Source organism: Pseudoalteromonas sp. SG43-7 (genome assembly GCF_014164295.1).
Taxonomy (GTDB): Bacteria; Pseudomonadota; Gammaproteobacteria; order Enterobacterales; family Alteromonadaceae; genus Pseudoalteromonas; species Pseudoalteromonas rhizosphaerae.
In genome coordinates this window covers 1-57671 of sequence record NZ_JACJEY010000021.1, presented here as the reverse complement: position 1 = coordinate 57671, position 57671 = coordinate 1, and the positions used below count along the sequence as shown (strand labels likewise).

The 57671-nt window shown below is 40.2% G+C and carries 56 protein-coding genes and 1 riboswitch (1 of these 57 running past the window's edge); of the genes, 18 read left to right on the top strand and 38 right to left on the bottom strand.

Annotated features, from left to right (window positions below; all coding sequences use genetic code 11):
- A protein-coding gene (locus H5200_RS11505) for an efflux RND transporter permease subunit (protein ID WP_182739883.1) crosses the window boundary here: on the top strand, nt 1–2231 show its 3' portion. Its footprint begins 868 nt before the window's first position; only the last 2231 of its 3099 coding nucleotides appear in the window; its start codon lies off the left edge, out of view; the stop codon is at nt 2229–2231.
- Nucleotides 2232–2380: 149 nt separating this feature from the next.
- The gene (msrA, locus tag H5200_RS11500; protein ID WP_182761524.1) at nt 2381–2917 is read left to right on the top strand and encodes a peptide-methionine (S)-S-oxide reductase MsrA; all 537 of its coding nucleotides are present in this window, start codon (nt 2381–2383) and stop codon (nt 2915–2917) included.
- An 88-nt stretch (nt 2918–3005) separates the two neighbouring features.
- Here msrA and H5200_RS11495 read toward each other — a convergent pair whose 3' ends face one another.
- Nucleotides 3006–4850 (bottom strand): TonB-dependent receptor domain-containing protein, encoded by a 1845-nt coding sequence (locus H5200_RS11495; protein ID WP_182761523.1) that lies wholly within the window; start codon nt 4848–4850, stop codon nt 3006–3008.
- A 33-nt stretch (nt 4851–4883) separates the two neighbouring features.
- A riboswitch (cobalamin riboswitch) is annotated at nt 4884–5062 on the bottom strand.
- A gap of 173 nt (nt 5063–5235) precedes the next feature.
- The gene (locus H5200_RS11490) at nt 5236–5718 is read right to left on the bottom strand and encodes a YajQ family cyclic di-GMP-binding protein (protein ID WP_145235145.1); all 483 of its coding nucleotides are present in this window, start codon (nt 5716–5718) and stop codon (nt 5236–5238) included.
- Between the two features lie 161 nt (nt 5719–5879).
- On the opposite strand from H5200_RS11490, the gene H5200_RS11485 reads away from it, so the two are divergent.
- Both H5200_RS11485 and H5200_RS11480 read left to right on the top strand, forming a co-directional pair.
- Complete coding sequence (locus tag H5200_RS11485; RefSeq protein WP_149981373.1) at nt 5880–6233, top strand: VanZ family protein; 354 nt, start codon at nt 5880–5882, stop codon at nt 6231–6233.
- Nucleotides 6226–7128, top strand: a complete 903-nt coding sequence (locus H5200_RS11480) for a ketopantoate reductase family protein (RefSeq protein ID WP_182761522.1) — start codon at nt 6226–6228, stop codon at nt 7126–7128. Before H5200_RS11485 ends, H5200_RS11480 begins: the two co-directional genes overlap by 8 nt.
- A gap of 29 nt (nt 7129–7157) precedes the next feature.
- Here H5200_RS11480 and thiI read toward each other — a convergent pair whose 3' ends face one another.
- The gene (gene thiI, locus H5200_RS11475) at nt 7158–8615 is read right to left on the bottom strand and encodes a tRNA uracil 4-sulfurtransferase ThiI (RefSeq protein ID WP_182718375.1); all 1458 of its coding nucleotides are present in this window, start codon (nt 8613–8615) and stop codon (nt 7158–7160) included.
- A 104-nt stretch (nt 8616–8719) separates the two neighbouring features.
- Nucleotides 8720–9370: a TetR/AcrR family transcriptional regulator gene (locus H5200_RS11470; protein WP_149981376.1), complete on the bottom strand. Its 651-nt coding sequence runs from the start codon at nt 9368–9370 to the stop codon at nt 8720–8722.
- A gap of 250 nt (nt 9371–9620) precedes the next feature.
- Between H5200_RS11470 and coaD the strand changes: the two genes are divergently transcribed.
- Together coaD and H5200_RS11460 are read left to right on the top strand one after the other, a co-directional pair.
- Nucleotides 9621–10103, top strand: coding sequence for a pantetheine-phosphate adenylyltransferase (coaD, locus tag H5200_RS11465; protein WP_145235133.1), 483 nt, complete (start codon nt 9621–9623; stop codon nt 10101–10103).
- On the top strand, nt 10100–11494 hold the full coding sequence (locus tag H5200_RS11460) for a capsule assembly Wzi family protein (protein WP_182761521.1): 1395 nt from the start codon (nt 10100–10102) through the stop codon (nt 11492–11494). Before coaD ends, H5200_RS11460 begins: the two co-directional genes overlap by 4 nt.
- On the opposite strand, the gene H5200_RS11455 is transcribed toward H5200_RS11460, so the two are convergent.
- The 8 genes from H5200_RS11455 to argC all read right to left on the bottom strand — a co-directional run bounded on the left by H5200_RS11455 (nt 11491) and on the right by argC (nt 19420).
- Entirely contained in the window at nt 11491–12039 is a 549-nt protein-coding gene (locus tag H5200_RS11455; protein ID WP_182761520.1) for a hypothetical protein, read from the bottom strand. The two genes, H5200_RS11460 and H5200_RS11455, sit on opposite strands and share 4 nt — an antisense overlap.
- Before the next feature lie 521 nt (nt 12040–12560).
- Nucleotides 12561–13094 (bottom strand): hypothetical protein, encoded by a 534-nt coding sequence (locus H5200_RS11450; RefSeq protein ID WP_182761519.1) that lies wholly within the window; start codon nt 13092–13094, stop codon nt 12561–12563.
- A gap of 7 nt (nt 13095–13101) precedes the next feature.
- On the bottom strand, nt 13102–13311 hold the full coding sequence (locus tag H5200_RS11445; protein WP_182761518.1) for a hypothetical protein: 210 nt from the start codon (nt 13309–13311) through the stop codon (nt 13102–13104).
- Nucleotides 13312–13583: 272 nt separating this feature from the next.
- Entirely contained in the window at nt 13584–15449 is a 1866-nt protein-coding gene (gene argH, locus H5200_RS11440; protein WP_182761517.1) for an argininosuccinate lyase, read from the bottom strand.
- A 57-nt stretch (nt 15450–15506) separates the two neighbouring features.
- Nucleotides 15507–16709: an argininosuccinate synthase gene (locus H5200_RS11435; protein ID WP_145235122.1), complete on the bottom strand. Its 1203-nt coding sequence runs from the start codon at nt 16707–16709 to the stop codon at nt 15507–15509.
- Nucleotides 16710–16719: 10 nt separating this feature from the next.
- A complete protein-coding gene (locus H5200_RS11430) occupies nt 16720–17640 on the bottom strand; it encodes an ornithine carbamoyltransferase (RefSeq protein ID WP_145235120.1) in 921 nt (306 codons plus the stop codon).
- A 7-nt stretch (nt 17641–17647) separates the two neighbouring features.
- Nucleotides 17648–18409: an acetylglutamate kinase gene (gene argB, locus H5200_RS11425; protein WP_182739879.1), complete on the bottom strand. Its 762-nt coding sequence runs from the start codon at nt 18407–18409 to the stop codon at nt 17648–17650.
- Nucleotides 18410–18415: 6 nt separating this feature from the next.
- Nucleotides 18416–19420: an N-acetyl-gamma-glutamyl-phosphate reductase gene (argC, locus tag H5200_RS11420; protein WP_145235116.1), complete on the bottom strand. Its 1005-nt coding sequence runs from the start codon at nt 19418–19420 to the stop codon at nt 18416–18418.
- 214 nt (nt 19421–19634) lie between these two features.
- Here argC and argE point away from each other — a divergent pair, with 214 nt between their 5' ends.
- A complete protein-coding gene (gene argE, locus H5200_RS11415; protein ID WP_182718378.1) occupies nt 19635–20783 on the top strand; it encodes an acetylornithine deacetylase in 1149 nt (382 codons plus the stop codon).
- A gap of 60 nt (nt 20784–20843) precedes the next feature.
- On the opposite strand, the gene panP is transcribed toward argE, so the two are convergent.
- Entirely contained in the window at nt 20844–22472 is a 1629-nt protein-coding gene (gene panP / locus H5200_RS11410) for a pyridoxal-dependent aspartate 1-decarboxylase PanP (RefSeq protein WP_149981384.1), read from the bottom strand.
- A gap of 273 nt (nt 22473–22745) precedes the next feature.
- Between panP and H5200_RS11405 the strand changes: the two genes are divergently transcribed.
- Nucleotides 22746–24662: an EAL domain-containing protein gene (locus H5200_RS11405; RefSeq protein WP_182761516.1), complete on the top strand. Its 1917-nt coding sequence runs from the start codon at nt 22746–22748 to the stop codon at nt 24660–24662.
- A 55-nt stretch (nt 24663–24717) separates the two neighbouring features.
- Here the strand turns inward: H5200_RS11405 and H5200_RS11400 are convergent, their stop codons facing one another.
- From H5200_RS11400 to mpl, 5 genes are read right to left on the bottom strand one after another with little or no spacing between them, the layout of a single operon-like run.
- A complete protein-coding gene (locus H5200_RS11400) occupies nt 24718–25398 on the bottom strand; it encodes a tRNA (guanosine(46)-N(7))-methyltransferase TrmB (RefSeq protein ID WP_182718380.1) in 681 nt (226 codons plus the stop codon).
- Nucleotides 25398–26165: an ABC transporter permease gene (locus H5200_RS11395; RefSeq protein ID WP_145235106.1), complete on the bottom strand. Its 768-nt coding sequence runs from the start codon at nt 26163–26165 to the stop codon at nt 25398–25400. The genes H5200_RS11400 and H5200_RS11395 overlap by 1 nt, the downstream gene beginning before the upstream one ends.
- Complete coding sequence (locus tag H5200_RS11390; protein WP_145235104.1) at nt 26166–27098, bottom strand: ABC transporter ATP-binding protein; 933 nt, start codon at nt 27096–27098, stop codon at nt 26166–26168.
- The gene (locus H5200_RS11385; protein ID WP_182718381.1) at nt 27095–27718 is read right to left on the bottom strand and encodes a flavin prenyltransferase UbiX; all 624 of its coding nucleotides are present in this window, start codon (nt 27716–27718) and stop codon (nt 27095–27097) included. Before H5200_RS11385 ends, H5200_RS11390 begins: the two co-directional genes overlap by 4 nt.
- Nucleotides 27719–27730: 12 nt before the next feature.
- Nucleotides 27731–29086 (bottom strand): UDP-N-acetylmuramate:L-alanyl-gamma-D-glutamyl-meso-diaminopimelate ligase, encoded by a 1356-nt coding sequence (gene mpl / locus H5200_RS11380; protein ID WP_182761515.1) that lies wholly within the window; start codon nt 29084–29086, stop codon nt 27731–27733.
- A gap of 590 nt (nt 29087–29676) precedes the next feature.
- Here mpl and H5200_RS11375 point away from each other — a divergent pair.
- Nucleotides 29677–32589 carry a TonB-dependent receptor domain-containing protein gene (locus H5200_RS11375; RefSeq protein ID WP_182761514.1) on the top strand — a complete coding sequence of 971 codons (2913 nt, stop codon included), beginning with the start codon at nt 29677–29679 and terminating at the stop codon, nt 32587–32589.
- A gap of 81 nt (nt 32590–32670) precedes the next feature.
- Here the strand turns inward: H5200_RS11375 and H5200_RS11370 are convergent, their stop codons facing one another.
- The 3 genes from H5200_RS11370 to folB are packed head-to-tail and all read right to left on the bottom strand — an operon-like array spanning nt 32671 to nt 34314.
- Nucleotides 32671–33471 carry an undecaprenyl-diphosphate phosphatase gene (locus H5200_RS11370; protein WP_182718383.1) on the bottom strand — a complete coding sequence of 267 codons (801 nt, stop codon included), beginning with the start codon at nt 33469–33471 and terminating at the stop codon, nt 32671–32673.
- Complete coding sequence (folK, locus tag H5200_RS11365) at nt 33468–33956, bottom strand: 2-amino-4-hydroxy-6-hydroxymethyldihydropteridine diphosphokinase (protein ID WP_182761513.1); 489 nt, start codon at nt 33954–33956, stop codon at nt 33468–33470. Before folK ends, H5200_RS11370 begins: the two co-directional genes overlap by 4 nt.
- A 1-nt stretch (nt 33957) precedes the next feature.
- A complete protein-coding gene (gene folB / locus H5200_RS11360; protein WP_145235093.1) occupies nt 33958–34314 on the bottom strand; it encodes a dihydroneopterin aldolase in 357 nt (118 codons plus the stop codon).
- Between the two features lie 269 nt (nt 34315–34583).
- Between folB and plsY the strand changes: the two genes are divergently transcribed.
- Nucleotides 34584–35198: a glycerol-3-phosphate 1-O-acyltransferase PlsY gene (plsY, locus tag H5200_RS11355; protein WP_182761512.1), complete on the top strand. Its 615-nt coding sequence runs from the start codon at nt 34584–34586 to the stop codon at nt 35196–35198.
- 2 nt (nt 35199–35200) lie between these two features.
- Here the strand turns inward: plsY and tsaD are convergent, their stop codons facing one another.
- The 3 genes from tsaD to H5200_RS11340 form a co-directional block, all read right to left on the bottom strand.
- Nucleotides 35201–36214, bottom strand: coding sequence for a tRNA (adenosine(37)-N6)-threonylcarbamoyltransferase complex transferase subunit TsaD (gene tsaD, locus H5200_RS11350; protein WP_149981391.1), 1014 nt, complete (start codon nt 36212–36214; stop codon nt 35201–35203).
- Nucleotides 36215–36286: 72 nt separating this feature from the next.
- Nucleotides 36287–36877, bottom strand: a complete 591-nt coding sequence (locus H5200_RS11345; protein ID WP_145235087.1) for a YjaG family protein — start codon at nt 36875–36877, stop codon at nt 36287–36289.
- A complete protein-coding gene (locus H5200_RS11340) occupies nt 36870–37226 on the bottom strand; it encodes a DUF2007 domain-containing protein (RefSeq protein WP_145235085.1) in 357 nt (118 codons plus the stop codon). Before H5200_RS11340 ends, H5200_RS11345 begins: the two co-directional genes overlap by 8 nt.
- 76 nt (nt 37227–37302) lie before the next feature.
- Between H5200_RS11340 and H5200_RS11335 the strand changes: the two genes are divergently transcribed.
- The 4 genes from H5200_RS11335 (at nt 37303) to H5200_RS11320 (ending at nt 41031) form a co-directional block, all read left to right on the top strand.
- Entirely contained in the window at nt 37303–37710 is a 408-nt protein-coding gene (locus H5200_RS11335) for a DUF2721 domain-containing protein (RefSeq protein WP_182761511.1), read from the top strand.
- Between the two features lie 50 nt (nt 37711–37760).
- The gene (locus H5200_RS11330; RefSeq protein ID WP_182761510.1) at nt 37761–39284 is read left to right on the top strand and encodes a DUF3369 domain-containing protein; all 1524 of its coding nucleotides are present in this window, start codon (nt 37761–37763) and stop codon (nt 39282–39284) included.
- Nucleotides 39285–39404: 120 nt separating this feature from the next.
- Nucleotides 39405–40292, top strand: a complete 888-nt coding sequence (locus H5200_RS11325; protein ID WP_149981396.1) for a LysR family transcriptional regulator — start codon at nt 39405–39407, stop codon at nt 40290–40292.
- 118 nt (nt 40293–40410) lie between these two features.
- Nucleotides 40411–41031, top strand: coding sequence for a 2OG-Fe(II) oxygenase (locus H5200_RS11320; RefSeq protein WP_149981397.1), 621 nt, complete (start codon nt 40411–40413; stop codon nt 41029–41031).
- Between the two features lie 2 nt (nt 41032–41033).
- Here the strand turns inward: H5200_RS11320 and ubiA are convergent, their stop codons facing one another.
- The gene (gene ubiA / locus H5200_RS11315; protein WP_182761509.1) at nt 41034–41912 is read right to left on the bottom strand and encodes a 4-hydroxybenzoate octaprenyltransferase; all 879 of its coding nucleotides are present in this window, start codon (nt 41910–41912) and stop codon (nt 41034–41036) included.
- On the bottom strand, nt 41909–42454 hold the full coding sequence (locus tag H5200_RS11310) for a chorismate lyase (RefSeq protein ID WP_182761508.1): 546 nt from the start codon (nt 42452–42454) through the stop codon (nt 41909–41911). Before H5200_RS11310 ends, ubiA begins: the two co-directional genes overlap by 4 nt.
- Nucleotides 42455–42608: 154 nt before the next feature.
- Between H5200_RS11310 and H5200_RS11305 the strand changes: the two genes are divergently transcribed.
- Entirely contained in the window at nt 42609–43016 is a 408-nt protein-coding gene (locus H5200_RS11305) for a flagellar basal body-associated protein FliL (RefSeq protein WP_145235070.1), read from the top strand.
- 21 nt (nt 43017–43037) lie between these two features.
- On the opposite strand, the gene glpG is transcribed toward H5200_RS11305, so the two are convergent.
- The 6 genes from glpG to H5200_RS11275 all read right to left on the bottom strand — a co-directional run bounded on the left by glpG (nt 43038) and on the right by H5200_RS11275 (nt 48280).
- Nucleotides 43038–43859: a rhomboid family intramembrane serine protease GlpG gene (glpG, locus tag H5200_RS11300; RefSeq protein ID WP_182718400.1), complete on the bottom strand. Its 822-nt coding sequence runs from the start codon at nt 43857–43859 to the stop codon at nt 43038–43040.
- Nucleotides 43856–44173, bottom strand: a complete 318-nt coding sequence (glpE, locus tag H5200_RS11295; RefSeq protein WP_182761507.1) for a thiosulfate sulfurtransferase GlpE — start codon at nt 44171–44173, stop codon at nt 43856–43858. The genes glpG and glpE overlap by 4 nt, the downstream gene beginning before the upstream one ends.
- Before the next feature lie 66 nt (nt 44174–44239).
- Nucleotides 44240–45265, bottom strand: a complete 1026-nt coding sequence (tdh, locus tag H5200_RS11290) for an L-threonine 3-dehydrogenase (protein ID WP_182761506.1) — start codon at nt 45263–45265, stop codon at nt 44240–44242.
- Between the two features lie 54 nt (nt 45266–45319).
- Entirely contained in the window at nt 45320–46516 is a 1197-nt protein-coding gene (locus H5200_RS11285; RefSeq protein ID WP_145235063.1) for a glycine C-acetyltransferase, read from the bottom strand.
- A gap of 154 nt (nt 46517–46670) precedes the next feature.
- Entirely contained in the window at nt 46671–47225 is a 555-nt protein-coding gene (gene gmhB, locus H5200_RS11280; protein ID WP_182718391.1) for a D-glycero-beta-D-manno-heptose 1,7-bisphosphate 7-phosphatase, read from the bottom strand.
- Nucleotides 47222–48280, bottom strand: a complete 1059-nt coding sequence (locus H5200_RS11275; protein WP_182761505.1) for a glycosyltransferase family 9 protein — start codon at nt 48278–48280, stop codon at nt 47222–47224. Before H5200_RS11275 ends, gmhB begins: the two co-directional genes overlap by 4 nt.
- A gap of 128 nt (nt 48281–48408) precedes the next feature.
- On the opposite strand from H5200_RS11275, the gene H5200_RS11270 reads away from it, so the two are divergent.
- Nucleotides 48409–49131: a 3-deoxy-D-manno-octulosonic acid kinase gene (locus H5200_RS11270; protein WP_182761504.1), complete on the top strand. Its 723-nt coding sequence runs from the start codon at nt 48409–48411 to the stop codon at nt 49129–49131.
- 3 nt (nt 49132–49134) lie between these two features.
- Here the strand turns inward: H5200_RS11270 and hldE are convergent, their stop codons facing one another.
- Genes hldE through H5200_RS11255 form a run of 3 tightly spaced genes read right to left on the bottom strand, consistent with a single transcriptional unit; the run spans nt 49135 to nt 52652 of the window.
- Nucleotides 49135–50574: a bifunctional D-glycero-beta-D-manno-heptose-7-phosphate kinase/D-glycero-beta-D-manno-heptose 1-phosphate adenylyltransferase HldE gene (gene hldE / locus H5200_RS11265; protein WP_182761503.1), complete on the bottom strand. Its 1440-nt coding sequence runs from the start codon at nt 50572–50574 to the stop codon at nt 49135–49137.
- On the bottom strand, nt 50574–51164 hold the full coding sequence (locus tag H5200_RS11260; protein ID WP_182718393.1) for an SIS domain-containing protein: 591 nt from the start codon (nt 51162–51164) through the stop codon (nt 50574–50576). The genes hldE and H5200_RS11260 overlap by 1 nt, the downstream gene beginning before the upstream one ends.
- Nucleotides 51165–51197: 33 nt before the next feature.
- Complete coding sequence (locus tag H5200_RS11255) at nt 51198–52652, bottom strand: capsule assembly Wzi family protein (protein ID WP_182739868.1); 1455 nt, start codon at nt 52650–52652, stop codon at nt 51198–51200.
- A 153-nt stretch (nt 52653–52805) separates the two neighbouring features.
- Here H5200_RS11255 and waaA point away from each other — a divergent pair, with 153 nt between their 5' ends.
- Complete coding sequence (gene waaA / locus H5200_RS11250) at nt 52806–54104, top strand: lipid IV(A) 3-deoxy-D-manno-octulosonic acid transferase (protein ID WP_182761502.1); 1299 nt, start codon at nt 52806–52808, stop codon at nt 54102–54104.
- Nucleotides 54097–54660 (top strand): DUF1415 domain-containing protein, encoded by a 564-nt coding sequence (locus H5200_RS11245; RefSeq protein WP_182718396.1) that lies wholly within the window; start codon nt 54097–54099, stop codon nt 54658–54660. Before waaA ends, H5200_RS11245 begins: the two co-directional genes overlap by 8 nt.
- Before the next feature lie 27 nt (nt 54661–54687).
- Here H5200_RS11245 and H5200_RS11240 read toward each other — a convergent pair whose 3' ends face one another.
- From H5200_RS11240 to H5200_RS11230, 3 genes are all read right to left on the bottom strand, one after another.
- Nucleotides 54688–55023, bottom strand: coding sequence for a YdbL family protein (locus H5200_RS11240; RefSeq protein ID WP_149981407.1), 336 nt, complete (start codon nt 55021–55023; stop codon nt 54688–54690).
- A gap of 9 nt (nt 55024–55032) precedes the next feature.
- Nucleotides 55033–55215 (bottom strand): YnbE family lipoprotein, encoded by a 183-nt coding sequence (locus tag H5200_RS11235; protein WP_149981408.1) that lies wholly within the window; start codon nt 55213–55215, stop codon nt 55033–55035.
- Nucleotides 55208–57671 (bottom strand): YdbH domain-containing protein (locus H5200_RS11230; protein WP_182761501.1); only part of this gene is annotated, 2464 nt, incomplete at its 5' end. The genes H5200_RS11230 and H5200_RS11235, both read right to left, overlap by 8 nt.

The following is a 57671-nucleotide window of genomic DNA, read 5'->3' as shown; positions in this document are numbered from 1 at the left end:
AGGCCAATACACTTACCGTGGTCGATAATGCTCGTGCTGAACTTGAAAAAATCAAACGTAATCTGCCAGAAGGCACAACTATTCAAGACAGCTATGACTCGTCAATATTTATTAAAGAATCGATTAACGAGGTTTACAGTACCTTGGCTATTTCAATGGCTTTGGTGGTATTAATTATCTTCTTATTTTTAGGGAACATTCGCGCTACCTTGATCCCAGCGGTAACAGTCCCTGTTGCGTTGGTTGGTAGCTTTATGTTCTTACTGGCGATGGGTTATTCAATTAACTTATTGACACTACTGGCGCTGGTGCTAGCAATTGGCTTGGTTGTTGATGACGCGATTGTAATGCTAGAAAACATTCACCGGCGTATCGAACTGGGCGAACCGGCTCTACTAGCTGCCTATCGTGGCGCCCGTGAGGTTGGTTTTGCAATTATAGCCACCACCTTAGTGCTGATCTCGGTGTTTGTGCCTTTGGTATTTATGGATGGCCGTATCGGCGCATTATTTACCGAGTTTGCGATGGCCGTCAGCGCTGCGGTATTCTTCTCAAGCATTACCGCATTAACACTCTCGCCAGCGTTGTGTTCATTAGTACTCAAACCATCCTCAAAAGAGAGTAAATTCAGCCAATGGATGGACCGTATCTTTAGTAAGATTGAGCAAAGTTATAAAAACTCTTTACGCTCAAATATGACGCGTTCAGGTGGTTTAACAATCACCCTACTGCTGGCTGGTTTTGTTAGTTATTTACTGTTCCAACAAATTCCTTCAGAACTTACGCCAAAAGAAGACCGTGGTACTTTCTTTATCATGATGAGTGGCCCTGAAGGGGCAAGTTATGAAAATAACGCCGCCAACATGGCAAAAATTGAAGAACGTTTAATGCCTTATTCCGAAGCGGGCGAACTAAGCCGAGTGCTGGTGCGCGTACCTGGCTGGGGTGGCAGCGGTGGTGTAGCAATTGTTGGTATGGCTGACTGGGATGAACGTAAACGTTCAACTTGGGAAGTAATGGATGAGATCAGTGCAAAAATGACTGAAGTCACCGATGTGCGCGCTTTTGCTATTATGCGCCGTGGTATTGGTGGCGGTGGCTCATCACGGCCCATTGAGTTTGTCCTGCAAGGTAATGATTATGCACAATTAGCTGATTGGCGAGACCGGATCATTGAACGTGCAGAGAAAAACCCAGGACTGGTGCGTATTGACCATGACTACAAAGAAACCTTCCCGCAGTTTTTGATCAGTATCGATAAAAACAAAGCGGCGGATTTAGGGATTTCAGTTTCGGATGTTGGCCGCACCCTTGAAACCATGTTAGGGCAACGCCGTGTTACCACCTTTATTGACCGTGGTGAAGAATACGATGTGATCTTAAAAGGCACCAAAGCTGACTTTGCTGATCCTACTGATATATCAAATATTTACTTAAAATCACGCAGTGGTGAACTGGTTCCTCTAGATAGCTTAATTAGCTTGAAAGAAGAAGCCACTGCATCAAGGCTAAATCGTTACAACCGAATGCGTGCTATTACTTTGAGCGCTAACCTCGCCGATGGTTACACCCTTGAAGAAGCGCTTAACTTTTTAAATAAAGTGGCAATGGAAGAAAACGAAATTGATGGCGCCATTGATTATAAAGGTGAATCGCAATTATATTATGAAGGTGCCTCAGCGATGACGTATGTTTTCATTCTAGCGCTTACTGTTACCTTCTTAGTTTTAGCCGCTCAGTTTGAAAGCTTTATGCACCCCTTTGTGATCATGCTCACTGTGCCACTGGGTTTGATGGGCGCAATGTTTGGTTTATGGGTTGCAGGACTAACCATAAACATTTACAGCCAAATAGGCATTGTAATGCTGATTGGTCTTAGTGCTAAGAACGGTATATTGATTGTCGAATTTACCAATCAATTGCGCGATAAAGGCGTAGAGTTTAGTGAAGCTATTTTACAAGCAGCAACCCAAAGATTGCGACCAATTATTATGACCTCTTTGACTACGGTAATGAGTGCGGTGCCACTAGTGCTAGCCTCAGGCCCTGGTGCAGAGAGCCGTATGGTAATTGGTGTAGTGGTGTTTACTGGCGTTATTGTAGCAACCATACTTACGCTATTTGTTGTTCCTGCGGCGTACTATGCGCTGGCTCGCAATACTCAGTCTCCTGAGTTTTTACAACAAAAGCTCAACCAACAAGAAGCTGAAAGGCCGCTAAAAGAGCTTTAATCTCATCGTAGCGTTGCAAACCCATAGCAACGCTACTTTTCACTTCCACACACTTCCCTACTGTAATTAAATGAAATAATAAACCACCTTGCTCGTTCTTCTGATACGCTAGATCATCCGTGTAATTTAACAGCTTTAAGGAACAACTAATGAGTATAACAAATGAAACAGCAACATTTGGTGGTGGCTGCTTTTGGTGTATTGATGCCGCGTTTAGGCGCGTGAAAGGCGTTTTACAAGTAAGCTCTGGCTATACTGGCGGCAAAACAACTAAGCCTACGTATAAACAAATTTGCACTGGCCTCACCGGCCACGCAGAGGTTGTACAGATTAAGTTTGACAGTAGCCTGATAAGCTACGAAACCTTACTGGCGATGTTTTTTACCCTGCATGATGCCACTCAGCTAAACCGCCAAGGTAATGATATAGGTACCCAATATCGAAGTGTGATTTATTATCATGATAGCGAGCAGCAAGCGCAAACTAATCAATATATTGCAAAATTACAAAGCCAAATACGCGAAGATATCGTCACTGAAGTTAGCCCTGCAACCACTTACTACCCTGCAGAGCAGTATCACCAAGACTACTACAACGAAAACCCTGAGCAACGCTATTGCAGTTTATTGATAGCACCAAAGCTGAAAAAGTTTGAAAAAGACTATAAACAGTTTTTAGTAAACTAAGCAAAGTGCTAAATAAGCATTTTCATCTAAATATAAAAAAGCCCGACAAACAAAGGTGTCGGGCTTTTTTATTTAAGCTAGAACGAGATCAGAACTGGTAGCTTGCGCCAACAAAGAAGCGACGGTCAACTGTATTGTAGTAAAACACTTCGCCAGTTGCATAATCCATACTTGAGTCAACCGCGTTGTATTGCTTATCAAATAAGTTTTCAACACGAGCAGAAAATGAAAGCGCACTGTTAAATTGATAATTTGCAGTTAAGTTCCATAACGTATAAGAACTAAGCTCTGTTACTTTACCTTGACGATCACTACGGTACTGCATATCAAAACCGGCATCAAAATCGCCCCACTGCTTCGCAACAGACCAGTTCACAGTACGTGGTGAAACATAAGTTTGTGCTACACCCGTTTCAGTATTTTCAGCATTTAAATAAGTAAAATTAAACTGATTATCAAAACCAAGTACTGTATTGGCAAAGCTAAACTCAACACCCTCATGGCGTGCTTCATTTATATTTTCTGGCTGCCATTTACCTGCTGCATTAGGTGCCCATGCAATTAGGTTTTCAATATTATTTCTGAATATTGATATATCAAGCTTTGCCTGAGAAAAGTCTAAACTCAAACCTAACTCTTGGTTAGTTGATGTCTCTGGTGCTAAATTTGGATTACCTGGAGATAAAGGGTCAGGAAAATAAAGATCATTAAATGTTGGCGCTTTAAAGCCCGTGCTTTGGCTCAATCTAAGTGTTGCACGCTTATTTAAGTGATAACCAACAGCTGCGGCGTAAGTTGTTTCATTACCAAACTGCTCATCATCATCTAAACGCAATGCTAAATTTGCAATGACTTTATTGTCATCAAAATAGCCCCCAAGAAATGCAGCTTTAGCTACTTTGCTATCCGCTAGATAAGCCTTACCATTGGTATATATTTCATCTTTATACCAATTAAGCCCGCCATTAACGGTTAAAACTTGGCTTGCATTATAACTGCCGTGGTAATCAAATTGTTTACGTTTTGTTTTATAACTATTAGTAACAATCGCACCAGTGTAATCATAGCCTTTGTTGTCAGAATCATCGGTTGCAATAGCAACATTAATTGAGTGCTTATGATCGGTAAAGGATTTATCCCAACCCAGCCCTAGCTGATAATTTTCAAATTCATTATTTTCTACGATACTATCAATAGGCGAGAAAGCATTGTCGTATTGTGCATTACCTTCACTGTATTGACCCAGCGCTTTAAGCTCACCTAACAGCTCATCTGCATAGTAAATATTAAATCCTAAATTTTTGTTCTCATAACCATCTTCATCCGGCGCTACGCCTTGCAATACGTCAAAGCCATCCGTTTTTTCAAACCCAGCATTAAACGACGCTTTAACAGCATCAACTACCGTTGTACCTGCAACTTGATAATTTTGATAAGCATCAGTACCAAATGTTGCATCTAGGCTGACGGATTCCTTTGTACGAGTAATAATATTGATCACACCAGCGAGCGCGTCAGACCCATAAACTGCAGCACGAGAGCCTTTAACAATTTCAATGCGCTCTATTGAATTAAGAGGAATATTACTAATTGATTTATAACCAAGGGTTGCAGAGCCCGTACGTACGCCATCAATCAAAATAAGTGTATGTCGCGAGCTTGAACCGCGAAGTGACACGCCAGAACTTTGTCCAAAGCCACCATTGGAATTTATTTGAAAACCAACTTGGGTTGCTAGTAAACTCGGTAAATCACGGACATTACTTGTTTCAATATCACTGCGCTCAATAACAGTTACACTGGCAAGTACATCAGTAATTGATTGCTCAAATTTATTAGCGGTAACCGTCAGGCGTTCAATTGATTGCTCTGCAGACACAGAAAAAGACAACGCAGCGGCAATTGCTACGCCTAGAGTAGATTTGTTTAACATGATATCCCCTGACCCGCGCCCACCGCACAAGTGATAGTAAATTGGCTTCAAGGCCGGTCTCCGGACTTAACATAACTCGCTAATAAATTTAGCTAAAAGTATGTATCACCGTTGCGGGGGCAGTGTTGGACTTCGTTTATATCCTATAAACGCCACCAACTTCCCGATTATCTTGCCGTACTTAATCAACAACCTTGGAAAGTAACCACAAGCACCTTGAAAATAGGCCGCTATTGTGATTATTTTAAGCACAAAAGTCAATGGACGGCTATACATCTAAATACTCTAGGTTCTAGGAATAATCATAAGTTCTAAACTAAAAAAGCCAAACTACATTGCTGCAATTTGGCTTTTTCTAGCACCTAGAAACCTAGCTCCTAGCTTTCTAATCTCTAAAGTTTTTAAACTGAAATGGTTGCCCTAAATCAGCACTGCGTACTACTTGCATGGCTTCTTGTAGGTCATCACGTTTTTTGCCCGTTACACGTACTTCTTCGCCTTGGATCGCGGCTTGTACTTTCACTTTAGAGTCTTTAATGGCTTTAACTACTTTTTTAGCCATATCTTTTTCGATACCTTGCTTTAGCGCAACATTACGGTAAACATTTTTTCCCGCACGTGAAATATCTTGCAGCTCTAAACTTGATACGTCCATACCGCGTTTTGATATTTTGCTCGCTAAAATATCAAACAACTGCATAACCTGTGAATCAGCTTCTGCTTTTAGTTTAATGGTTTTATCATTAAGCTCTATTGACGCATCAACGCCTCTAAAATCAAAGCGAGTTTCTAGCTCACGGTTGGCATTATCAACAGCATTTTTTGCTTCGTTCATTTCGACTTCCGAAACAATGTCAAATGAAGGCATAAGTCTCTCCTAGCAAGATATTTTTAATTCAAATTTATATTGTCGATAATTATACTATATAAATTTTATAAATCTTTACACTTTTCTATGCTTTGTTCAGCTGCGATACGAAATTTGTTTGATATACTACGGCTCTATTTTTAAACGATTTAGGATTTTTCGTGACTCGGCGTGTTTATCAAACCCTATTTTTAATCAGTATTCTGGTATTTACCTTTTTGTTTGCCCGCGATTTTAGGGGCGTTGGGGTATCGTCACTGCCTCACCTAGATAAGTTAGTACATTTTACTATTTTCTTTGTTCTGGCAGCCGTCATGGTCAGAGCATTCAAGCTACCTGTATTCGTTCACCTCGTGTTATTAGCATTTTATGGCATTGCTATTGAGCTAATGCAAAGCACAATCCCTTATCGTAGCGCCTCTGTTGCTGATGTTGTTGCTGACTTTTCTGGGGCTGCTAGTTTCTTTTTGTTGTTCGGTATTTATTCTCGTTTTAAAAAGAATCAAAATGGCTAATATATTCGTCGTTGGCGATGGTGCCATTGGGCTGCTCTATAGCCATTATTTGAGTCAACAGCACAGGGTCACCCTACTTACCAAGCATGCTATTGACGAACCTCGTTTTTATCAACAAGCAAACGCGCCAAAACAAACAATTAATTGCCAACTGACAAACCTGACTCAATTATCCGAGCACGGCCAAGTCGATGTTATTATTTTTACTGTTAAAGCATATCAAGTTGCCACCGCATTTAGGCAACTAAAGCCTTTTTTAAGCGCTCAATGCCAATTGATTTTATCTCACAATGGCATGGGTAATGTAGATGAAATAAATAGCGAACTTACAAAACAACAAGGACTATATTTTTTAACAACACGTTTAGCGGGCTACAAAGATACACCTTTTAGTGTGTTGCATACTGGTATCGGGAGCAGCATTTTAGGTGATTGTAACCAGCAAGCAAAAACACAACTCGCTGAAGTTAAAAATCTACTAAACGCTATTCCTGAATTAACAACCACAAATAATATACAACAATTACGCTTTGAAAAATTACTCGTTAATATAGCCATTAATCCACTCAGTGCGCTGCACAATGTGAAAAATGGCGCACTGACTGCACCGCAGTTTAGTGGCATAATTTTAAATATCTTAAACGAAGCGTGTACCGTAGCAAATAAACTAGGTATTAATGTGCGACTTGCTGAAGCATTAGCGAACGCCTATCAAGTGATGAGTGATACCAAAAACAATTACTCATCAATGCATCAAGATATCGCCCATAATCGCATCACAGAAATTGACGCGATGTGCGGTTATATTTGCCAAAAAGGTAATCAACTCGGTATTAATACCCCTCACAATCAATCTTTACTCGATGCTATCAGACATAAAAAAAGCGCGATTTAACTCGCGCTTGTTATTAATAACTATCAACCTTACGGGCGATAAACTTTAACATTGGCAAAGCCATTTTCATGTAAAATAAGCGCCTGTAGCTGACTCATTACACCTTTAGTGCAATATAAGTAGTAGTCTTTGTCTTGCGGTAGGTCTGCAAATTTGGTCGCTAAGCGGAAAAATGGCAAATGCACAACTTCTATCCCATCAATTTCAAGCGGTGCTGCATCTTCTTCTTCCGGCGAGCGAATATCAACAACAACTGCATCAGCTGGTAAATCAGAAACTGACTCGGCCTCTTTTAGCTCTTGTTTAGCTTCAACGTCAATGTCACGAATATCCATAATACGTGCGTTTTCAATAACAGTATTGAGCACATCAAAATCAAACTTTTGCTCTTCAGCTTCTACTACGGCAATTTTAGCTTTAACTGTAGGCTTTTTAGAAATCACACCACAGTATTCCGGCATAGTTTCGGCCATTTCTGCGGTGCCAATTTTACGAGCGATGTTTATAATTTCTTGTTTGTCGTGTTGGATCAGCGGGCGTAATATAAGCGTTTCGGTAACACGGTCAATCACACTTAAGTTGGCTAATGTTTGACTTGAAACTTGGCCTAGACTCTCACCGGTAACGAGCGCTTGAATCCCCATTTTTTCAGCTATTTGGCTGCCTGCACGCATCATCATACGTTTGAGGACTACACCCATTTGACTGTTTTCAACATTTTCTAAAATTTCGGCAACAACGGGGTCAAAGTCAACACTGATAAATTTAACTTTATGGGTTGAGCTAAACTGCTTCCAAATATAATAGCTGGCTTGTTTAACGCCGATTTCGTGGGCCGCACCACCTAGATTAAAGAACAAAAAGTGGGTACGAGCGCCTTTACGGATCATTTGATAACTAGCAACGCCCGAGTCAAATCCACCTGACATTAACGACAAGACATCTTCTTGCGTTGGTAATGGGAAACCGGCCATACCATGATGGGTGTGCGTTACGACGTAAGCTTTATCATCTTTAATTTCAAGACGAATAGTTACTTCAGGATTTTTCAGTCTTACGCTGGCACCATCGACGTGCTGATTTAAACCACCACCCACATAACGCTCTACATCGGTAGAGGTGAAATCATGCTTACCTTGGCGCTTACAACGTACACAGAATGTTTTGCCCACGACGGTGTGGCCAACCATATCTAACGCTTTTTCGTAAATATCGTGCAGGTTTTCGTAGTTAGTTTCGGTCACTTCAATAAACTGCACAATACCAGGGATCCGTTGTAAGCCATCGATAAAATCAAGGCGCATTTGTGCGTCATCTGATTTAGTTACGACGGATATATTGTCCCAGTTATTTTGTACTTGTACTTTTTCGTCAAGCTTGCGTAACACAATTTTAATGTTGTTTTCTAACAACTTAGTAAAGCGTTTACGCACAGAGCGGCTTTTAATGGCTATTTCAGGATGGAGTTTGACGATAAATTTAAGCATAGTTTACTCGTTAGACAATATTTAGGATTCACGCACCCACGTGTTGGGCGCGCGATTATAACAAAAAATCTAACGTCTAGGAAATAAACAACCGCTGCGTTTAATTAAACAGGCTCTGCTTGTGCCGCTAATTTACTGTATTTTTCGCGTAACAAGTTAATTTTTGGGATACTTTGCTCGGTACCAAATGCTTTAAAAAGCGCTAACACTTTTAAAATACCATTATAAATATCTTGCTGCATTAACTCACCGCTTAACCGTCTGGCTTTAATGTAAGGAGTCCAAAAACTGACGGTGATTTTTAGCATATGAGCAAGTTCAACGGTATCTTCATCATCAATTGCGATCATCCCACCTTCACGCAGGCCAATCACAATTTCGCGCACTTGACTTAACAAAGCCTCTTGAAACTCAATATAATCTTTTTTCAGTACTTCGTCGCGAGATAAAATGTCACCCAAATTGTCATAGAAAAAATGAAAACGCCACATCAACTCAAACAAAGCATCAAGATACCCAGTTAAGTGTGTTAGTGCTTCATCCTGCTTTTCCATTGGCACAAATTGAGTGTGTAAATGCTTACTATATAATGCAAAAATATGGCGAATAATGTCTTCTTTATTTTTAAAGTGATAATAAAGATTACCGGGACTGATGCCCATATGTGAAGCGATATGGTTGGTTGTGACCGCACGCTCGCCATGTTGGTTAAATAGCATTATGCTGGTTGTAATTATTTTATCCTTGGTACTCATATCCTGCTACTCTGATTATTTTTATTAGAGTAAATGCCCATAATTCACTCAGTATTATTAGCCGCGCAGTATATACAAATATAATCCAATAAAATACCACCTTGAAAATTTCTAATCCATAATTCGTAGTTATTGTTTCTTATTGAAATAAACTCATTTACAAATGAAAATATGCAGTCGCAATTTGCAGGCTGATCTGGACAACAAAGACTGTTAATATAACCCTCAAAATAACACTAAGATGATATTTATGAAAGTCACCGCAATTTATCCTGGCACCTTTGATCCATTAACAAATGGACACACAGATCTGATCCAGCGGGCAGCTAAAATGTTTGATACTGTAATTGTTGCAGTTGCTCACAATCCTAGTAAAAAACCCTGCTTTAGCCTGGATGAGCGGGTAGCAATTGCCAATAGTTTACTCACTCATTTAGATAACGTCAGTGTTATTGGCTTTTCTGGATTACTAGCTGATTTAGCACGCGATCATAGTGCGAATGTACTGATCCGCGGTATTCGTGCGGTGTCTGACTTTGATTATGAGTTTCAGCTTGCCAATATGAATCGTCGTTTAAATCCTGATTTAGAGAGTGTTTTTTTAACCCCAGCTGAAAAGAACTCATTTATCTCTTCAACCCTAGTTAAAGAAGTCGCGCGTCATAAAGGCGATGTCAGTGAGTTTGTACACCCTATTGTAGTAAAAGCATTACAGGAAAAGTTACACGGATGAAGTTAAATATCTATTTAAGCACCCTTGTTGTGATTGCCACACCCGCGTTTGCATCACCTTGGATTGAAAGTGACGACCCTTTATTACGAGCCTCAATTGAGATGCTCTTTAACCAAGGCGTGATTAAACAACCGATCAATAGTTATCCCTTGATGTGGCAAGGCATTGCCAGAGATTTAAATACAATTGAAAGCAGCAGTTTATCAACACAAAGTCGATTTGCTTATCAACACGTAAAACATGCCTTAGAGAACGCTAAACAAGGCAGTAGCTCTGGTGTGAGGCTTAACTACAATAGTGAGCCGGCTTTGCAACAAAGCTTTGGCAAACGCGATCAACAAAAAAGTGGCATTAATAGCTATGGCTCTATCACTGGCGACCGTGTTAGCGCCAAAGTAAGTGTTAATTACGCTGATCAGGCACTTGATGATGAACACATAAACTATCATGGCAGCTACTTAGCAGTATTAATGGGCAATTGGTCTGTTAGCGCCGAACAAGTAAGCCATTGGTGGGGGCCAGGTAACGACAATGCATTACTACTGTCGAATAATGCCGCACCAATGAAAGGGCTAAGAATTAACCGTGCTAACACCCAATATGTCGGCCCAAGCTGGCTATCATTCATTGGTAACTGGCAGTTGACTGGTATTTACGCAAAACAAAAACCACATTTAAGTAATGGTGAAAAAGGCGACTACTGGGCTATGCGCTTTGCCAGCACACCACTACCAGGACTTGAGGTTGCATTTAGCTCAGCGGGCTCTGACTATTTAACCAATACAGAAGTAAATCCTAATACGCTGGAAGTAATAACAAATAAGCAACGCTTAACAAGCTTAGATGCCAAATACTCAACTACTATAGCAGAGCAACCGATTGCATTTTACACCGAGATAATGGGAAAAAATGACAGTGGCTTAGCGCCAAGTGATGCTTTTTATACAATTGGCGTTGAGAGCTTTTTTGGCGGCCAAGAGCAATTACTAAAAACCTATTTTGAATATTCAAATACACAACAAGATTGTACAGCCCAACTTAGTTGTGACGATGCTAATGAAGCATTTATTAATTATGCCCAAGCCTATAATCATAAAGATCGGTTAATTGGCTCTGCAACACCACAGCAAAGTAAATCAGCAGTATTAGGTGCGCATTATCATACTATGAACGGTTATGGCGGCTATGCGAAGTTACGTTGGTTTAAAACTGACATCACCGACTTGACCCAAGTCGCCGAAACGTTTGAACGCTTACAATTAGAGCTTGGTTATCAGCAGGCTATTTTTAGTGGTTTATGGAAGATCAGTGGTTCTGTGTATAAAGACGAATTTGCTAACGAGTCTGAAAGTAATAGCGCATTAAAAACCAGTTGGGAATATCGATTTTAAGCTTTTGGCGAGGCTTCTGGTTTTAGTAAGCCTCGCAATCGATTATAACCACGTACCAAGCCAAGAAAATCCTTATTGCACAGCAGTGCAATAATCATCATCACATCCATCACGTTAACCGTGGCAGAGTAAAAATACCAAAACCACCACGGTTCATAATGCGCAAAAAGTGCTATGTCTACATACATAGCAATAAACAACAGCATGTTAACACTAAAACCAACTACTATATAAAGCTTAGCTGGATAGCTTCGTATCGATTTCCTGCTAGTAAAAAATAGAATTATAGCTAATGTAATAAAATCCAAGAAAGCCCAAACTAAATATCCTATAAAGTTAGAAGTTATCTCAACACCTATTGAGCTATTAAGTAAAGGATCAGCAATCAAGTAAGAAAAAAATATAATAAATGACAGCCACATTATAGTGGCATCATTATTTGGCTTCGAAGATTTCTTTACTAAATTATATAAAAAAGCCATTAAAAAGCCCCACATGATCAGTGAAGCTAAATAAACATTAAAGTATTGCTCTAATAGATCCATAGCTTACTCTATTTTATGACAGTCATGTAAATACGGCTTATTAACTTTGCTAAGAACGATTCGCAGGAATAAAAAATCTTTTTCAGTCACCAGTACAAATATCATCGATAAATCAACAATATTTACGCCGTAGGAATAAACCATCCACAGCCACCATGGCTCATTATTGTGCAGGATGTAAATATCATAATGAATTATAAGCATTAAGAAAGAATTAAGTATCAAACCAAGCAAAATGTAATATAGCGCGGTGAACCGCTGTCTTTTAAAATATCGAAACCATACAAATATTACAGCGATGGTGAGTAGGTCATAGATAAGCCAATTTAGATAGTTTGAATAGGATAAACGATAAAAATCACTAATTATATAAGAAAAGGCCATCATAAAAGATAGCTGAACGATAGCTTTGTCAGGGTTATTAAGTCTAGCAACAAGGTTAAATAAGAAGGCCATTAAAAAACCCCACTCGATAAACACACCGATATAAGGGCCGATAGTATCGTTAATAAACATAACAGCTAAGCAGTATGCTTTACTTGTTGTCCTTTAAATAACGCTTTAATTCCATTTTTAAGCTTAATCAATCCTAAAATGTCACGATCGACAATTAAGGCTACTATCATTGTAAAATCAACAATGTTCACACCAAAAGAATATACATCCCAAAGGATCCAATAAGTTGAATTTTCATACACATGAAGGTCTAAATACACAGCAACAAATAGTAGAATATTTATTGATAAACCACAGACTAGATAAGTAAATGACACTGTTGTTTTTTTTATTAGGTGGTAGCTTATACCTAAACAGAGTAAGGTCACTAAATCATATATGGCCCAATGAATATATGTCACAGTAGTAAAAGATAACCACGTAAAGAAATGATCTCCAGTCATATAGGAGACCATCATTATAAATGAACTTATTAATAGCGTAGTTTTTCTTTTAACATCAATTGAATATATGAAGATATTAAAAAAAAATGCCATTAAAAAACCCCAAGCACTCAATGCTGAAAGGGAGAAAAAACCAAATTGTTCAGTTAAAAACATTTCGCTCCTATTGAGGTTTTTTATCTCGAGGAAAAATCACTCCACCACCACGTTGAATTTCAGCTTCGCCTTTTGATGCTAACAAAGCCTCATTAGATATAGACACTGTATCAGATTGTAGGGTTTTATTACTAGCGCTTTGTTCAAGAGCTGGCTTTGATTGTTGCATATTATTGTATGCTTGCATTTGTAATTGGCTGTTAGCTGTAACTTGCATAAGATTAATCCTTTCAATAAATGTTGAATAAATGACTTATTAAATAAGCCACTGTTTTTAACGCTCTGATAACTGCTTGGCGCTTTTAAAGATGAACTCACGCTGAGCCATCTTACATCTAGTAATAAGCAATTACTGATCCAACATTTTAAAAACGATCTTTTTTGATCTTTTATTTGCTACAGCGCATCCCACACAACAGGTCATACCAGATATGATAAGGCATAAAAAAACGCACAGGGATAACCGTACGTTTTTTATATCCAGGGATTTTAAGCTACATTTTTACACGGGATCTCCGCGTTCCGACTTTGCTTCAAAATAAATTCCATCGCGACTTCGTCACAATTGTCTCTGCGCAAACACAGTTCACAATCTTTCATCACCTTTTCCGGTAAGCTGTCTTTAGTACAGAATGTGAAACCTTGTTTTTCAAAGAAATCAGGTACTCGCGTCAAAACAATGATGCGATTGAGTGCCAATTTTTTGGCTTTAACTAATAAATGTTCAACTAACTGACGACCTTGCCCAGTAATACCGGTTTCAGGATCTATCCCTAAAGAACGAATTTCAGCAAGACCAGTATCATAAATATACAGTGATGCGCAGCCCGCGACTTCTCCAGCAACTTCGGTAACCGCAAACTCATTGATTGAATGTACCATGTCGCTTTTAGCACGTGGTAAATTTTCACCTACCGTAGCCCAGTGCTGGATCAATTTAGCAATTGACTCTACATCGTCAAGATTAGCGTCACGAACTGTTATTTGCTGTTTTTTTTTGGCATCTTTAACTGCAACTGTAACTTGCTCTAAAGATGTACCACCAAGTGCTTGGCGCGCTTTTATACATGCGTCTATCTCTAGTACAGCATATACGTCCTGTGCAAAAATACTATGCACAGATTGGAATTGTTCTAAACTTAAATCTTCTAAGTTATTCCCTTGTGCGATAGCCATTTGTACCAACATACCAACAATATGATGACCTTCCCTAAAAGGGATCCCTTTGGCGACTAAATAGTCAGCAAGCTCTGTAGCGTTGGAGTGCCCGCCTTTCGCAGCAGCTAGCGTTCGCTCGCCATTTACTTTTATACCTTTGATACACGCTTGCGCCATATGAATACAAGCTAGCCACGTTGGCATGGCATCAAATAAGCCTTCTTTATCTTCTTGCATATCTTTATTATAAGCAAGTGGCAGTGCTTTTAACGTCATCATCATGGCACTAAAGGCACCAAATACACGCCCTGTTTTGCCGCGAATAAGCTCTAGCGCATCGGGATTCTTCTTTTGTGGCATCAATGATGAACCAGAGGTGACATTATCTGCTAACTCAATGAAACCCGCTTCACCCGAATTATAAAAGATCAAATCTTCTGACATACGCGATAAATGGATCATAGAGATTGATGCACAGCTTAATAGCTCAACCACAAAGTCACGATCTGATACGGCGTCTAAACTATTTTTAGTCGCAGCGGTAAAACCTAACCCCACGGCAAGTGCTTGCCGATCAATTGGGTACGCAGTACCGGCAAGTGCCCCACTGCCCAAAGGGCAAAAATTCATTCGCGCTTTAGCATCTGCTAAACGGCTTTCATCACGTTCGATCATTTCCACGTAAGCCATACACCAATGACTAAACAACAATGGCTGAGCACGTTGTAAATGGGTATAACCAGGTAAGATAGTGCCCAGCTCACGTTCAGCTAAAGCGATAAACTCACCTTTTAACTGACCAAGCGCCGTAAGTATGTGAGCGGCGGTATCACGACACCATAAGCGAAAGTCAGTAGCGACCTGATCGTTACGACTACGTCCGGTGTGTAATTTTTTAGCTAAGTCCCCCACTTTTTCGATCAATGCAGCTTCAACATGTGAGTGAATATCTTCAGCTCCTGACGTTGCCACTGCTTGTGGATCAGCTTTTACTTCGTCGAGTAATTCATATAATGCAGCGACTAACTTTTTGTGTTCGTCACTACTTAATACATCAACCTGCTTAAGGGCACCTGCCCACGCTACAGAGCCAACTATATCTTGCTCTGCGAGTTGATAATCGAAGGGAAGTGAGTCGTTAAATTGTTTAAACGCCTCATCTGGACCCGTAGAAAAACGTCCGCCCCATAATGCCATGAAATCTCTCCAAACCCTGAAACTGCCCCGCCTTATTGTTACGGGGCTGTAGTAAAATTACTTCTTCGCTAGTGCTGAAATTCTGCTTGAAAGCGAGAATAAACGAATAAAGCCTTCAGCATGCGATTGGTCGTAAACATCATCTGCACCAAACGTTGCAAAATCTTCGCTGTATAAGCTATTAGGTGATTTTTTCTGAACCGCTGTTACCTGGCCTTTATAAAGCTTAAGAATAACTTCGCCAGTAGCAACTGTTGATAACGCTTCTGCGCCCGCTAAGATTGAATCTTTAAGTGGTGTAAACCAACGACCGTCATAGACTAAATGTGAAAACTCGCCGCCCAGTACTTCTTTCCATTTGCGGCTTGCTTTATCAAGTACTAACTCATCAATCGCTTGTAATGCCGCCATGATCACTGTGCCACCAGGGGTTTCATAACAGCCACGGGATTTCATGCCCACTAAACGGTTTTCAACGATATCAACACGACCAACACCATGCGGGGATGCAATATCATTAAGTTTAACTAGACAGTCATACGGTTTAAGCTGCTCGCCATTGACAGCAACAACTTCACCTTCAACCACGTTTAAGGTAACAAATTCAGGCTCATTGGGTGCTTGCTCTGGTGAGCTAGTCCAAGTCCACACTTGCTCACTTGGTTGACACCACGGATCTTCAAGCTCGCCACCTTCGTGAGAAATATGCCATGCGTTTGCATCACGGCTGTAGATTTTAGTTGCCGATGCAGAACATGGAATATTACGCTCTGCCAAGTAATCAAGTAATGACTCACGGCTTGATAAGTCCCACTCACGCCATGGCGCAATAACTTGAAGATCAGGCGCAAGGGCCGCAAAACAAGATTCAAAGCGCACTTGGTCATTACCTTTACCTGTACAACCATGAGAAAGTGCATCAGCGCCTACTTTACGAGCAATCTCAACTTGCGCTTTAGCAATAATAGGACGTGCCATTGACGTACCTAATAAATAAGTACCTTCGTAAATTGAACCGGTTTTTAACGTTGGGTAAATATAATCACTTACCATTTCGTCTTTTAAGTCAACTACATAACATTCAGAAGCACCAGATGCGATCGCTTTTGCTTCAACGCCTTCAAGTTCTTCAGCACCTTGACCTACATCGGCCACAAACGCGATAACTTCACAACCGTAGTTTTCTTTTAACCATGGCACGATGGCTGACGTATCTAAACCACCAGAATAGGCTAATACAACTTTTTTAATAGAACTCATTGGTGATACCTTACACAAAATTTGGATTTAATAATGAAACAAGCAATGCGTTTTGCGCATGCATACGGTTTTCTGCTTGTTGTATAATTTTTGACGCCGGACCATCCATTACCTCAGAAGTAATTTCAAATTCACGGTGTGCTGGCTGGCAATGCAGTACAGTGTCAGCCCCAGTCTGTTTAAGCAACGCCGCATTTAATTGATACGGCATGTACTTTTCTTTTACTTGTTCAAGTGGCGTATCATCGCCCATTGATACCCATGTATCGGCATACACTGCGTTAGCGCCTACAGCCGCTTCAACACGATCACTCACCATCACTGATGCACCATTCATTGCGGCAATTTGCTCAGCCTGCTTTAAAATTTGCGAGTCTGGTGAACTGCCTTTAGGGCATACGGCAACAAAATCGGTGCCTAAAGTAGCCGCAAGTAACATCAGTGAATGCGTTACGTTGTTGCCTTCACCTAAATAAGCTAATTTTAGCTGGCTTACATCGCCATATACTTCTTGCAGTGTTAGAAAGTCAGCAAGTGCTTGGCATGGATGATATAAATCGCACAAACTGTTGACCACAGGTACGCTTGAAAATTCAGCAAGTGTGGTTAATGTTTTATGCTGATATACCCGCGCCACAATACCGTCAGCCCAACTGGCAATGTTCAATGCAAAGTCTTTTACTGATTCACGTGCGCCCATGGCGCCATTTTGTGAATCAAGATACACCGCATGTCCACCTAACTTATTAATACCTATATCAAATGATAAACGCGTACGTAAGCTTGGTTTTTCAAATAAAGTAACCACCGATTTGCCAGCCAGTGCTTGACTAAAATCAGCTGGGTTAGCTTTAATTTTTTGCGCTAAGTTAAGTAATTTAAGTGCGCCTTGTTGGTCTAACTCTAGACCCGATAAAAAATGATTAAACATATAAAACCTATGGTGTAATTTTTGTTCCGACGTGCTCACCCGCGAGTAGAGCAATTAAGTTTTCTGGCTTTTGCCAGCTCGAAATGTAAACGCCACGTCGTAAGTGCTGGGCAGCAAGAAGGCTGGTCTTAACTTTGACCTCCATCCCACCCAAAATTACTCCTTCTGCAATTAAAGTATTGATCTGGTTTGTGTCAAGTTGATGTAACGGCCGTTTATTTGCATCAAGTACAGCTTCTACATCAGTCATAAAAATAATTTCCGCATTAAGCTCTTTAGCTATTGCCGCCGCCGCTTCATCAGCGTTTACGTTATACCAAAGGCCATCTTCACCAAAACCGATAGAGCTGACCAGAGGTAAACGACCAAGTTTTAATAACTCCGGTATCACACTTTGCACACCGCCGTCACAATTACCAACTTGACCAAGCGCTTTGAGTTTTTGTGACGAAATAATGCCCGCTTCGTATAAACTAAGCCCGACCGGTTTATGACCTGCGATAATTGCTTGGCTCATTAATTGTTTATTAGCACACCCCGCAAGCGCGCCAACAATATAAGGCATTTGCTCTTTTGGACTGATGCGTAAACCTTGATGTTTCGCACTAGCAAAACCAGCCTCAGTCAACCAATTATCAACTAGTGAACCGCCACCATGAACGATGACAAATTGTGCTTGAGTTTGCGATGCAAGCGCCTCAAATAACGCTTTAGCCGCGTCTTCTGTATTGAGTACTGCACCACCGAGTTTAATGACCCATGTTTGCATTACTAACTACCCTTTTAAACCTGTACTATGGGCAATACCCATGGCTAAATTAATGCACTGCAATGCTTGCCCTGCAGCACCTTTTAATAAGTTATCAATAGCTGCCATCACAATTAGCTGCGTACCTTGCTGCTGCCATGCAATATCAACGTAAGGCTGCTTTGCAACTCCTTTAATTGATGGCATTTTATTACCAAGCAATCTGATCAGTGGCTCATCAGCAAGCACTTGATAAGCTTGTGTAACTTGCTCTGGTGTAACTCCAGGTTTCAATTGCACATAAATAGTTTCTAAAATACCGCGTGGAAAATTACCTAAATGCGGCGTAAATAGCACCTTGTGACCTAAATGCTGCTCAATCTCAGGACTGTGTCTATGATTAAACAATCCATAAGGTGCTAACGACACTTCACAAAAATGCGTGGCTACACTAGCTTTACGCCCCGCACCGGTTACACCCGATACAGCATTAATAATAATGGTTTGCTCGGCTAATAAGCCGGCTTGTTGCAATGGTTTTAACGCATTCAGCGCTGCTGTTGGATAGCAACCAGCCACAGCGACTAACTGCGCCTTGGCGATTGCTTCACTATTCCATTCAGCCAATCCGTAAGCCGCTTCACTTAGTAATTCCGTATGTTGATGCGCAAAACCATAATAGGTTTGATAATCTTCATTACTGCTTAAACGGTAGCCACCCGATAAATCAAATACTTTTTTGCCCATGCTTAAAAAACGTGGCGCTAAGTCAACACTCACTTTATGATCAGTACACAAACATACAAAATCGGCCGACTTTTCAATATCGTTATAAGCGCTATCACTAAGAGGCAATAAAGGAGAATCAAGCAAACCTAAATGCTCAGGATACAAGTCACTTAATAATTTACCCTTATCTAAGCTTTGCTCAGATACATAGCAACCAGCTAAGGTTAATTGCGGGTGTTTTACTACCAAACTTGCTAATTCTGCGCCGCTATAGCCACTTGCGCCAATAATCACTACTTTCATTCGTTACTCTTTTTGGTTTTTTGTTACTACATATATATTCAAATCGGGTTTAACAGTGCATAAAACACTATTTTATGAATGAAATCTGGTTATCGTCGTTTTATATTCATTGCGTCGCTTTAATATATTTATGCTTAAAAAGTGAATTGATATTCATCATAAATACTTTTATATTGTTATGCAATTAGATTGAATACTTATTTTGGATTTTTTTATGTCATTACCGTCTTTTTTATCTATGTATCAGCAATTGATTGCTGCACCTTCAATTAGTGCCATGGATGAGTCATTGTCTATGAGCAATAAAGGGGTGATCGATTTATTAGCTACTTGGTGTACAAGTCTTGGATTTGAATGTGAAATTACTGAGTTGTCGGGCCCTAAAGGTCGTTTTAACTTACTCGCAAAACGTGGCCAGGGAGATGGTGGTTTAATGCTTGCCGGTCATACCGATACAGTCCCATTTGATGATAGTCGTTGGAACTATAATCCGTTTAAATTAAGTGAAGATAACAATAAATTATATGGTCTAGGCAGTATTGATATGAAAGGTTTTTTCGCTTTTGTATTACAGGCAATCAGTGAACTAGATAAGAATATTCAAACACAGCCAATTTTGATTCTAGCTACTGCCGACGAAGAAACCACCATGGCCGGTGCACAGCAAGTTTGTCAGCATAAAAACTTAAAGCCAGCTCGGTGTATTATTGGTGAACCTACTGATATGACGCCTGTTTTCACACATAAAGGACATATGAGCAGCGCGATTCGCGTAGTCGGTCGTTCCGGACATAGCTCTGATCCTGAACGTGGTTTAAATGCCATTGAAGTGATGCATAAAGTTATTGCAAAACTGTTAACTTTAAAAGAGCAATTAAAGAATAAATATGCAGTTGAGCATTTTGTTATTCCTTACCCTACTTTAAATCTAGGACACATTCATGGTGGCGATAATGCAAATCGCATATGTGGCTGCTGTGAAATGCATATTGATATGCGCCCTTTACCGGGTCTAAGTGTGCAAGAACTGCAAATGATGCTGTTAAAAATAGCTACAGAGATCAATAACCAATATCCCGATTCAGTCAGTGTGATGGATATGCACGAGCCAATCCCCGCGTTTACCGGCAGTACTGATTCGGCATTAGTTAAACTGGCAGAAAAAATATCAGGAGAGCAAGCAGTTGCAGTGAACTACTGTACTGAAGCGCCATTTATTCAACAATTGGGCTGTGAAACGATTGTGATGGGACCGGGTTCAATTAATCAGGCTCACCAACCCGATGAATTTTTGGCGATGGAAAAAATTAAACCATCTCAACATATTATCACTGAAATGATCAGAACATCGTGTTTTAGCTAACAAAGAAAGTGCTGCTTGCGTTATCCCCACGCAATCTGGGAATAACGCAACTGTTACTGCTCAGTCCATGTATTTACTAAGGTATTTCTTAAATACAGGATCTGTTTTAGCCAGCTCTTTTTGCTCAGCAAGTATATCTTTTAAAATACTCTCTGATGTCAGCGGATTTGCAAGTACGACTCTGAATACCACTGTAGGTTGATGATCATACTGCGCGGGAGTTAAACGGGTACGGGATACAAAGGAACGACCGGCTTCACGTTGACGTTTTTGCATACTGGCAGTAAAACGATTTAACGAGGCAAAGATATCCAAACGCGTTTGTTCATCTGCTTGAGCTATTTTTTGTTTTATCTGTTTTGGCACATAACGGTATGTCAGTAAACATAACTCAGGTTCTGAGATCAGCTCAAAGTCATCATCTGCTTTCACTAAATCAGCAAAGTAGCGGGCTTTTTCAATCCCTTTATCTATTAAGATTTCGTAGCCTTTACGGCCAATAACGCGTAAGCAAGCATGCACTAACATCGCCATACCAGGACGACTACCTTCAAGCGTATGACTACCTAAATCTTTTGATCCTTTACGTAAGATGTATTCTGCATGATGTTCTATAGCATCCGTAGCTGTAGGATCTTTAAATAGCACTAACCCAGCGCCCATTGGCACATACATTTGTTTATGAGCATCGACGGTAATTGAATCTGCTCGCTCAATGCCTTTCAGTAACGAGCGATATGTATTAGAAAGCAGCGTAGCTCCTCCCCATGCTGCATCGACATGAAAATGGCAGTTGAGTTCAGCGCTTAAATCAGCCATAGCATCAAGAGGATCAATATTGCCAGTTTCAGTCGTGCCGGCTACCCCAACAATCGCCATCACTTTTATACCTTGCGCTGCTAGCTCATGGGCTTTGGCGCGCATTGCATCAACATCAACCTTATTGTTATCTGCAGTTTTAATGGCAATAAAGTTATCACGACCAATGCCAAGTAAATCAGCTGATTTTCCTAGCGAGTAATGGCCACGTTCAGAAATAAGTACTGCAAGGCCTTTATATCCATAATGCAACATGGCACTGATCAAACCTTGTGAACCAATCCCTTTAAATTCGCCGTCCGCTTTCAGTAAGCGATTACGAGCAATCCACAATGCGGTAATATTGGCGATTGTGCCACCCGAACAAAACGCACCTAGCGACGTTTTCGCACTGTGCATCCATTTGCTATAAAAACTGTCATCTTGCCCGTATGCCAAATGATGCATCATACCAAGCACTTGGCGCTCAAGTGGAGTAAATGCTTTGGAGGTTTCTATTTTTACTAAGTTTTGATTAAGACCAACCATCAACTTAGAAAGTGGCAATACAAAATGCGGTAATGCTGACGTCATGTGCCCAATAAAGCTTGGCGCAGCGGTATGCACTGAATGAGCGACAAGTTGCTCCATAATATCTTGCGCATAAGCAGATACAAAAGTCGGATCTTCTGGGATTGCTGCCGATTGAAAATCTTTTTCAATCTCATGCAATGGCTTTTCAATTGCCGCTATGTTCTCATTCAAAAAACCTGCTAAATTGCTTGAGATCTCAAGTTCGATTTTACTCAAAGTTGAGTCTGGTGCTTCAGGCACAGTAAATATACGCATCAGAGTTTCTTTAGAGGCGACGGCACAACGCTTTTGATCCATCTTTATACCCAGTAAATGTAGCTTTGTTTAGCTGAAGATCCATCTCTAGGAACTCCATTACTAATAACGCCAAAACTACAATGATTCCACGAAATGCGTTAACTCTACTGTAATAGAGTTGAAATGTCTCGTATAAAGCCACAAAAGTAGCCAATTGCATGACAAATTAATGATAATTTGATTAATATTTATCATTCAAATAACTAACTATATTTTTATAGGCGATACAGCCTTTTTTTGTATAATAGAAGGGCTAATAAATCAAGGAAGAGCATGATAAATACAAATTTACTGACAAATTGGATAATCGCGGGTTTCATGCTGTTTTTTATCAGTTTATTGAGCTACATCTATTACACCTACAACAGCACTCGTAACGATATTATGCACAGCGTTGATACTCGATTACTCAATGCGGCATTAAGCGTTAAGCATATGCTTGGTGATGAATACCATCAAAAAATCAATGCAGGCCAATATATATCATCAACCGAATACCAACAAAAAAGCCGGCAACTTTCAGAGTTTGCTAATGCGTTAAATATCGCTTATGTATATGCCATGGTTTTAAAAGACGGTAATGTACATTTTAGTGCATCGAGTTACACTCAGAACGATCAAAATACCGGTAAAATCACCCAATTACTCGATCTATACCCTGAAGCAACTGCCGCTAATATTGGCGCGTTTTATTCAACAGAGCCAGTGTTTGAAATTTCAAAAGATCAATGGGGGCATTTTAAAACAATTTTTGTCCCTTTTGTCGATGCCAATGGAGTCACCTATTTAACTGGGGCCGATATCACCATATACGATCTCAATCAGCGATTAGCGCAAAGTGTATCTAAAGCTGCGGGCATGGCTATGTTTTTCTTTTTTATTGCTCTGTTGGTTGCCGGTATTTATGTGTATTTATTGAAACGTGCGATTTCAACCGATACCAGTAGTGGCTTTGCCAATCATATTGCACTTGAATATTATATTAAAAACTCCCCTAATCATCATCTGCAACTTGCTGTTATTTGGGTAAATGAAGTTGAAGATATAAGCAGTTTTTATGGTACAGAAGTTGAAGATATAAGCAGTTTTTATGGTACAGAAGTAGGCGACCGCGTTATGAAAAACTTGTTGCAACACTTCAAAAAGCGCCGCCCTGCGGGTAGCCAGATGTTTCGTCTAACGACCAACAAAATAGTCCTCATCGCTCCTTTTGGTAAAGATAATGCAGGTTTTCTCGAGGTGATCCAAGCTTATAATTGCAGTACCCCATTACTTACCGACCCTTTTATATACATCACCTTGTGCGCAGGCATCGCCAGTGGCAATAAATCAATGTTACTTGAAAATGCTCATATTGCCGCATTACAAGCTAAACAAGGTCGCCGCACTGTGATTAATTACTCAAGCGCACTCCATGATGTAAAAAACCAATATCAGTACAATGTAGCAATGGCAAAAGAAGTGCGTGAAGCATTTGAGAACAATAGAATTGTGCCTTATTTTCAGGCAATTTATGATAATGAAACGAATGCCATTATTCAGTATGAATGTTTGGCTCGCATGATCACCTGTCACGGGGAAGTCCTAAAACCAGAATCATTCTTAGATGTCGTTAATCGCTCTCGCATGGATGGAATGCTCACCCGCACAATGCTCACACAATGCTTTGCACGATTTAGAAAAACCAGTACGTGCTGGAGCATCAATATCACAGCCCAAGATATGCTTGACCCAAGCCTTGCTGAATTTTTAGAAAACGAATTTAAACGCTATCCACTACCGAGTAATATCACCCTAGAACTATTGGAAACCGAAGCTATCGCAAATTTTTCTGAGGTAAAAGCATTTATAACCATGGTTAAAAATCGTGGTGTACGGGTAATAATTGATGATTTTGGTACAGGTTATTCGAATATATCTAATGTACTAAAATTAGAAGTAGATGGCATTAAGCTTGATGGTAGTTTGATCAAGCAAATTATCAACGATAAAGATATTTATTTATATATTGAGCATATTGCCAGCTTTGCTAAGCAACTCAACTTACAGCTAATTGCTGAGCATGTAGAGAGTAAGCCTATCGCCAACGCGCTTAAAAAAGCTAATGTGACACTAATGCAAGGCTATTACTTTGCCGAGCCTGTGCCACATATTACTGCAAATAAAAACCAACCGTATCCAATCTCTTAACCTAAACTCAGGTTAAGAGATTTACGAAAACATTAAGTTATAAAATACTTAATTTTTATTTCGAGCCAGGATCTAAATTAATTACTAAACGGTGACTTTGTTGACCACTTGCCCAATATTTACGTTCAAATGGCGTAACTGCCAAATCATTTTGATAAAGCTCTACTGTGCAGTCATGTCCGGTGAGTTTGAGTGCTTGAGCAAACTCTTTCACATAAATATCCCAATTGCTGCGAACTTCTAACAGCCCACCTAATTTAACGATAAATGGAAAAATAGCAGCGCCATGCCAGCGACGTTGAATATGCTTCGCTTTTGGCCACGGATTTGGATACAGCAAATAATGATGTGTGGGTTGCCAATTAGCCGCCACTGCGAGTCGCCAAAAGTCATTTAAATCGGCTTGCACTAAAATGTACTGACCTGAATCGGTTTGTTTATATTCAATGTCATGCTTATCTAAACGATGCGATGACTTATCAATACCTATAACTAACGCATCAGGATGTCGTTTCGCTAAATTAGCGGTGCTTTCACCTACCCCACAACACGAATCTAAAATAATGGGCCCATTAAAAGCCTGCACTTTTTCATTTACTTGATCAAACGCCGTTTGCGTATGAGCTGCAATGGGTTTTTTAAACTGGGCAGCTAAATGCTTATTAACTATATCATCCAGCTTTTCATGTAAGCCTTGTTGATTCGATACAATACTTCGTGAATTTGCATCACTCATTAGTGTCTTAACCCCACACCTTTTTTAATTAACGTTAAAGCTAATATAAATAAGGCTGTAATAAATAATAACAACACGCCAAATGCGACCGTTAAATCAACATCCGACACGCCTAAGAAACCATACCTAAAGGCATTAACCATATAAATAATTGGATTAACCTGCGATACGCCTTGCCAAAACTCTGGCAATAAAGTGATTGAGTAAAACACACCACCTAGATAGGTCAATGGCGTTAAAATAAAGGTCGGAATTATACTGATATCGTCAAAGCTATTAGCATAAATAGCATTGATCAAACCGCCTAAAGCAAATACCGCAGAAGTTAAAATTACTGTCGCGATGATCACAAAAATATTATGGATTTGAATATCCACAAATAATAACGACACACACGTAACAATTAATCCCACCAGCATGCCACGGGTCATACCACCGCCCATATAGCCAAGCACAATGATATAATTAGGCACGGGTGCAACTAACAGCTCTTCAATACTTTTTTGAAACTTGGTTGAATAAAAGCTTGATGCCACATTAGAATACGAATTAGTGATCACCGACATCATGATAAGACCCGGCACAATAAACTCCATATAACTAAAGCCCCCCATATCACCAATACGAGAGCCTATAAGATTACCGAAAATCACAAAGTACAAACTCATAGTGATTGCCGGTGGTACGAGTGTTTGTACCCAGATACGCAAAAATCGAATGCACTCTTTAAACCATAAACTCTTTAAGGCTACGCCATATTTAAACATCTACTTGCCCCGCCCTTGCTCTAGTAAACCTACAAACAACTCTTCTAATCGGTTAGCTTTATTACGCATGCTAAGCACGGTATTGCCCTGCTCGGTTAATGCTGTAAATACTGCATTCAAGCCCTGTGATTTGGCTACTTCAACCTCAATAGTATGATCATCAGCCATAGTAAACTTATAACCATCAAGCGTAACGGTAACCGGCTGGACAGGCTGTTTTAAATCAAGAATAAAGGTTTCTTTATCTAGTTTGGCAAGCAGTGCTTTAATGGTGGTGTTTTCAACGATAATGCCGGAATCAATAATCGCGATATTTTTACACAGCAGTTCGGCTTCTTCTAAGTAATGGGTGGTGAGAATAATCGTCACCCCCTGCTCATTAATTTGTCTTAAAAAATCCCACATCGAACGGCGTAATTCAATATCTACACCGGCGGTTGGCTCATCTAAAATTAGCAGTTTTGGTTCATGCATTAACGCGCGAGCAATCATTAAACGACGTTTCATGCCACCTGATAGTGTTCGTGCTTGTTTGTCTTTCTTTTCAAGTAAGCCTAATTGCGCTAAATATTTATCCGCTCGTTGATGCGCCACCTTACGGGGAACTCCGTAATAACCCGCTTGATTTACCAGTATTTGCGTCAACGTTTCAAACTGGCTAAAGTTAAACTCTTGTGGCACTAAGCCTAGTTGTGATTTAGCGGCTTCTAAATCTGAATCTATGTTGTGACCAAACACCTCTACTAAGCCTTTGGTTTTATTAACCAATGATGAGATCACCCCAATGGTAGTTGACTTACCCGCGCCATTTGGGCCTAACAAGGCAAAAAAATCACCTTCATATACTTTTAGATCAACGCCTTTAACGGCTTCAACACCATTTTTATATACTTTGGTAAGGCCTTCAATATTCAAAGCCAATGCTTTACTCATGATTTACCCTCCCCATAACCCCAACGTTTAGTTAGTGTGTGTGCAATATTTAAATGATCTAAAATACGTGCAACCATAAAATCAACTAAGTCGTTAATGGTTTGCGGTTGATGATAAAACCCCGGTGCAGCTGGCATAATTGTTACCCCGAGCTTTGCGAGCTTTAGCATGTTTTCTAGATGGATTTCACTAAATGGCGTTTCTCGTGGCACTAAAATTAACTGACCACGCTCTTTAATCACGACATCAGCGGCGCGCTCTAATAAATTATCAGAGGCCCCCATCGCTATTGCAGAGACCGAGCCTGCACTACACGGGCACACGACCATTTTTTTCGGCGCTGCAGAGCCAGACGCCACAGGGCTAAACCAGTTATCTTTACCAAATACTTGTAACTGCCCTGGCTGTGATTTAAATAAGCTACTTAATTGTTCTGTGGCTTTATCTTCATTGGCTGATAATTTAATGTTTGATTCTGTATCTAGCACTACACGCGCCGCGCTTGAGATCAATACATACACGCGAAACTGCTGCGCGAGCAATACTTCAAGTAATCGTAAGCCATATGGCGCGCCTGACGCACCACTAAAGGCCAGCGTTATGGTTTCTTTATATTGCACTGTCGCTCCGGTTTATTGCTGGATAAATTTATGCTGCAAAGCTGTTATCAATGTGTCGTGGAGGCCATTAAAGCCACCATTACTCATGATTAAAATATGTTGCTGCGGTTGCGCTTGGGAGACTACTTGTTCAACGATCTCATCGGTATTATTCAAGCATAACATACCAGCCTGTTTGGCTTGCTCACTTAACGACCAGGTTAAATTATCTGGCTCGAATAAATACACATCATCAGCATCAGCTAATGACGCCAATAACGTATGTTGATGCACGCCCATTTTCATAGTGTTTGAGCGCGGCTCTAATATCGCAATAATTTTTTCATTGCCTACTTTTGCACGCAACCCAGCAAGCGTTGTAGTGATAGCTGTTGGGTGATGAGCAAAGTCGTCATACACTTTAATATTGGCAATATCGGCTTTTAGCTCCATCCTGCGTTTAGGACTAATAAATTCCCCTAACCCTGCAATGCTATGTTCAATTGCAATCCCGACATGGCGCGCGGCAGCAATCGCCATAATAGCGTTTTTAACATTGTGCTCACCAAACGCTTGCCATTTTACTGAGCCTTGGTATTCATCATTGAGTAACACTGCAAATTCACTGCCATCGGCATTAATCAGCTCATATCCCCAATCAGCACCTAGTGTTTCACTTTCGCTCCAACAACCTTGGTTAATTACATCTTGCAGAGCATCGTCTTGTTGTGGCCAAATAACTTTGCCGCTACTTGGTAGTGTACGCATCAAATGATGAAATTGTTTTTTAATAGCGTTTAAATCTTCAAAAATATCAGCATGATCAAACTCAAGATTGTTTAAAATCAATGTGCGCGGTAAGTAATGAACAAACTTACTGCGTTTATCAAAAAACGCAGTGTCGTATTCATCAGCTTCAATAACAAAAAATGGCGTTTCGCCAACCCGTGCCGACAAACCAAAATTTTGCACGATACCACCGATCAAGAATCCTGGCTTTAAACCCGCAAATTCTAAAATCCATGCCAGCATGCTTGCAGTGGTAGTTTTACCATGAGTTCCAGCAACCGCCAGTACCCAGGAGTTTTGTAATAAATTATGCTTTAACCATTCAGGGCCGGAAGTATACGCTAAGCCCTTGTCCAATACATATTCAACACATGGGTTACCACGACTCATTGCATTGCCAATAATCACCATATCTGGTGCAGGTTCTAACTGAGAGACATCATAGCCTTGGGTTAATTTAATACCAAGCTCTTCAAGTTGCGTGCTCATTGGCGGATATACGTTTAGATCCGAGCCCGTGACTGTATGGCCTAGCGACTTAGCTATCGCTGCAATACCACCCATAAAGGTGCCGCAAATGCCTAAAATATGAATATGCATATTATTCCTTTGCCGCCAAACATAGCTTACGCAGCGCTAAAAAATAGATAATAGATGAGGTGCCATAATGCCAAAAATAGCGTTCAGTTACCATTGCCATCTAACACAACACTTGTGCTAAATAACAACGAATAAGTATATAAGTTAAATAGTTCCCTTACTTATGCCTAACCGCTCAAGTATTGCGCGACACTTTTTAAACAAAATTAACTTTAAAGATCATTTTACAAACAAAATAATTAATAGTTAATTGCAAAATAGTTAATGATAAAGATAACTCAATGTTATGAAAATACTAAAAACAAAAAACGTAAAGCTATGAATACAAATAATATGATTTAAAATCAAGACGATACCAATAAATACCCATAATAAAAACAAAAAACACTTTTTAGCAACAAAAGACATGTTTACCCCACAAAAGACTCTATTTGGGTACTGTGATAAAACATCGCACTAAATTACATTTGGTTACATTGAAAGGCATATATTTAACCTCAAAGTTAATATGGCTAACAATGTAAGTCCTTTGTGAATTCCATCAAGTTAAATTACCCACAGGGTAAACCTTGTCGAAATTAAAAGGTGTTATGTTGAAAAAATTAAATCTTATTACAGCTGCAATTAATGCAGTATTAATTACTGGTACTGTTGGTGCTGCCAATGCATTTGCACAAGAAGCAACTGACGTAAAACCTGTCGAGCGCATTCAAGTAACAGGTTCGAAAATAAAGCGATTTAACCTTACTTCACCGACACCAGTTACGGTGATCAGTGGCGTTGAGATGGAAAATGCCGGCATTACTAACGTTAATGATTTATTAGCTGAGCTACCACAAGCAACGGTTGGCCTATCTCCGGAAACCACTACTAGCTTTATTTATGCATCAGGATTAAACACCACCGATTTACGTGGTTTAGGATCTGAGCGCACACTGGTATTAGTAAATGGTCGTCGCTTTGTCGCAGGTTCAGTAGGCAGCACTGCGGTAGATTTAAATAATATTCCAACAACTCTGATCGAACGAGTAGAAATCGCCACAGGCGGTGCAGCAGCAGTATATGGTGCCGACGCTGTAGCAGGTGTCGTAAACATCATCACAAAAAAATCATTTGATGGCATTGAAATTGATGCATCTACGATTCGTCCAGAACAAAGCGGTGGCGAGCAAAACTTTTTCTCTATCACCGGTGGTATGGAAGGTGACAAGCTATCGTTTGTAACGTCTCTTAACTACTCAAAAACAGATAGCTATAACAAGTTAAGTCGTGATTTTTACCGTAACCCTGTAACTTCATATGCAAATCCAGCCAATAAATCTGGTACCGATGGTATTCCTGAGCGCGTTATATTAGGTAAGCAAAGTACCCTTGGCTATTACTCTGAAGGCGGTGACTTTTTCAGTAAAACAGGCTCGCTAACTGACGATCATTACAACAACCATCACTGGGCATTTGATAATAGCGGTAACGTACAAGCATTTGATTATGGTCTAGGTCGCGTAGAAAACTCTGGTGTGCCTAACGCATCAGCTAATAACCGTTATTACGCAGATGCTAATAACCCAGGCGATGGTGTTTTTAGTCATGGTTACAAAAGCTACTTTCAAACTCCATTAGAGCGCGCTATTTTATCAACGTATGGTACATACGAAATTAATGACGACCATGCTGCAACATTTGATTTTACTTGGTCTGACTCAAAAGCAACTACTGAAAGCTCGCCAGCTTTCTTTGCTCACACGATTCGTCGTGATAATGCCTTTATCCGCGATGATATGGCTAAGATTATGGATGCTAACGGGTTAGATAAAGTTACTTTGCGCCAAGCTAACGAAAATCTATGGGGTGATCGCGCCTATCAACAAGATCGTTCGGTGATCCGTGCATCTCTTGGTTTTGAAGGCATTTTAAACGATGACTGGGGCTACAGTACCTATGTGCAGTATGGCCGTATCGAACAAGATACCTTATGGCGCGGTGAAGTATTAGAGCAAAATTTAGTCAATGCGATAGATGCTGTAGAACTTAATGGCCAAATCGTGTGTGCAGTTCGTGATGCCGATGGTAATGTCACAGGTGAACGTGAAGGGTGTGTTGCTTTTAACCCTATGGGCGCACAAAGTGCTTCTCAAGCACAGCTTAATTATATAGCAACAAATGCTACGCGTACTGCCAAACAAGACCAGCTAGTTGTTGCTGCAACATTTGATGGTTTGTTATTTGAATTACCAGCAGGTGCAGTCGCTGCCGCATTTACCGTTGAACATCGCCGAGAAAGCGCCGAGACTCATCCTGATCACGCAATGCAAAATGGCCTTATTTTTGGGAACTCAAGCTTGCCAATGAAAGGTGATATCGATGTAAATGAATTCTCAACAGAGATCTCAGTGCCATTGCTTGTAGATCATTTTTTAGCAACTGACTTAACCTTTGAAACTGCGTACCGCTATATGGATTACTCGGTTACTGGTGGTGATGATGCGTGGAAATTATCATTAAACTGGGGCGTTACAGACGAAGTACGTGTGCGTTTAAATCGTTCAAAATCAGTACGTGCACCAAGCCTAAGTGACTTATTTACGCCAAGCTCACAAACGTTTAATTCGGGTCGTAAAGACCCATGTCGTGCTGATGAAATTACCAGCTCAGGTAGCGAATATAAAGCAAATGTAATCGCTAACTGTCAAGCGGACGGTTTAGCTGAAGGTTGGATGCCAACTGCCGATTGGCAAGCCGCTGGTAGCCTGCCAGGTTTTGTACAAGGTAACCAAGCACTAAAAAACGAAACATCAAACGATTACACTATTGGCTTGATCTACACTCCTGAATTTATTGAAGGCTTAGATTTAACTCTTGATTACTGGTCATTTGAAATTGAAGGTGCGATTCAATACTTTGGACGTGATAGCGTAGAACTATGTTATGAGTCATCATCGCTAGACAACCCATTTTGCTCAAACTTCGTACGAAATAAAGAAACGGGCGACATCATTAACTATTATGAGCGTCCAATTAATGCTTCTATCATCGCCAAAAAAGGCCTAGATATTGAAACAGCTTACCGCACAGAATTAGGGAATGGTGATTTAGCAATTAAACTTACTGCAACTTACCTAGAAGAAGACAGTGAAAACCCAACCGGTCGTACGGCAGATTTCCGCTCAAATGTAGGTGAAATTGCAGATCCTCGCTGGAAAGGTCGCTTTAACGCAATCTACTCACATGATGATTCAAGTTACATTTTAACGGCTAATTACCGCCATAGTAGTGTAGAAAGTAATGAATGGAACATTGAAGATAATAACTACAATGATATCCCGTCTTACACAACGTTCGATTTTATGTACAAAACTTATCTATTAGATGAATTACAAGTACGTATTGGTGTAAACAATATCCTAGACCGTGCACCACCTCGTAATCCATTCACTTATGATAATGGTGAGTTCTTTGACGTTAAAGGTCGTCGCTTATCGATGGGTGCAAAATACACTTTCTAATTTAAGGTGCATTTGGCTTATAAAAAAACGCCTTAGCTCATTGAGTTAAGGCGTTTTTATTGATCTTTTATAAACCTAGCGTTACATCATCAAAAAGACAATTAAACCCACACCCAATAATAATCGATAGATAACAAATGGCATCATCCCCATACGTTCGATTATTTTTAAGAACAGGAAAATACACGCATACGCAGAGAGAAACGATAAACCGGCACCTAAAATTAATGTTGTCCAATCAACTATATGATCCCCTAATGCCAGCTCAATGGTGTAATACAAGCCCATCATTGAGATCACTGGAATTGCGAGTAAAAATGAAAAACGCGCAGCGCTTTGTTTATTCATCCCCAGCATTAAACCGGCGGTCATAGTAATACCCGAGCGTGACGTACCAGGGATCATCGCCATCGCTTGCGCCATACCGATCATCAGTGCTGATTTCCAAGTTAATTGATAAATTGTTTTAGTTTGCTTACCTTTTACGTCGGCATACCAAAGTAATAAACCAAACAAAATAGTGGTGATTGCAATTACCCACGCACTGCGTAAATAGAGCTCGATTAAGTCTTTAAAAATTAAACCCAGTACAGCGGCTGGTATAGTGCCTAAAATAATCCACCAGCCAAGCTTACTGTCATCTGTTGCACCTTGTGCACCAAATGATTTAAACCATGCAGTAAGTATTTCGACAACTTCTTTTCTGAAGTAAATTATAACGGCAATCAGCGTGCCTACATGCACAGCAACATCAAAGGCAAGGCCTTGATCTTGCCAGCCAAGAATTTGTGAAGGGAGAATGAGGTGAGCTGAGCTTGAAATAGGTAAAAACTCAGTTAATCCCTGGATCAGGGCTAAAACAATAATTTCGATAATACTCATGGGTTAGTAAACTCCACCTTCCATAGTTTTTGCTTGGGGTTGTTGTAAGTATCCCACAACTGAGCGATTGTTTGCTTTGCTGTAGGATGATAAAAATCGGGAGCTATTTCTGCCAAAGGCTGAAGAACAAAGGCATTCTTGGTGATTTCATCACGGGGTAACTGTGCAGGAGAATCACACACTACATCATCGTAAAACAGTAAATCTAGATCGAGTGTACGCGGGCTAAATTTTTTATCATTATTTGTACGACCATTCTCTCGTTCAATCTGTTTGAGTAACTGACATAATTGGGGAAGCGGTATCTGTGTTTGTGCACCAATGACTGAGTTGTAAAAGTTATTACCTGCAAAGCCAACTGCTTCGCTTTCAAAGACACTGGAATGCTCGAATTCTATAAGGTGTGCTCTTAGGGCGATTAACGCTTGGCGGATATAATGTTCTTTATCAACATTAGAGCCAAGGCTAATATAAATTTGCGCCATCTTAACGTGCCTTGAGTCGGGTAATTTCAACACCTACAGTGCGTGCTTGCGCTACGGCTGCGGGTTTACTAACTCGAATGGTAACTTGTGTTGTAGCAAACTCGGTTAAAATGATAGCCGCTAGTTGCTCTACTAAGGTCTCCAATAACTCAACAGGCTTTGCTGTCGTGTGCGCGATTACTCTCTCACTTACCTTTGCGTAATCAAGTGCTAAGGCAATGTCATCGGTTTTTGCTGCGGGTTTAATATCACACAGCATTTCGATATCAAAATACAAACTCTGTTTAGTTTCTTTTTCAAAATCGTACACGCCTATGATAGTGTCAACATGTAGTTGCGATATAAAAACCTTATCCATAACTGCTCCAACTGGCAAAAACTTAAAACTCATTGACTTGAGTCTACATCGGCTATAATTTGCATTTATAGCCTTTATACACTTTAACTGTGTTTTATTATGTAAAAATTACCCATACAATAGCCTATAGGTACATTATGTAAAAATTACCCATATGATATAAGCGTATAGATACATTATGTATCTGCTATTTGAACCACGAAAAGTATGAATGCAATTTTTGCGGCCAATGATAGCCGAAAAACTGCGATTAAAAAATAAGGAAGCGCGTGATAGCAGTTTTAATGTTAGTTTTAGCCTATTTACTCGGGTCGATTTCATCGGCCATTCTAGTGTCTCGGCTGTTTAAACTACCCGATCCTAGCAGCAATGGCTCAAACAACCCAGGCGCAACCAATGTTTATCGTCTTGGTGGGGCTGTTCCAGCCTGCTTAGTCTTAGTGTTTGATATTCTCAAAGGGACTATTCCTGTCTGGGGCGCTTATTTTTTACAACTTGAACCACTAATGCTGGGATTGATAGGGGTTGCTGCGTGTTTAGGACATATGTTTCCGGTATTCTTTCACTTTAAAGGCGGTAAAGCAGTTGCAACTGCATTTGGAACATTGCTACCCATTGGCTTGTTGCTAGGCGGGTTATTAATTTCAACTTGGGTGGCTGTCGTTGCTATTACGCGCTATTCGTCACTTGGAGCATTAGTCGCCGTTTCTTTAGCGCCATTATACACTTGGTGGATCAAACCGCTTTATACCTTACCAGTAACATTTTTAACTATTTTGATTATCTTTCGCCACCACGCCAATATTAAACGTTTATTTAGTGGCAAAGAACCTAAAATTGGTGACAAAAAAACGCCACCAACTAAAGATGATAACAATACTTAAATTTAAATAGCCTCTAAACTATCTATCGGCCAACGTGGTCTCGTTTTCATATCAAGGCTGGCAAACTGCCCAGCCTTTAAGCGCTGCATACCCGCATAGGCGATCATGGCACCATTATCAGTACAAAACTCTGTGCGCGGATAATAAACCTGTCCTTTCATGCCTTGCATTACCCGCTCTAGTTGCGCACGTAGCTTTATATTGGCGCTTACACCACCGGCAATTACTAAGCGATTTATACCCGTTTGCTTTAAAGCACGCTTACATTTAATAACTAATGTATCAATAACTGCGGTTTGAAACGCATGAGCGATATCTGCTTTGGTTTGCTGATCATCGTCATTATTACGAATAGTAATTGCAGCCGCCGTTTTCAAGCCGCTAAAACTAAAGTCAAGGCCCGGTTTATCTGTCATTGGTCGTGGGAAAATAAAGCGCTTAGAAACACCTTGCTCAGCAAGTTTAGCTAACCGTGGCCCACCTGGGTAATCTAAACCAAGTAACTTAGCTGTTTTATCAAATGCTTCACCTGCGGCATCATCTACCGATTCACCCAATACTTCATATTGACCAATCCCAGCGACTTTAACCATCATGGTGTGTCCACCTGATACGAGTAAAGCAATAAACGGAAATTCAGGCACGTTTTCTTCAAGCATTGGCGCCAGTAGATGGCCCTCCATATGATGAACAGCCACTGCTGGAATATTCCACCCATAGGCAAGTGAGCGTCCAATTGAAGTACCCACTAATAATGCTCCCACCAGTCCTGGGCCTGCAGTGTAAGCAATACCATCGATATCTTCAGGTCCGCAACCGGCCTGTGCAAAAGCAGCATCGATTAATGGCAAGGTTTTACGAACATGATCTCGAGATGCAAGTTCAGGCACTACACCGCCATAATCTGCATGCACTTTTACTTGGCTATAGAGTTGATGAGCAAGTAGACCTTGTTCATCATCATAGATTGCAATTCCCGTTTCATCACACGACGATTCAATGCCTAAAATTCGCACTGCAGTTTTCTCCCATGCCCTTTGGCACTTTTAAATTCTTAAAATAAATCTCTTAATCAGAGTTTTGGTTACTTAAAGTGTAATACCAATGTTTGTTTGTCCATCAGCGATAGCATGTTGCTTTAACGCTTTCACATTTTCAGCTGTTACTCTGCCCATCTGCTCAACAAAATCAATTAACTCGCCTAACACTTCAATTTCGTATTGCATTAACGGATGTTCACGTACCGCTGTATTATCAGCCAGCTCACCTTCAACCGTTAATTGATATTCAATAAAACGCGCAACAGTCGCCTGAGAGATTTTACTAATGCTGATAAATTCTTGCTCATCTTTGGCAATTAAACCATGCATTAAACCTAATAAGGCAGTGGCGGCATCTATCGCTGGATAAGTACCGAACATATCAAAATCAGCGAGTTCTGGAACATTAGGCTCTATTTTCTCAATTTGCTTTTCAAGGCTTATTTTACTTTTCGGCAGTAAGATTTTTTCCCAACACAAATTAAGTGCACTGCGTAAAATAGCTTCGTCACCAAATCCTGTTGCTTCACTAAATAAACCATAATTAGGTAGCATGCGTTCAATTAATGCTGCTGCCAATACCGCTTGCTGCAAATAGTTAAGCTCTCTTATACGCTGAAAATTATTCGCTTTAGTCATTATTTGGTGTCCTACAAGACCAACAAATTTCAAATGTTGGCCCATTATGCTCATTACAGTTGGGGCATACCCAATCAGGAGCGGATTGTTGTACTTGAGTGTAGTTTACCAATATTTGCCGCGCCTGGCGCTCTTTAATCACAAAAACCTGCACTCTCACTTGAGTTTGATCTAAAGGTATTTCGCCAGCAGCTCCTTGCAAGGACTCACCAAGTAACTGGCACTCAATATTGCTGTTAAGTAATAACCCTTTGACAATGTTTGCCTCTACCGCATTTGCAGCGCAATAGATTGTTAACCATTGAAATGGTGTTTGCTCTGTATTGTTGTTATTTATTCTATTTTGCAATGACAACCTCTTTTACTTTGCGATTAAATTACCCTAAGCTACTCTAAGCGAAGTAATTGTTATATAGGAAATAATCATGACCCTCACTACACCTGGACTGCTGTTCCCTGCAATCTCTTTGTTGTTATTAGCATATACCAACCGGTTTTTAGTGCTAGCACAATTAATTCGTGAACTTAACGCCCGCGAAGGAGAGACTATTCGACCATTAGTCGTTGCGCAAATAACTAACTTGAGAAAACGCATTAGACTCATTAGAACCATGCAAGTCTATGGCGTTGCATCTTTTTTAATGTGTACACTTTCAATGTTTGCATTATTTATTGAGTTTAAAACCACTGGCGTAATTTTATTTGGTATTAGCTTAGCCAGCCTTGCGCTATCGTTGCTAACCTCTTTATATGAAATACATATTTCATGTGATGCGATTGAAATTGAGCTTAAAAACATTGAAAAAAAACCACTGAGCAACAAGGCAGACTAAAAAACAAGCACTATACTCTTTAGCAGGATGATTAAACTAAAGGTATAAACGTGAACGACTTTTTATTTTCAGAAAATGTCATTGAAGAGTCAGAAGCTCAGTCACCACAAGCGTTCTGGAATATCCTTGTGGTCGATGATGAGGATGATATTCACCAAGTCACTAAACTTGTACTATCTGGCTTTACCTTTGAAGATAAAGCTTTGTGTTTACATCATGCCTATTCAGCGAAAGCCGCAAAAGAATTATTGCAACAAAATCTCGATTTTTCGGTTGGTTTAATCGACGTGGTAATGGAAACTAGCCATGCAGGTTTAGACTTAATAAAATTTATCCGTGATGATATCAATAACCACGACATCCGCCTTATTCTTCGAACGGGTCAACCTGGCGAAGCCCCTGAAGAAGCGGTGATCCGTGAATACGATATTAACGATTACAAAAATAAAACCGAGCTGACGGCAATAAAAATGAAAACATTATTGTATTCAGCTCTGCGTTCACATCGTGATATTCAAATTATTGAGCGTCATAGAAAAGGCCTTGAAAAAATAATCAACGCTTCTAGCTCATTTTTAAAATGTGATAGTGTCCATGAATTTGCATCAACAATTTTATCCCATGTAACCAATGTTATGGGCTTAGATGACACTGAAATTTATTGTGCCGCAGCTGTTAACCAACAAACATCTCCTGCCACTGATTTTAAGCTACTGGCAGCCTCTGGTGTTGAGCCTGAACCTAATGCCAATATGATCCCCGAAGATGTAAAGCAATTATTTGTTGAGGCACACAATCGCAAATCATCCCAAAAAACCATGCATGACTACATTGGCTATTTTCCAACTCAGGCAGGCCTCGAAACAATGCTGTATGTACGTAAAGGCTCGTTATTAGGAACCACCGATTATCAACTTTTGGAGTTTTTTGCCAACAATATTGCTCTGGCTTACGATAACCTGAAATTACGCGAAATGATGAAGGATTCGCAAAAAGAGCTATCGTACATTCTCGGTGAAGCCGTTGAAAAACGTTCAAAAGAAACCGGTTCACATGTTAAAAGAGTTGCGCACTATAGTGAACTGTTAGGTAAGTTATATGGCTTAAATAACTTTGAGTGTGAAGTGATAAAACTCGCCTCACCCTTACACGATATTGGAAAAATAAGTATTCCAGATCATATTCTCAATAAACCCGGTAAGCTGGATGATCAAGAGTGGGCCATTATGCAAACTCACGCCGAAGTTGGTTATGATATTCTAAAGAATTCGAATAACGAAATATTAAAATGTGGTTCAATCATTGCTCATACACATCATGAGAAATGGGACGGCTCAGGCTATCCTAATCAACTTGCAGGTAAAGATATTCACATTGTTGGTCGTATTACAGCTCTAGCGGATGTTTTTGATGCCCTTGGCAGTGATCGTTGCTATAAAAAAGCTTGGCCTCTTGAAGAAGTACTCGATTTGCTCAAGAAACAGAGTGGCAAACAGTTTGATCCAAAACTTGTGGACATATTTATTAACAATTTAACACTTTTTTTGGAGATAAAAGAGCGTTACCCTAACTAATAGTTGTAACAATTGTGTGAAATGCGCTTTTCAAATTGGGTACAATGGATTACTATCTATTAAAATAATATCAATTATGTTCGCCAGTAGTGCGGCTTACTTATACAAAGGACTATAAAAGTGAGATTTGAACAATTAGAGCAATTTGTAGCTTTAGGCCAGCTACGACATTTTCGCCAAGCGGCCGAAACAACAAAAATTAGTACCTCAGCATTGACGCGCAGTATTCAGACTTTAGAAGATGAAGTTGGCTATGAATTAGTCAAACGCTCGACTCGCTCCGTGAAGCTAACAACTGAAGGTGAGCTTTTTTTAGAGTACGCACAAGACACTCTAAGCAAGCTCGAAGAAACTAAAAAGCGTTTATTTAAATCCGTTAATGGCTGTGCAAGTGAAAAGCTGGTGATTGGCTATACCAATAATGCTAGTGCCATAGTGCCTATTTCATGTGGCCAATTTTTAGCACAATACCCTCATGTAAAAATCGAAATGCAACTACAAGAACAAAGTGAGTTGGTTCGTAAACTGCAATTAGGTGAAATTGATATTAGCGTTTGTTCGCAAGCAGTTAATAGTATTGGCAATGACATACACTTACCTGATCAACTTATTTTATTCGTTGCAAAAAGCCATCCTCTTGCGAATAAGAACAATCTTTGCAAACAAGATTTAAATGATTACCCTATGTATAGTTGTTTTTCACAATCAAAACAAATTCAAACTATGTTGAATGAGGCTGTCGATAGCTTAAACAAGACCAGCAGTATAAAAGTTGGCAGTATTGAGCAAGTAATGGACGGGTTGTGTAAATCAAACCATGTTGCAATTAGCAGTATTGAACATGCAAGTTCGGTCGCAGAGAATAATAATCTGCTCCAGTTAAAAACCAATAAGAACTTAGCTCATGAGCAATTGATTGTACAAACCAGCCAGCAAGTTACTGCTGACGACCCAATAAACCAGCTCCTGTCATTAATAGAAAAGACAGCGTTATCAATTAATTCTTAAGTAACAGCATGAAAACCAAGCCTAAAGCAGAACTCAGGCTTGGTTTCTAAATCTTCAGTAGTACCTTTGCATCATTTTAAGCTAAACTACGCGCCTTCCCTGCTATATAGTACAATTAATGAGCCTTAACCTGATCCCTGGACGTTATTTAACTGACATAGAAACTCATGGCTACGCCGTGATCGAAAATATGTTTGCTGAAACACTGACTAACGCGTTGATAGAAGATTGTTATCGTATCAACCCCAATTTCAAATCAGCAGGTATTGGCCGTCAGCAGGATTTACAAATAGACAAGAGCATACGCACCGACAAGACCTTTTGGTTTGATGGTAGTAGCCAAGCTCAAATTGATTATCAAAATGCGCTTGAAGATATCAGAGTAAACTTGAATCGTTATTTCTTTTTGGGTTTATTTGATTATGAGTGTCACTATGCGAAATACCAGCATGGCGACTTTTATAAAAAGCATTACGACGCATTTAAAGGGCGTTCGAACCGTGTATTTACTACTGTATTTTACTTAAATACAGTGCAATCTGGTGGTGAGTTAGTGATTTACAAACCTAAAAGTAAAGACGTTGAAATCACTATTCAGCCCAAAGCAGGCACGTTCGTGATGTTTGAAAGCGAACGCTTTATGCATGAAGTACTGCCGACAATTGATAATCGCTATTCAGTTGCGGGTTGGTTTAGGAAAAACACTTCAATCAGTGGCGTTATTGATCCACCTCGCTAACACTATAGATTAAATGGCAAGGACGCCACTAAGCCAATAAAAACGACCATACCGACATAATGATTATTTAAAAAAGCTTTAAAACAATGCTCTCTATTACGACTATGAATTAGAAATTGTTGGTAAACCAAAAAGCCACATGCCACACATAGACCAAGCCAATACGGCATTGCTAATTGACTCGTATAACCAATTAAAGCCAACAAACCTATAAATACACCATTTAGCGCAAAAATAATGATTCGATCGGCACTACCAAACAATATCGCTGTAGACTTTACGCCAATTTTCAAATCATCATCTCTGTCTACCATGGCATACATAGTATCGTATGCCGTAGTCCACGCAATATTAGCGATAAATAACAACCAGCCAAGCAGTGAGATAGTACCTGTTGCAGCCATAAAAGCCATCGGAATAGCCCAACCAAAAGCTGCACCTAGCACTATTTGCGGTAAATTAGTGTAACGTTTCATAAATGGGTAGCTAAATGCCAATAGCAATGCCCCGACTGACAATAATATGGTTTGCCAACTGAGTAACAACACCAGTATGAAAGCAATTATGATAAGCAACAAAAATAAGCTTAATGCTTCGCCACTACTCACCAAGCCAGAAGCTAAGGGTCTTTGTGCTGTGCGTTTTACCGCGCCATCAATTTTACGATCTGCGTAATCATTAATAACACAACCTGCGCTGCGCATAACAAATACACCAAAGCTAAATACCACAAAATTAAGTAGGCTTGGCATACCATCACTTGCAAGCCACAATGCCCAATATGTAGGCCACAATAGCAATAAAGTACCGATAGGCTTATCGGTGCGCATTAACTGCTTATAATACGGTATATGAGCAATGTGTAAGGCAGCAAATTTCATAAATATAGATAAGCCTCTGGTAAAAATATTTCAGCTACTAAAAAACGGCTTTGCGCCAACGAAAAAATACTGCGACGCCCCCACAAGGTTTTTTTAGCTGCAGAGTATTGGCTAACAAGCTGCTGTACTGGGTGCTGACAATCAAAACGCGCTATTTCAATTTCGGTACGTTTTAAGTCCGGATGTTGAAAAATAACATCACCTAAAGGCCGATTACCCAGTGCCAATAATTGCTGTTGTTGCATATCATCGGTGGCAGGCAGCCAGCTTTGTGCGTATACCATAGGGATGTCATCACAAAGCAACAAAACCTCACGATTAATACCAATACGTTGTGAACAATCTAATAATTGTTGTTGTGAAATACTCAATTCAAACTTTTTCTCACTGAGCACTTTTACAGAGAATTCACCACACTGTGTTTTTAATTTAGCCGTCAGTGAGTTGGGTTCAAGTAGCCAGTCTTGCTCGTTACAAGACAAATAATTGATTGATGTACCTAACTGCCAATCCGCAGTTACAGAAATAGGAAATGTGATCACGATAACTCTATTTAATAATAACCCTTTAAATGATACCACTGCCCGCCTCGGGGAAAAAGTGATGATTAATGAATATAATAGCTGCATCAGCCTGTATCTTAGCCATTATTACGTATAGACTAATAACAATTAATTACAGGGCTCTCTACTGAATATGAAAAAAACGCTTTACGCTGGCATATTAATTAGCACTTTCTTTATTAGCTTGTTTAGCAGCTTTGCAAGCAAAGCTGAATCAACTGTGGGCTACTTTGGTTTCGAACCCGATATAATTACCAACTATATTGGTCAGAGTAATAAAAAGTTAGGTTATGTGCGTATTACTGTAGATTTAATGCTCAGTGATATGTCAAACATTGCTATTGTTGAGCATCACACCCCGTTACTTAGAGATGCATTGGTAGAAATTTTATCAAAAGAGCCAGAAGAAAAAATTAAATCACTCACCGGCCGTGAAGAGATCAGAAAGCGTTGTGCCGAAAAACTCAAAACCCTGTTAAAACAAGAAACAGGGCAAGAGATCATTCGCGAAGTATTATTTACTAAATATTTATATCACTAAGTACTTATATAACTGAGTATCTTAAGCTGTTTTTTTAGTAAACAATTGAGCGGTAAACGCGTAAGCCATACCGCTTAATAGCCCACCTAAGTGCGCCCAGTTAGCCATACTTACAAACAACATGTCAGCAAAGCCTAGTACCAGCCAAATCAGCATAAAACCAATAATACCATTAGTTACTAAAGCCGGTTGTTGCGGGTTCAATGCCCGATGGATCCAACAAAACCCAAGTAAACCATAAACAACGCCACTTAAGCCGCCAAAGTTAGGGCCAACCATAATAAACTCAGCCCAATTACTAAATAGCGCGGTCACTAAAAAAAGACCTACTAAAGTACTTTTACCACTGAGCTTTTCAATACCATCGCCTAGCATGATCCACCACATAATATTAAACACTAAGTGCACAGCAGTAAAATGCACAATTGCAGGTGTAAGCCAAGTTAATGGTTGATCGGGTTTAAACTGTAATACGCTATAAATTGACTCAAAGCCACCGAGTAAGAAGGCAATGTAAATACCTACACATAATAAAGTGACCGTTTGGTTTAACCAGCTCAATGCTTTAAAGCGTGCTTTTAAATTTAATTCTTGGCCTTGATAGCTCAACGCTGACTGCGTACTTCCTACTTGCCAAGATGCCTCTTGATAACGGGCATGATTGGGGTTTTCTACAAACGCTTGCCATAATGGCTGAGCTTGATGGAAATGCTCTGGGGCAACACAAATAATTACCGTTTTTCCATCTTGCGATCGAAGCTCGCCCTGTAAGCCTTGGCTTTTTATATAATCAATAAAGCCTTGTGCTGCACGTGGATTATTTATACTACCCAGTTCGATCATCGTTCCACTTGCTCCGGCAATTGGGTTTCCCACTGGGTAAAACCACCATCCATACTGTATACATCTTCAAAGCCTTGCTCAGCTAAGTAGCTGGCTGCGCCTTGTGAGCTCATACCATGATAACAAACAATAATAATTGGCTGATCAAACTCTTTGTTCATCATAAATTCGCCAATATTGGCATTTGATAAATGCTCTGAACCCGGAATATGCCCTGCTTGATACGAATTAGGATCGCGAATATCAGCAATCACGACATAATCTTTATTAAGTAGTGCTTGAGTTTCGGTAATTGAAATATGCTTAAATGCCATAGTACTCTCTTATAATTACAAAAAAGGCGACAAATGCCGCCTTTAATTCTCTTAACAAGTGGATAATTAATCCCAGTTAAGAATTACTTTCCCCGATTGGCCTGAAATCATCATATCAAAGCCAGTTTGGAAGTCATCTATTGAATATTGATGAGTGATGATTGGGTTTAGATCGAGCCCTGACTGAATAAGACTGGCCATTTTGTACCAAGTCTCAAACATTTCACGGCCATAAATTCCTTTGATCACTAAGCCTTTAAAAATCACTTGGTTCCAATCAACCGCCATATCAGATGGTGGAATACCTAGCATGGCAATTTTACCACCGTGATTCATGTTATTTAACATGCTATTAAATGCAACCGGCACGCCTGACATTTCTAGACCAATATCAAAGCCTTCTGTCATACCAAGCTCTTTAATAATATCTTCAAGCTTTTCATTAGCCACATTAACTGCACGCGTTGCGCCCATTTTACGCGCAAGGTCTAATCGGTATTCATTGACATCGGTGATCACTACATGACGTGCGCCAACATGTTTTGCAACTGCAGCAGCCATAATACCAATTGGGCCTGCACCTGTGATCAACACATCTTCACCCACTAAATCGAATGACAGTGCTGTGTGTACTGCATTACCGAATGGGTCAAAAATAGAAGCTAACTCATCACTGATATTGTCTGGAATTTTAAATGCATTAAACGCTGGGATCACTAAATACTCGGCAAAAGCCCCCTCGCGGTTAACACCTACACCAGTGGTGTTACGGCATAAATGAACACGCCCAGCGCGACAGTTACGACAATGGCCACAGGTAATATGCCCTTCGCCCGATACTCGGTCACCAACACTAAAACCGCGAACTTCTTGACCCATATCAACCACTTCACCGACATATTCATGACCTACTACCATAGGCGTAGGAATGGTGTTTTGCGCCCACTCATCCCACTTATAAATATGTACGTCAGTACCACAAATAGCGGTTTTACGAATTTTGATTAATAAATCGTTATGCCCAACTTCAGGTTTTGGCGCATCCGTCATCCAAATACCTGGTTCTGCTTTTAATTTAGATAATGCTTTCATGAATCACACTCAATAAAAAAACCGCTGCGAAGGCAACGGTTTAAAATAAATTAATTAGATAATGCCCATTTCTTTACCAATACGGGTAAAGGCGTCAATTGCGGTATCTAATTGCTCAATGCTGTGCGCAGCAGAAATTTGTGTACGAATACGCGCTTGGCCTTTTGGCACCACTGGGAATGAAAAACCAGTGACGTAAATACCTTCTGCTAATAACTTATCAGCCATTGCCGACGCAACTTTAGCATCACCTAACATTACTGGAATAATCGCGTGATCTTTACCCGCACAGGTAAATCCAGCCGCTTCCATTTGCTCACGGAAGTATTTAGCGTTTGACCATAACTTAGCACGCAATTCACTGCCATTTTCGAGCATTTCTAATACTTTGATTGATGCTGTAACGATTGAAGGCGCTAATGAGTTTGAGAATAAATATGGGCGAGAGCGCTGGCGTAACCATTCAACTATTTCTTTTTTACCTGATGTATAACCACCCGATGCACCGCCAAGCGCCTTACCTAAAGTGCCGGTAATAATATCAACACGGTCTAGCACGTTGCAGTACTCAGGTGTGCCTTTGCCGTTTTCACCGACAAAGCCAACGGCATGAGAGTCATCAACCATAACAAGTGCATTGTATTTATCAGCAAGGTCACAGACCGCTTCAAGATTACAAATAACCCCATCCATTGAGAACACACCATCGGTGGCGATTAATTTTGTTTTTGCACCCGCTTCATCGGCAGCAATCAATTGCTTTTCAAGATCTGCCATATCATTATTTGCATAACGGAAGCGCTTTGCTTTACATAAACGAACGCCATCAATGATAGAAGCATGATTTAACGAATCAGAGATAATCGCATCATCAGCGCCTAAAATTGTTTCAAATAAACCGGTATTGGCATCAAAACATGATGAATATAAAATCGTGTCTTCCGTTTCTAAAAATTCACTGATCTTCTTCTCTAATGTTTTATGAATGTCTTGTGTACCACAAATAAAGCGTACTGACGCAACACCAAAGCCATGGTCATTTAAGCCGTTTTGTGCAGCCTGGATCAGCTCAGGGCTATTCGCTAAACCTAAGTAATTATTTGCACAGAAGTTAATAACTTTATCACCAGAAGCAACTTGAATTTGTGCTTGCTGCTGCGAAGTAATAATACGCTCATTTTTATATAAGCCTTCGGCTTTTACATCTTCAATTTGCTGCTGAAGCTGAGTAAAAAACGCAGATGCTCTCATCTGTAATCTCCAAATTATTGAACGGGGTGAGCGTACTTAAGTTAACACGGCTCATCTTTGTGGCTATTGTAAAAGTTTAGTCAAACAAATGCACTGTTTGTAGTTCATCGCAGAAATAAGGAACTGACAACTTATGCTGCCAGTTTACATTGGGCTATAGCAATATTGAGGGTAAGTCTGCTAACGAATCACAAACATGATCTGCCGAGTCGATGGCTACCGCATCAAACTCCTGCCCGGATCGTACAAGCACCCGAGTGCCAATAACCGCTTTACTTGCCGCTTGCATGTCGCTTAGTTTGTCTCCAACCATAATGCTGCAAGCTGGATTGATATGATGATCAGCGATACCTTGCAGTAACATGCCCGGAGCTGGTTTACGACAATCACACTGTTTGAGGTATTCGGGTAATGCTTTTTTCGGGTGGTGTGGGCAAAAGTAAACATCCGTCACCTTTACTTGATGCGCAGCAAATTGGGCTATCATCCACTGTGTTAAAGCGTGAAAATCCGCCTCTGAATAGTAACCACGGCCAATACCAGATTGATTAGTCACTATGATCAGTTTATAGCCTGCATCAGCAAACGCCTTACATGCAGTAAATACGCCTGGCACAAATTCAAATTTATCCGACTCATAAACATACCCGTGGTCAATATTAACCACGCCATCACGGTCTAAAAATAAGGCTTTATTGATATTGCTCATAATTGCTCTTTCTCAACCACAAGGTCAAACATCAAAGCTACTTCATCAACACTTATTTGGCTCATTAGATCACTGCCTTTAACCCGCGTACCCCAAGGTAATCGCTCAGCGGTTTTACCAGTTTGCTTGAGTAAGTTTTGGTGATACACCTCAACCACGTAATTTTGATATAAATAGGGTCCAGTGCGTTTCGGGTTTGAGTGGGCATATAAACCAATAACGGGAGTGCCTACGGTGACGGCCATATGAGCAGGGCCTGTATCAGGTGCTAATACCAATGCAGCTCGTTTAAGTACGCAAAGCAACTCTTTGAGTTTTGTTTTACCCACTAAATTAAGGATTGGCGTTTTAGTGGCTGCAATAATGTCATCACTGAGCGTCACTTCAAGCTCTGTCGGGCCACCCGTGATCACCACATGAAACCCTTGCTTGTAGGCATGTTCTGCAAGCTTAGCATAGCGTTCAGCCAGCCAATTGCGTTCTTTTTTACTGGCAGCAGGAGAAATCACAAAAATTCGCCCCTCTAATCGCTCCGTACCAAGTAATTCATCAGCATTACTTTGATCATGTTCGCTGACTGGCATTTGCCAGTTTGGTTGATAATCAGGTACGCCTATCGCCTGCGCAAAGCCTTTAAAGCCTTCTAACACATGAGCCTGCTGCTGTGGTGCAATGCGCTGGTTAATAAATAAGCTATGCAATTCTTTTGAGCGTGCCCAATCAAAACCAATTTTAACTTTTGCAGGAATACAACGGGCCACTAAGTTAGCTCGAAGTGCCACTTGCATATGCAGCAACACATCAAACTTACGCCCTTTAAATTGTTGTTTTAATTGCTGATAGGCTGCTTTGCCTTGTTTTTTATCAAACACCACCAGCTCAACACCGGGTAAATCAGCTAGTAACATGGCTTCAATTTTGCCGACCACCCAGGTAACTTTTGCATTGGGGTGCGCTTTTTGAATTGCCTGTACTGCAGATACGCCATGGCAAACATCACCAATTGCTGAGAGTCTTAAAATACAAATATCTGAATAGGTGGTTGAGTCAGTCACAGGTGTCCTTTGCTTTATGCTGGATAATTATCATGATCTTAAATTAACCACTCACTATTGCAAGCACTTATGCTCGGCTTTAAAACAGGTTAAGATAGCACTATCACCTGCAATAAAATAAGTACGCCATGTTTAACCAGCAAACCATCAATGAACATATTATTTTAAGCCATCCTGAACATAGTGCCGAAATTAGCTTAAATTGGTTTGATAATGAATATTGGCAGCAGCAAGGAAAAATTGTCGGTGCCAAAAAAGGTCGCGCAACTGCATGGTTTTTCTGCCATAACGGGCTAACAGCAGTGCTCAGGCATTATTGGCGTGGCGGTTTAGTGGGTAAAGTGCTAAGTGATCAATATGTGTTTTTTGGACTGGAAAAAACCCGTGTTTACCAAGAGTTTTCATTAATGATGAAACTGTACGAGTTAGGCCTCAATGTACCAAAGCCGATTGCAGCTAAAATATCGCAAGCTGGCTTAATTTACCGTGGCGATATAATTACTCAAGCTGTTGTAGGCGCACAAAGTGTGCTTGATATATTAAAACAACGTCCCTTTAGCGCACAAGAGTTAATTAAAGTAGCACACACGATTGCGGATTTTCATAATCATGGGGTGTATCACGCTGATTTGAATATTAACAACATTCTATTTGATGAAACGGGCGAGATATACATTATTGACTTTGACCGCTGTGAACTAAAACTCCCTGCCAGTAATTGGCAACAAGCTAATATGACCCGCCTTGCTCGTTCGTTTCATAAAGAGCAAGGCCGAAATAAAGTAATGCATTGGCAAACTACAGACTGGCAGCAGTTACACACAGCATACCAGTCCACTCTTAAAATATAGCCGTTAAGCCTTTATTTTACTGATCACTTTTGACGTAGAGCAGCCATTTAAAAACTCAAGTACTTCAACTTTTCCGCCATGGCGAAGTACATGATCAGCGCCTGCAATTTGTTCAACAGTGTAATCTCCACCCTTTACTAAGATATCAGGACTGATCAGCTCAATTAATTTAGCGGGTGTATCGTTTTCTTCAACTGCACCAAATGGAATTACCCAATCAACTGATGCCAAAGCGCTCAGCACCATAGCACGCTCATCAAGCGGGTTAATAGGGCGCTCTGGACCTTTTAAACGCGTTATTGATTCATCATTATTTAAACCGACGACTAGACGATCTCCACGTGCTTTGGCTTGTGCTAAGTAACGCACATGCCCCGCATGTAAAATGTCAAAACAACCATTGGTGAACACGATAGTTTCACCATTTTGCTTTGCAAACTCAATATGCTGAAGCACATCATCAAATGGGGTTTGATAATGCTCACCGGTTTTTTGTAAGTATTGACCTAACTTACGACTTAACTCTTCAGGCGATACCGTAGCTGCCCCTAATTTACTCACTGCAATTCCAGCCGCAAGGTTAGCAATTTCCACTGCATCTTTAGGCTGCATTCCTGCACCTAACATCACCGCCAGAGTTGCAATAACAGTATCACCAGCACCGGTAACATCACTGACTTCAAGCTGTTGCGCTGCAAAATCGTGTTTTTCATCGGCACTAATAAGTGACATACCTTGCTCTGAGCGAGTCAATAGCATGGCCGCGATCCCTGCATCGCTGATCAGTGCTCGAGCACTGTCTGCTAAATGCTGTTCCGAATCTGTTTTACCACCGGCAAGCTTAAATTCATTCAAGTTAGGAGTAATAAAATCAGCACCGCGATATAAGTTTAAGTCTGAGGATTTAGGGTCAATTAGAACTGTTTTTCCAGCACTTTTAGCAAGTTTTATCATTTGCTGGATCAAGCTTAATGAGCCTTTATTATAATCTGAGAATAAAACAAAGTCGTACTCATCTAATACTAATTCCAGACGGTTTAAAAGTAATTGACTGTGTTGCTCAGTAAACATCTCTTCTAAGTCAAGTCTAACGACTTGTTGATGACGGCTAATCACACGCATTTTTGAAATAGTTGGCAAATCACAAACACTGACTAATTGTGAATCTATACGTTCATCAGCTAGAATTCGCTCTAATATTTGGCCGCTTTCATCTTCACCAATTAAACCCAACAAGCCAACTTTACCATCTAAACGAGCAATATTTTTTGCCACGTTTGCGGCGCCACCGGCTTTATCTTCAAATTTACTTACTTTCACTATTGGCACAGGTGCTTCTGGCGATATGCGCCCTGAATCACCATGCCAATAACGGTCAAGCATCACATCACCAACCACTAATATTTTAGCGTTAGACAGGTTTTTTAATAACGCTAGATCCATTACCTCTGCCCCGCTACAACCATATCAATGGCTTCACATAACCAATGACCAATAAACATATGCGCTTCTTGAATACGTGCGGTTTCGTCATCTTTAATAATAATGGATAATTTAGCGATATCTTTTACTTTACCGCCATCGCGGCCTGTAAATGCAACTGTATAAGCACCTATTTCATTTGCAGCAGCTAGCGCTAAATTAATATTAGCGCTAGTACCAGAGGTAGTTAAACCAATCACTAAATCCTCAGGCTTACATAACGCAAGAACCTGACGCTCAAAAACTGTGTCAAAGTGATAGTCATTACTATGCGCAGTTAAGATGGAAGTGTCGGTTGTTAGCGCCATAGATGCTAATGGGCCACGTTCTAATTTGTAGCGTACGACAAACTCTGCAGCTAAATGCTGAGCATCTGCTGCGCTGCCACCATTACCAAACCAAACTACTTTTCCACCAGCTTGCAAAGTACTGTGGCAAACTTCAAGCAATTGCATTACTTGAGGGTGGTATGTTTCCATCGTTTCAAACAATACTTGGTGACGGGTTAAACTTTCAAGGTAGCTGCTCGCTACAGAATCAATATTAGACATGGGTAATCCTCTCAAAATTAGTCTGACTAGCTACTACCAAAAAAGTGCCACTGACAACCACGTATAGTTATCACCAAAGACATCTTCGCCGTAAGTTAAAGTTGTTTCAATATTATATTCTTGCCACTTTCGGTTATTACTGATTTGTAACTCAATGGCTTGTTTATATTGCTCACTAACACCACCAAAATCGTTAACATAGCCACTCTCGTTATCTATTAAAGTAAACTTTGTACGCCAAAAAGAATCCTGTGTGGCTGCATAAGAGACCTCAAGGCTATGTATATTCGAAGGCACACCATCACCAAAATAACGTTTATCAGCAGCATAATGACCAATAACATAGCCATCATTAGTATTGCCATTTGTTGGATATATGTAATTCATATACCAAAGACTATGCATGCTAGTATATTCGTAGCGAAGTGACAGATCGCTAGTTAATTGAGGTAAGAACACGCCATAATTATAAACAATATTACCAAATTGGTAGTTTTTGTGTTCTTTGGTATCTTCGCCGCCATACTCAAAATAAAGCTCTGCCGGCATACCCCAATTAAAGTTCACAACACTCGTTATTGAAGCAAACTGGTCGCCAAGTTCATTATCAGGGCCCCCCGCTATTGCACCATTATCATTACCTGCAGGGTCAAAGAATGCTTTAGCTACATCGCTAAAACCAACATCACGAGGCCCACCACCAAATTGCATCATACGATTAATGCCAATTTTCCACCCATCTACAGGCTCTAAACTAATATGTGTGCCAGCTAAGCGAGGCGTGCCATCATGCAATTCATTTTGATATAATATGCCTTTTTCAACATGTTCAAGCTCGGAGTAATAAAGCTCAAAATCAAAGTTCCACCAGTTATGGGCTGGTGCCACCATCCCTAATGAAATTGATGGCGAGGTACGGGCATTAGTAGAAATAATCTGCGCTGATTGCTTAAACGGCGAAAACCAATGCTCTTTGTAACCAATATTTAACTGCAAGTCATCGCCAGCAAAACTGACAAAACTGTTATAATTAACGAATTTATTTTGCTTCGCGCGATAATCAACTCCCACTTGCATCAAGGTATAGTCATTAGGACGCCAAATACCCTCAAAGAACACTTGCCCCCATTCATCAGAGCTCACACCACGTTGATTGGCAAGCTTGGTTGCATTGCTGCCATCAGCACGCAGCTTAACACCTACTCGAGTAATATTATCGTTGCCTTGATAAGGCTTAATTTTAGCACGTATTGCCGCGACCAAACTTGGCTGTGCATTTTGCAATTTAGTAAGCGCCGCTTCAACTTCCGTTAAGCGATAAGGCTTTGTCATCGGTGTGCCTGACGTCAAGGCAAATAACGTATCGAGCTGATGATCAAGCTGTGCATCCATGCCAATTGGTAAGTAAGCAGTTGGTGTTGCAAGTGAAGGCAATGCGCAACTCATAAAACTGGTTAATACCACGGCTTTTATCAATTTGAATTTCATAACGACTGTATTTTTCATAATGGTAGTTAAATATTACCAAATTAGCTGCAACTAAACACCCAAAACTCTCTGTTCTAACGCTTTTTAACAATTTCGCATTTTGCTTAAAGGGTATCCGCGTTATCATTAGTGTTTATAATTCGAGGCTGGAAAATGGCACGCTTTTTTTATTCACTGATTCTTTATTTGCTTAGTCCTCTCATAACCTATTATTTATATATACTTAGAGGTAAAAAGAACGCAGGTTATCGCGCGCACTTTGCGGAACGATTTGGCTTCATTACGATAAAAAATACCTCGCAAGAAAGTACAGTATTAAAAGATGATCTAATAGTGATCCACTGCGCTTCAGTTGGTGAAGTACTTGCTGCAACGCCTTTGCTCAAAGAGCTACAATACCAGCAGCCAAGTAATTCATTTATGATAACCTGTAACACCCCCACAGGCCGTGAACAAATACATAATAATTTTAAAGACTCGGTACAGTGCGCCTATTTACCTATTGATTACCCTTGTGCTACAGCGCGCTTTTTAAAGCGTGTTAAACCCACGTTAATGTGTATTTTAGAAACCGAACTTTGGCCTAATCTTATGGCGCAGTGCAAACAACAAAATATTCCTGTACTGGTACTCAATGCGCGGCTTTCAGCAAAATCGCAACAAGGTTATCAAAAAGTAGCGCCATTAACTAAGGTTATAATGCAATCAATTTCCGCTTTAGCTAGTCATAATCATGAAGACGCTAAACGCTTTATTGAGCTTGGCCTCAATGAGCAAAAAGTGCATATTACTGGCTCAATTAAATTTGATATAAAGCCAACTAGCGAGCAGTTAGACAAAGTCGATACCCTAAAAAGCCAATACAATAATCAGCGTTTTATCTGGGTTGCCGGTTCCACGCACCCTAGTGAGCATGAGCTGATATTAGCTGCTCAGCAGCTGCTGCTAAAACAGATTCCAGATGCACTGCTAGTTATTGCGCCGCGCCACCCAGAACAATTTGATAAGGTCGCCACATTGCTTGAAGACTCACCATTAAGCTTTAGCCGCCGCAGTAAAAATAACTATCAAAGCGAGCAAGTACTCCTTGCTGATACTTTAGGTGAATTGCAATGTTTATATGGTATGGCCAACATCAATTATATTGGCGGCAGTTTAATTGCACGTGGCGGGCATAACCCTCTCGAGTCAGCGGCATTTTCTGTCGGTGTTTTAACAGGCCCGCATACCTATAATTTCAACCATGTTTACCCTGAACTGATTGCATCAGGTGGGTGTATACAAGTAAGCGATACAAAGATGTTAGCGGAGCAACTATACGAGCTTCATCAACAACCAGCGTTTTGCCAGCAGCTAGGTCTAAAGGCAGCACAATGTGTTGCTAACAACCAAGGCGCCATCGCGAAAACGATCGCCATCATTAACAAGTTTTTAGAGCCACACAATGACTGAACAAAAAAAACTAACCTTACCAGAACAACAAACCCGTTTATGGGTAGCTAATGTCATTGTTAAATATAACTTTTGCCCCTTTGCCCGTAAAGAAGTTGAAAATAATTGCATTCATTATCAAACCAGCCAAGCAACCAGCATTGATGATGCTGTGATGGAGATGATCGAACAATGTATTGAACTTGATCAACAACCGGCTCGAGAGACTACATTATTGATGTTTGAACAAGGCTTTACTGACTTTGAGGAATTTTTAGATTTAGTGGATTTAGCCAATGCGCTATTAGTTGCCCAAGGCTTTGAAGGTAAATATCAAATAGCCAACTTTCATCCTGACTATGTGTTTGCTGATAGCGATGACAATGATGCAGCAAATTACACTAACCGCGCGCCTTTTCCTACCTTACATCTAATTCGTGAGGCTAGCATGAGTGCAGCACTTGATGATTATAATGAACCTGAATCAATTCCAGATCACAACATCAATTTAGCTCGCCGAAAAGGCATCGACTTTTGGCAACAATTACTTGCTGGATGTAAAAAGCCGAGTGCTTAATCACTCAGCTTTTAGTAAAAAGGAATGTTACTTTTTAACCCATTCTCCGTTCACTTCAACAAAGTGACCCGATTGGGTTTTTTCAATCGTTTTAGCAGCTGCCAGCGCTTCTACTTGAGAAAGCGACAAGTTGTTCTTTTTAGCGAGCTTTAAATACTGTGCTTTACGTTTAGCATTAATTTCATCGACAACCACTTTTGCCTCTGCATTTTGCACCACAAGGCCTAAATAACCCGAGCTGTCCTCACCCACTAGCCCTTGATTTTTTGCATCATCTAACGAAATGGCCCAAGCCGAAAACGACAAACACACCGCACTTAATAAAGTGACAATGCTTAGTTTTTTATTTTTTACTATATTCATACTTGCTCCTTAAAATAATTCGCTGTCATCACTAAATAAACTGTCGAGTTCTCTATCAACTTTTACGCGGATTTCATGATCGACCTTAACATTTAAGTTAATTGTAATAGGTTCCTTAGCGGCCACCTCAACACGATGCGTACATGCACTGAGTAATCCCAATGCGGTTAATATTACTAACCATTTAGTCATTATTACTTCCTTTTGTTGAATACTCTTGTTCAACTTTTTGCGTAATTTCATCACTTAAGCGCAGTGCTCGTAATAGTGTGAACACGTTCTCTTCATGATTATAGTTAAAATTAACTTGCTGTGCTTGCTGTTGATTATACCCTTGCAAATTAACGCCTAAGGTCATCCAGCCGTCAGGTTTTAAGTTAACACTACTTTTAATACTCTGAATATCTAAATTTTCAAGCAAGCCAAGTATAGGCCCTAACTCTTGTTGTTGAGCCTTTACCGAATTAAAAGCTGCATTATCAGTGATAAGTAATTTAGCAGCACCTTGATTAACAAGCTGCCCACCTTTAACCTCAATACCTGCTTTTGTGAAATAAACAGGCAAGTGTCCAGCTACATTTCCAGTTAAGCTAATACCCGATTTAGCATCAAGGGTAATGACCTTGCTAGCATCTATATTGTCAAATGTAACTAATGCTTGTTGCGGCTCTTCTGTAAGGCGATATTTATCCAGCAAAAAATGCCCTCCCATAACCTTCCCTGTAAGCTCCGTAACAGCAAGTTCATTTGCCTGTACTTGCCAAAACCCTGTTAGCTGTTTCACCACAGCACCAGCTCGTAATTCATTTAGTTCAAATGTAGAAGGCACAACATTAAGCTGCCCTGAATCATAACGACCTGTAAATTGAGTATTAAAATGCTTAGCAAGGTAATCTGTGTATAAACCACTTACACCGACTAGCTGTAAAGAGAGATCGGCCTGTTGCAGATTAATATCACCAGCAATACGGCCACTGACTTTACCATCTGTTAAGGTTGCAAGCGGCACAAATTGATGAAGCAGTGGGTTAAGCTTAGTAACTAACTGCTCTGAAATTATCACCTCAAATGGATGAGCTGTGCTTGTTATATTATGCATTGCCACAAGCTCTATCCCCTCTACATATATATGATGAGATGCTTGCAGAGCACGACTTTGTAAACCTGTTGAGCTTATACGAATATCGTTAAGTCGTAACTCTTCCGTTTGTAGCTTGGCTAACTTTGTTTCACTAGTTAAATCAAAAAACAATTCTCCTGCTGACAAACTTCCTGCAGCAGTTAGCTGATTCGTTAGCTGAGATAGTTTAATACTCCCCATATTAATAGTATCAATCTGGCTCGATAAGCTAGCGGTTAAGTATTGATTACTTTGTAGCTTCGCCTTAAAAGTTGCTTGGTAATTATCAATGCCAATATCATTCACTTTTAATTGCCCCAGCGTTAATTTTGCTGACAATTCGAGAGCAGGCTGTGCAGCCAACATGCTATTTATTGAAAAATGCCCTTGTGCACTAATATGCTGCGCATCAACATCGATAAAATCAGGCAGCGTAGCCACTTTTAACTGATAGTTACCATCAACATCACTGCTAACAACACTCGCGGCTATATCTAATAATGCAATATCATCACTCGAAAACGACAACGCGAATTGTGCCAATAGGGTTTCTAAAGGATTCTTTATATCAATCGCTAACTGTTTAACATTCATGAGCAGTTGTGATCCTGCCTGCAATGTTAGCTGATCTAATGTCAATTGAGTGTCTTGCACAATGATCTTACTAGGTAAAACTAATCGCCAATTTAACGGTATTTGCCGAGTAACAAATTGCTGCTGCGCATCATCATCGATAACACCACCCAAACTTTGTAAACACTCATTTTTGCCATTGAGTGTTGTTGCTAATTGCTGAGCATCTAGGGTTAATGTTTTTGAATTTAAGTTATAGTGACTACTGACTTTGCCACTACTTTTAATTGTCATCGAGCAGGTATTGATGGCGTAAGTGAAATCAGCACCTAGCTGAGTGTCTATATCGAGTACAATACCATCAAACGCGAATCTATTTTGGCTAGTTAAATTAAGTCCTGCAATCGAGTTTACAGCCGCGGCCTTAACTGTAGAAAGTAGTCGCTCATCAAGCTCAATATTTCCTGCCAACTTGGTATTTTTAACGTCAACCTCAGCTTTCACATCACCAGCAACAACAAACTCATTTAACACCGGCTCATTTATGCTGATAATAAGTGGTTTTTTTAATTGAGACTGAGTGATCACTAAACGTTTTAGATGTAACAACGGGCGACTTTGCGGTAACGCCAAAGCAAGCTTTTTAGCCACACTAGGCTCACTCGAAGAATCGGGGGTTACCAGTATTAAATTTGCACGGTTAACCGTAATGTTTTGAGTATTGGCCGTAATATCAGCTAATTCAAGCAACTGCCCTTGATAGCCAATACATGCTCGCTGTACATGGAGATCCAGATTGGTTGTTAACGACCAATCCAAACAATGCAATTCAACTCCAGCTTGATGCAGTGAAGGAGCAACAAAATGCAAGGTGATCGGCATGCGAAAAATATAGCCAAGTGAAAGTACACTTAGCACTAGAATTAATAACCCCCAACCTAAACGCTTAAACATA

What these genes read in the sequence shown, in the direction of transcription:
- msrA (WP_182761524.1), top strand. Translation starts at nt 2,381, where the DNA reads ATGAGTATAACAAATGAAACAGCAACATTTGGTGGTGGCTGCTTTTGG.
- H5200_RS11495 (WP_182761523.1), bottom strand. Translation starts at nt 4,850, where the DNA reads ATGTTAAACAAATCTACTCTAGGCGTAGCAATTGCCGCTGCGTTGTCT.
- H5200_RS11490 (WP_145235145.1), bottom strand. Translation starts at nt 5,718, where the DNA reads ATGCCTTCATTTGACATTGTTTCGGAAGTCGAAATGAACGAAGCAAAA.
- H5200_RS11480 (WP_182761522.1), top strand. Translation starts at nt 6,226, where the DNA reads ATGGCTAATATATTCGTCGTTGGCGATGGTGCCATTGGGCTGCTCTAT.
- thiI (WP_182718375.1), bottom strand. Translation starts at nt 8,615, where the DNA reads ATGCTTAAATTTATCGTCAAACTCCATCCTGAAATAGCCATTAAAAGC.
- H5200_RS11470 (WP_149981376.1), bottom strand. Translation starts at nt 9,370, where the DNA reads ATGAGTACCAAGGATAAAATAATTACAACCAGCATAATGCTATTTAAC.
- coaD (WP_145235133.1), top strand. Translation starts at nt 9,621, where the DNA reads ATGAAAGTCACCGCAATTTATCCTGGCACCTTTGATCCATTAACAAAT.
- H5200_RS11460 (WP_182761521.1), top strand. Translation starts at nt 10,100, where the DNA reads ATGAAGTTAAATATCTATTTAAGCACCCTTGTTGTGATTGCCACACCC.
- H5200_RS11455 (WP_182761520.1), bottom strand. Translation starts at nt 12,039, where the DNA reads ATGGATCTATTAGAGCAATACTTTAATGTTTATTTAGCTTCACTGATC.
- H5200_RS11450 (WP_182761519.1), bottom strand. Translation starts at nt 13,094, where the DNA reads ATGTTTTTAACTGAACAATTTGGTTTTTTCTCCCTTTCAGCATTGAGT.
- H5200_RS11445 (WP_182761518.1), bottom strand. Translation starts at nt 13,311, where the DNA reads ATGCAAGTTACAGCTAACAGCCAATTACAAATGCAAGCATACAATAAT.
- argH (WP_182761517.1), bottom strand. Translation starts at nt 15,449, where the DNA reads ATGGCATTATGGGGCGGACGTTTTTCTACGGGTCCAGATGAGGCGTTT.
- H5200_RS11435 (WP_145235122.1), bottom strand. Translation starts at nt 16,709, where the DNA reads ATGAGTTCTATTAAAAAAGTTGTATTAGCCTATTCTGGTGGTTTAGAT.
- H5200_RS11430 (WP_145235120.1), bottom strand. Translation starts at nt 17,640, where the DNA reads ATGTTTAATCATTTTTTATCGGGTCTAGAGTTAGACCAACAAGGCGCA.
- argB (WP_182739879.1), bottom strand. Translation starts at nt 18,409, where the DNA reads ATGCAAACATGGGTCATTAAACTCGGTGGTGCAGTACTCAATACAGAA.
- argC (WP_145235116.1), bottom strand. Translation starts at nt 19,420, where the DNA reads ATGAAAGTAGTGATTATTGGCGCAAGTGGCTATAGCGGCGCAGAATTA.
- argE (WP_182718378.1), top strand. Translation starts at nt 19,635, where the DNA reads ATGTCATTACCGTCTTTTTTATCTATGTATCAGCAATTGATTGCTGCA.
- panP (WP_149981384.1), bottom strand. Translation starts at nt 22,472, where the DNA reads ATGGATCAAAAGCGTTGTGCCGTCGCCTCTAAAGAAACTCTGATGCGT.
- H5200_RS11405 (WP_182761516.1), top strand. Translation starts at nt 22,746, where the DNA reads ATGATAAATACAAATTTACTGACAAATTGGATAATCGCGGGTTTCATG.
- H5200_RS11400 (WP_182718380.1), bottom strand. Translation starts at nt 25,398, where the DNA reads ATGAGTGATGCAAATTCACGAAGTATTGTATCGAATCAACAAGGCTTA.
- H5200_RS11395 (WP_145235106.1), bottom strand. Translation starts at nt 26,165, where the DNA reads ATGTTTAAATATGGCGTAGCCTTAAAGAGTTTATGGTTTAAAGAGTGC.
- H5200_RS11390 (WP_145235104.1), bottom strand. Translation starts at nt 27,098, where the DNA reads ATGAGTAAAGCATTGGCTTTGAATATTGAAGGCCTTACCAAAGTATAT.
- mpl (WP_182761515.1), bottom strand. Translation starts at nt 29,086, where the DNA reads ATGCATATTCATATTTTAGGCATTTGCGGCACCTTTATGGGTGGTATT.
- H5200_RS11375 (WP_182761514.1), top strand. Translation starts at nt 29,677, where the DNA reads ATGTTGAAAAAATTAAATCTTATTACAGCTGCAATTAATGCAGTATTA.
- H5200_RS11370 (WP_182718383.1), bottom strand. Translation starts at nt 33,471, where the DNA reads ATGAGTATTATCGAAATTATTGTTTTAGCCCTGATCCAGGGATTAACT.
- folK (WP_182761513.1), bottom strand. Translation starts at nt 33,956, where the DNA reads ATGGCGCAAATTTATATTAGCCTTGGCTCTAATGTTGATAAAGAACAT.
- folB (WP_145235093.1), bottom strand. Translation starts at nt 34,314, where the DNA reads ATGGATAAGGTTTTTATATCGCAACTACATGTTGACACTATCATAGGC.
- H5200_RS11345 (WP_145235087.1), bottom strand. Translation starts at nt 36,877, where the DNA reads ATGACTAAAGCGAATAATTTTCAGCGTATAAGAGAGCTTAACTATTTG.
- H5200_RS11335 (WP_182761511.1), top strand. Translation starts at nt 37,303, where the DNA reads ATGACCCTCACTACACCTGGACTGCTGTTCCCTGCAATCTCTTTGTTG.
- H5200_RS11320 (WP_149981397.1), top strand. Translation starts at nt 40,411, where the DNA reads ATGAGCCTTAACCTGATCCCTGGACGTTATTTAACTGACATAGAAACT.
- ubiA (WP_182761509.1), bottom strand. Translation starts at nt 41,912, where the DNA reads ATGAAATTTGCTGCCTTACACATTGCTCATATACCGTATTATAAGCAG.
- H5200_RS11305 (WP_145235070.1), top strand. Translation starts at nt 42,609, where the DNA reads ATGAAAAAAACGCTTTACGCTGGCATATTAATTAGCACTTTCTTTATT.
- glpG (WP_182718400.1), bottom strand. Translation starts at nt 43,859, where the DNA reads ATGATCGAACTGGGTAGTATAAATAATCCACGTGCAGCACAAGGCTTT.
- glpE (WP_182761507.1), bottom strand. Translation starts at nt 44,173, where the DNA reads ATGGCATTTAAGCATATTTCAATTACCGAAACTCAAGCACTACTTAAT.
- tdh (WP_182761506.1), bottom strand. Translation starts at nt 45,265, where the DNA reads ATGAAAGCATTATCTAAATTAAAAGCAGAACCAGGTATTTGGATGACG.
- H5200_RS11285 (WP_145235063.1), bottom strand. Translation starts at nt 46,516, where the DNA reads ATGAGAGCATCTGCGTTTTTTACTCAGCTTCAGCAGCAAATTGAAGAT.
- gmhB (WP_182718391.1), bottom strand. Translation starts at nt 47,225, where the DNA reads ATGAGCAATATCAATAAAGCCTTATTTTTAGACCGTGATGGCGTGGTT.
- H5200_RS11270 (WP_182761504.1), top strand. Translation starts at nt 48,409, where the DNA reads ATGTTTAACCAGCAAACCATCAATGAACATATTATTTTAAGCCATCCT.
- hldE (WP_182761503.1), bottom strand. Translation starts at nt 50,574, where the DNA reads ATGGATCTAGCGTTATTAAAAAACCTGTCTAACGCTAAAATATTAGTG.
- H5200_RS11260 (WP_182718393.1), bottom strand. Translation starts at nt 51,164, where the DNA reads ATGTCTAATATTGATTCTGTAGCGAGCAGCTACCTTGAAAGTTTAACC.
- H5200_RS11255 (WP_182739868.1), bottom strand. Translation starts at nt 52,652, where the DNA reads ATGAAATTCAAATTGATAAAAGCCGTGGTATTAACCAGTTTTATGAGT.
- waaA (WP_182761502.1), top strand. Translation starts at nt 52,806, where the DNA reads ATGGCACGCTTTTTTTATTCACTGATTCTTTATTTGCTTAGTCCTCTC.
- H5200_RS11245 (WP_182718396.1), top strand. Translation starts at nt 54,097, where the DNA reads ATGACTGAACAAAAAAAACTAACCTTACCAGAACAACAAACCCGTTTA.
- H5200_RS11240 (WP_149981407.1), bottom strand. Translation starts at nt 55,023, where the DNA reads ATGAATATAGTAAAAAATAAAAAACTAAGCATTGTCACTTTATTAAGT.
- H5200_RS11235 (WP_149981408.1), bottom strand. Translation starts at nt 55,215, where the DNA reads ATGACTAAATGGTTAGTAATATTAACCGCATTGGGATTACTCAGTGCA.